Source organism: Lacticaseibacillus songhuajiangensis, assembly GCF_003946025.1.
In the GTDB taxonomy this organism is placed as follows: Bacteria; Bacillota; Bacilli; order Lactobacillales; family Lactobacillaceae; genus Lacticaseibacillus; species Lacticaseibacillus songhuajiangensis.
On the sequence record NZ_RHNR01000014.1, the window covers coordinates 1 to 47,357 of the forward strand.

Genomic DNA, 47,357 nt, shown 5'->3' on the forward strand with positions numbered 1-47,357 from the left:
CCGACCTTCGGTCTAACCACTATTTTCAATTCCTGCATCCTTGCGGATGAAAGTTTCATGACTTACGCTGACGGACAGCGACAAAGCTTGACACCCACTGTGCAGTCATGGTAAAACCTAAACATCAAGTAAACAAGGAGGCCGCGGCCATTGAAGAACTAAGTCAACCGTCAAAAGCTTACACCGCAAGTAGCCCATTATGGGTGCAGTGTGCCGTTTTGACGTTGACCTAAGTTCTTCGGCCCGGCCCAGTGTCCACCTGCGCCCCCGAAGACTTTTCGGGGGCGCTTTTTGCATTTCGCGCCGCCTCAACGTTAGCGACACCTTCGCGGTGCTCACCACAAGGAGGTACGCATATGTCCACAATTACAATTAGCAATCTGACTTTCAGTTACCCTGGTCAGGACAACCTGTTCACCGCACAAAATCTGGAGCTCGATACTAGCTGGCACCTGGGGCTCGGCGGGCGCAACGGGCGCGGCAAGACTACGCTACTGAACCTGCTGCGCGGCAAGCTGCACACCGCAACGGGCAACATTAATATGCCGGTGCAACCGCTCTACTTTCCGCAAACCGTTACCCACCCCGAACAACTGACCTGGGAGGTCATTGACGAGGTGTCTTCAACTGAGCTCTGGCAAGTGCAACGCGAACTCACTTTGCTCGGTGCGGACGACAGCATTCTGTACCTGCCTTTTGCCAGCCTCTCTGGTGGTGAGCAGACCAAGGTACTACTGGCGGTCGCCTTTGCCGATGAAGCCGGGTTCCCGCTGCTAGACGAACCGACTAACCACCTGGACGCTGCCGGCCGCCAGCAAGTCGCTGACTACCTGCACGCCAAAAAACAAGGCTTCATCGTGATTGCCCACGACCGGCATTTCTTGGATATTGCCACCGACCACACGCTGACCATTGAAAAACAGCAGTTGGTGCTCACCCAAGGGAATTTTAGTGCCTATGAAACGGCCAAAAAGCGCACCGATGCGCGCGAGTTCGCCGACCAGCAGCAGCTGCGCCACGACATCGGCCGGCTCAAGCAAACCGCGGCAAACAAACGCGACTGGGCCATGAGCCGTGAGGGTGATATTCATGGTGATCCGCACGTCAAGGGCAGCGGTGGCACTGGCCACTCTGGTTTTGTCACCGCACGCGCCGCACGCCAGATGAAGAAGGCCAAGAACCTAGAGCGGCGCATGGACAAGGAGATTACGAATAAGGAACAGTTGCTCAAGAATGTCGAATTCATTGATCCACTCAAAATGAACTATGAACCCAACCACCATGAAGTGCTCCTGCGGGTGCGCGAACTGCAGCTGGCCTACGCCGGCGTGCCACTTTTTGCGCCGCTCACTTTTGAACTGCACCGCGGCGACCGGCTTGCCCTGGTCGGCCCCAATGGCAGCGGCAAAAGTTCCATTATTGCCGCCATTCTTGGGCATTTTGGCGGCGAGATTAGCGGTGAGATTGACCTCGCAGAAACTGCCACGCGCTCACTTGTCCGCCAGCAGTACCCGGACAACACCGGGCGACTCCAGGATTTTGCTGACAAGCGGCATCTGAACTACGAAGACTTGCTTAGTAACCTCAAAAAACTCGGTGTTGAGCGCAGCGTGTTTAACACACCGATTGAACTCATGTCCGCCGGCCAGCAAAAGAAGGTCGAATTGGCCAGCAGTCTCGCCACTCCGAGCGGTCTGTACATCTGGGACGAACCGCTCAACTATCTGGACGTCTTCAACCAGGATCAACTCAGCCAGTTGCTCACCACGGTCAAGCCCACCATGCTGCTGACGGAGCACGACACCGACTTTCTGGAGAAAGTCGCAACCAAGACCGTGCGCCTCACGCCACTGAACTAGCTGCGATTTGACCTGACGCGCCGATACCCCTATCGTTAATATCAGTAAGCATCAGGAAGGACACACCATGGCAGACAATTCCGCAGCAACGCACGCCGCACAAGTACAGCGCGCGCTCACCCACCAGATTAATTACACGCAAAAGAAAATCCGCGCACTCACCCGCGCCGTCGCCAAAGTTGACGATTTTGAAGAGCTCCAAGTGGCCGGCACCCTGCTCAAAACTTACGCCAGTCAAATTCAGGGACATCCCGCAACCGTGTCCCTACCCGATTACCGCGCGCAGGGCAAAACGTTCGGCATCCGCCTGGACCCCAGTAAGTCAGTGATGGCCAACGCAGAGGATTACTTCCACCGCTACCGCAAGGCCAAACGCGGACTCGACACGGTTGAGGGCAATTTGCATGCAGCTGAAGCGGAATTAACACGCGAGCAAGGGCAACTCGCCGAGTTCAATCCGGATGACGCTGCCGCAGTCGAAGCGCTCTTTACGCAGTTGCGGGCCGCTGACATTATCAAGGTGCACGCACCCAAGCACGTGGTCGAACCCGCTCATCCCCACCGCTTCTACACCAGCGACGGCGTACTCGTTGAAGTCGGCAAAAACAGTCGCCAAAATGACGAGCTAACGCTGAACGCGCGCAAGGACTACTATTGGATGCACGTGCGTGATTTACCGGGTTCCCACGTGGTCATCCACAGCGCGAATCCATCGCGAAAAACACTGACCGAAGCGGCCATTCTGACCGCTTACTACAGTAAGGCGCGCGGCAACCGCCGTGTGCCGGTGGACCTGCTGCGGGTGAGCCAGATGAGCAAGCCTAAGGGCGCCAAACCTGGTCTGGTGACGTTCAGTGGTAAGGCCAAGACCATTGCCGCCGACGCTGAAGCAGATCTAGTGGCACGAATTCGGCAGGAAGACTGAGCCACCTATACAAAATACCCCCTTATCGTCCAAATTCAGATGATAAGGGGGTATTTTTATTTATGCCTTAAGCTTCAGTTTTGCGTTCCGGCGACTAATCCACCGCCGCCGAATTGAACCGAAGCTGAGAAGACCCCACATGCAAAAACCAATAATCAGCCCCACGAGAACCATGCGGAAGATCGCACCGACAAGTATACCGGAAGTACGGAAATCGTAGTAATCAAACGCATAGGACGAGCCTAGTACCGCCATGATGACAATTAACGGCCACTTCATTGGCGGAAATGCGAGGATATGACTTGTATTCTCACTACTACTGCGTGCAAAAATCGGCGCACCCCAGAATGCGAATACAACTGCACCAATAATCATTACCAGTAATCCCGTTAGCCAATACCGTCCCGGACTGCGGAGTGCAATACCGCCGAATTCAATCGCTCGACTCCAAGTCGGATGCTTAATCGCGGCAAAAATAATCTGTACTGCACCCTGAAAGGCGTCCAATAATACAAAACCGATGATGCCGATGACACTGGTAACGAGCGGATTGCTAAAGATCAGCGCCAGCCACGATGCCGCCGCATACAGTGCGCTATCCGCCACGAGGTTGTAAACCCATATTTGCAGCATTCCGAACACCGTGATGTTCACGTACTGCGCTGGCACCATGGTGAACAACGCGCCAAAGGTCAGCAGATAGAACGCCGTCGTCGCACACAACAATGCACCCAACCCCTGACCAAACCGTTGCCAGTAAATCCGCCGTCTGGCAAAAGGACTGGCGTACAAGAAACGTTCAAACTTGCCCAGTCGATCCCAGGAAACTAGCGCAATGCCCAATGTAGCAGCCAAAATCAACATCATGTAACTCGTGACCGCGCCACTTGATTGGACATTGTACGGGATTGCTTTAGTGCCACTGGTCCCTTCCGCGTTTTCGGTCGTAAAAATCACGGCTTGTTCTTTCATGATTTTGCGGTACTTCTGGTCGTTGAAGGCGCCGCGCTTGCCGTTCTTGTGCTTTGTCGCGGCTGACCGGGCATAGCTTGCAGACTGATGATAATTGTCAATTGTTGTCGTTGTGCTATAAAGGGCACTGCCCAGCGCCAGCACCACGAGCAGTGCGTACACCCAGCGGTGCCGCAGCCACAACATTTTGCCTAACTCATCCTTATGCATTCTTCAGCACCTCCTCATTCTTGGGGTGAATGTATTCCGCTTTGAACAGGTCCACCAAGTCGAGTGCTAACTCTTCCTGCAAGACTGGCTGCGCCGCACTCACCGCCGCCGCAACTTCCGGCGTGTAGTTGGCAAAGACAACCGTCAGCACGCGCCCTTGTGTCGCAATAATTTTACCGGCGCTTTGTACAATGTCTGGCACCTGCCCGACTGGGAAGACCAGCTGCAACTTCACGGCCTGCTGTCGCAGTTCTTCCAACTTGTAGTCGTGCGTGATGGTTCCACCCTTCAAAAATAACACGCGGTCGGCCAAGCCATCTAGTTCTTCCAAGTTATGTGAGGCAATCAGGAAAGCCGTCTGGTGCTCGGCCACTTCACTAATCACCAGTTTCACAATCTGCTCACGCACGATGGCATCCAGGCCATCAAACGGTTCATCAAGCAGGACGTACGGTGCACCACTGGCCAGCGCCAGAAAGATACAAACCAGCGCGCGGTAGCCCTTGGAAAGCTCACCGAAAGTGCGCTGACCATTAAGCTTGTATTCCCGCAACAAGTCGGCATAACGCGCGGCATTAAACTGCGGGTACGCCTGCTGGTAGAAATCCGCGAGTCGCAGCAATGTGTAATGGCCGAAGAACAAGTTCTGCCCGTCAATAAATACCATTTGTGCCCGCAACTCCGGCCGTTGCACAGTATCCTGATCATCAATCTGCACTACGCCGCCGTCCGCAATATACTGGTGCACCAGCGTCTGAAATAATGTCGTTTTGCCGGCACCGTTGCGGCCAACCAAGCCCACAATTTCACCCTTCTGCAACTGGAACCCAAGCTAACGCAAAATCCGTTTGCCGTCAATGCACTTGTCCAAGCGCGCAACTGTTAACCCTGTCATTCCGATACCTCCCCATACTCTTCGTCAACCCATTGGTGCATGGTCGCAGCACTGACACCTTGGGTCCGCGCCTCAATCGCCAGCTCTGTCATGCGCGCACGCAACTGCGCAAGCTGCTCGGCGCTGCCGTCAACCACCGGCGCGACAAACGTGCCCTGCCCCGGCCGCACATACACAACCCCGTCAGCCTCTAGCTGCTTGTACGCCTTGGCCACTGTGTTGGGATTTAGCTGTTCCTGGAGCGCCATGTCGCGCACCGAGGGTAGCTTCTCGTCCGCCTGCAAAATTTGCTGGGTGATCTCCCGTTTAATTTTGAGCACGAGGCGCTCATAGTAAGCCCGCTTACTGCCTTGTTGCCAATCCATCGGCTCATCTCCTCCGTCTTACGTGTACTATTATGCGTAGTACACCGTAAAAACACAAGTCCCCTTTTTGGCTTTGCCGGTCTGTGCGCACACCACACATCATCAAAAAGGCCGCCCAGCATGCGCTGCGGCGACCTTCCTCTTGCGATAATTTTTTTGTTTACGACTCAAACAACTGCTTGTACTCACCGTAGCCTTCAGCATCTAACTTCGCTAGCGGCACAAAGCGCAACGCGGCACCATTAATGCAGTAACGCAAGCCGCCCTTGTCCTGCGGGCCATCGGTAAAGACGTGGCCGAGATGTGAATCGGCCTGTGCGCTGCGGACCTCGGTGCGTTCCATCATCAGGCGCGTGTCGCGCTTCTCCGTGAGCTTGGCGATTGGCTTCGTGAATGACGGCCAGCCGCAACCCGCGTCGTACTTATCCTGCGATGAGAACAATGGTTCACCCGACACAATGTCAACGTAGATACCGGGAACGTAAAAGTCATCATACTCACTGGAAAACGGCCGCTCAGTGGCCGCTTCCTGGGTCACCGCGTACTGCTCCGGTGTTAGTTCTTTGCGCAATTTTGCCTGGTCTTTATCCATACTCATCACCTCTATCGTGATTGTACCCCCGTGCTTATTATTTGTCAGCAAAATAGTGCACCCACGTCACTTTTGTCAGTTTAGAATTTCGTAATCAGACTTTAGTCCGTGGTCGCCAGCGCCGCTTTCCGGCACAATAATAAGCGAGGTGAATGAAGATGAAAAAATTGCTAATTGGGTTAGTTGCCTTCCTGCTAATTGCGGTCGGTGGTTTCAAAATTTTCGAGACCATGTACTATGGTGGCAGCACCTACTACACGCAAATCACAACTGACGGCCAGAAGTTCTACAGCAAGGACGATCAGGGCAACAAGTATCTTGATTACAAGTACGAATTAACTGGGTACGATGACAAAGGATCCGCTCAGAAATTAGACTTTAACGCCAACCGGGAACGTCCGCTCCGGCGCAACGCCTATCTGAAGTTGACTTACAACAAGAACAAGGGCGTTACCAAGTGGGAAGCGGTCGCTAAAAGCGCCATTCCCGATAAGGCATTAGCAAAAATCAATCAGTAAACGCAAACAAGACGTTCGCCGGGACTTACCCGCGGACGTTTTTTCTTTGCGTTTGTCGCGTGTATTTAAAATTAAAATGATATAAATCAAGTTCGCGGGCATATCGAAGTCACAGACCTATGCTACAATGACTCAATCACAAGAGGTCGCGTTCGACCTCGGAACGGAGGCCCCAGGTTGCGTAAACTCGGACGATTACTATTCATACTGACCGTGATGGTGCTGCTGCTTAGCCCTAGCGCCGCGGTTTTGGCGCGCGCCGGCGGCAGTACTGGTGGCGGTGGCGGCGCGACTGGCGGTGGTGGTACTGGTGGCAGTAGCTACGGCGGCGGGGGTTACGGTGCCAGTCGCACTTACCACCGGGTCTACTTTTTCGGCCGTAGCTATGGCTACTACGGCAGCAGTCCCGTTAGTATCATGGTGAGCTTTGTATTCCTGGGCGTTATTCTGTACCCAAATGCTAAGCGTTTCATCCGCCGCAAGCGCGCGGAGTACGCGGCGCCACGGGAAACCGAACCGGCCAGTAAGGAACTCGAAGACGAGTTCAGTGCGCTTTTCTACAAAGTTGAAGAGGCCTGGAGCCAAAATAACCAGGCAACGCTTGAGCAGGTGATGTCCCCACATTATTTTGCCAAGCAAAAACGGATTCTCGACGGCTACCGGCGCCAACGCAAGGCCGACCGGATGGAAAGTGTCGCTATCGTCACAGTTGAAGAAGAGCTCACCGGGCGCGACGACCAGGTGCACATCGCCGTCACCGCTCAGGCGCGCGACTACTTCGAATACTTCGACAAAAACGCCGCCTACAATGAGCATATCCACGATGAAGCCATGATTGAACGCTTCGTCGAAGTCTGGGAAATGCACCGTGAGGATGGCCAACTGATTCTCGATAATATTCGGCAAGTGTAAGCAAAAGCTCCCGTAATCCAGTCATAACTGCTAGGATTACGGGGGCTTTTTGTACGGATGAACGTCATTCTAACAAGCGCCTGCACACTACCGCAATCGCCAGACACCGTCATCTTTTGTGATGGCGCCCAATTAGAGCGTGCAGACTTTCTAGCAGCCTATTCTGGCGTGGCAAGTGACTTTAGACCGTTTGCCGCAATCACCCGCTGATACCAGTAAAAACTGTCTTTGCGAATTCGTCGGCCTGTTCCGTGACCATCGTTATCAAGATCCACGTAGACGACACCGTAGCGCTTCGACATCTGGCCGGTGGAGGCGCTGACAATGTCGATGCATCCCCAAACGGTGTAACCCAGAATCTCAACGCCGTCTGCAATTGCCTGAGCCATGGCGCGGATGTGCGCGTCATGATAGGCGATGCGGTAGTCATCATGTACCTGATTGTCGACGGTCAACTCATCGACCGCCCCCAACCCGTTTTCAACAACGAAGAGTGGCAACTGATACCGATCATACAAAGTGTTCAGCGTAATGCGGAAACCTTCAGGATCAATCTGCCAACCCCACTCACTTGTCTTAAGATAAGGATTCTTGACCGTATCGAAGGCATTTCCCTTCGTTTTGTGCGCACTCACAGACGGATCTGCACTCACGCAGCGGCTGGCGTAGTAGGATAGCGACATGTAATCTACCGTCGTCCGCAACGCTTCACGGTCTGCTTCTGTAATGTCGAGTGTGATGCCCTGCGCAGCTAGCGACTGCAAAATATAGCGGGGATAGCGTCCGCGAACTTGCACGTCGCTGAAGAAGTACTGTTCCCGATTCTTCTTCAGCGCAAGCCACACATCATCTGGGTCACAACTATACGGATACACGTCTCCCGCAGCAAGCATCCCTCCAACCATGTTCTGCGAATCAATTTCGTGTGCGAGCGCAACGGCTTTCGCAGAGGCTACGAGTTGGTAATGAGCCGCCTGATAACTGATCGCAGTTCGATTTTCGCCCGGTGCGAAGCTTAGGCCACCACCAACGAAGGGTAGGTGCAAAATCATGTTCATTTCATTGAACGTAATCCAGTACTTCACCTGACCGCGAAACTGTTCAAACAATACGCGGCAGAGCCGTAAATACAAAGTAATCATTTCTCGACTGCGCCAACCACCATACTTCTTGATGAGCCCAACTGGTGTATCGAAATGATCAATAGTTACTAAAGGTTCGATGTTGTATTTACGGCAGCAGGCGATAACGTCCGCGTAAAATGCCAATCCAGCCTCATTGGGCTCCCGCTCATCGCCCTCGGGAAAAATTCGCGACCAGGTGATTGAGAACCGGAAGACCTTCGCCCCCATCGCGGCAAGCTGGGCGATGTCCTCGGCGTAGTGATGATAAAAATCGATGCCTTGATGACTGGGATAATAAGTCGTATCTGGCTGGTAATGGCTTAATGCATAGTGCCCGTTTAACATACACTTGAAGCGATCTGGTCCCGACGGTAATAAGTCGGCCATACTGAGTCCCTTACCGTCAGTGTGTACGGCTCCCTCACTCTGGGCGCCGGCAATTGCGCCGCCCCACAAGAAGTTGTCAGGAAACATGCGGTTGTCCTCCTTCATGATAACTAACGACAAGCAATCTGTTCAACGGACACAATAGCCGACATCGGAAACCCTGCCATGTCCGCCTTAAAATCGTCGCTTTCCATATACAGGTCATTCTGCTTCTCAAGTGACCAACCTTCCTCAACGTGCACAAGCGCAAAAACTCGACAGTTAGCGTCAGCATCTTCCGGCTGTTCGAGCGTTACCCCATCAACTGCAATGTGGTACTTCGGCAGACTAATTAAGTGGCGCTGCCAGTGTTTTTCGTAGTAAAGCGTTGCTTGTGCCTGGTCCGTAATGGTGTAAATACGTAGTTGCTTCATTGTGTTTTCTCCTTATTTTTCCAAACGAATAACTGATGTCGCCGCATTCACAGTCACCTGATTCTTCTGCGTGGGCTTAACGGTCTTGAACGAGTCAGCGTTTGTGATGATTTCCATCACGGTGTCATCGTGTCCCGCATCAGCGATAGCCTGCCGATCAAATGTTCCAAGTAACTGACCGCGTTTGACGTGGTCGCCTTGTTGCACTTGCGTGGTGAAACCCTGGCCGTTCATATCAACGGTGTCAATTCCGATGTGAATCAAAATTTCTGCCCCAGCGGTTGTCCGCAGTCCGTACGCGTGCTTCGTACCGAACACCATCACAACTTCCCCGTCAGCCGGTGCAAGTACCTGCTTGTTCTGAGGTTTGATGGCCACACCCGGTCCCATTGCGCCGGATGAGAAACCCGCATCATTAACTTCACTCAATGCCATTACAATACCTTCAACGGCTGCCCCAATTACGTTCTGATTGTCTTCCTGCTCCGGCTTCCAAATAATTAGAGTCATCACAAAGGCGATAGCAAACGCAATCACCATCCCGATGACGGCATTCAGCAAATTCGTCCCAGTGCGAGCAAATAACGCTAGCGCCAACACACCAGGGCTCGCCAATGCAGTCGCAACTACGTGGGTCAAACCAAAGTACAGTCCCCCTACGGCACCCCCAACCATTGCGGCATAGAGCGGTTTCTTCAGCTTCAGATTGACCCCGTAGAGCACGGGTTCGGTAATACCAAGTACCGCCGTAACCCCTGTGGACAGCGCGGTCGCTTTCATCTTCTGATTTCGAGCCCGGAAGGACACTGCGAGCCCCGCACCTGCCTGAGCCAAGTTGGCGACCAACCCGGATGGGGTGAAGAAGGAATCGTAACCGAACGTCGCAATGGACTGTAGGGCAATTGGGAAGAGTGAGTAGTGCATTCCCAGCATCACAATCAGTGGTGAGAACGCACCCATCAAGGTTGGCGCAAGCCAAGGCACCGTTTCGTTCAGGAAACGGATTACGTCACCGAGGTAGACCCCAATGTACGCCCCTAGTGGGCCGAGAATCGTCAACGCCAGCACGCTCATTACGATGATAGACACCGTCGGCACTACGAACATCGCCACAATTTGCGGCAGATGCTTCTTCAGGAAGTGCTCTAGGTAGGACTGCACACAGACAATGAGCAAAATCGGGATTACGCTTGAAGCGTAACTCACTGGCTTTACTGGCAGTCCCAGCAGGCTAATTGCGTTTCCCTTCGTCACCATTGCGGTAAAAGTCGGGTGTAATAGCACGCCCGCAATCACCACTGCAATGTACGGGTTTGCCCGCAACTTTTTAGCCGCGGAGAACCCCAGAAGGACAGGCAAAAAGTAGAAGCATGCATCCGCGATTGCAGACAACAGCTCATATGTCTGACCCGTCTGTGGCAACCAGTGCAGCGCAACGAAAATCGCCATAAATCCCTTCAGCAATCCCGCCCCAATGATTGCTGGCAGAATTGGGGTAAAACTACCCGCAATGAAATCCAGTATGCGGCTCCACACGTTTTTTTGCGGCTGAGATGGTGCGGCTGTGGCCGTGGCCGCGGTTTGGGCACCATCCTGAAAGTATGCATAAACTTCACCGACCGCTGGTCCAATGACAACTTGAATCTGGCCGCCCTTGTCAACAACTTCGATGACGCCTTCGATTTTCCTCAACGCGTCAAAATCAACCTTCTGTTTATCCACGACAGTGATGCGCAGGCGCGTCGAACAGTGTGTCATGGTTTGAATGTTCTCTGTTCCACCAATACCGCGTTTCACGGCAGTGGCAATTGCTTCATAATCCATGTGCCTAACCTCGCCTTTCAACTTGATACTCTATTAATAGCATGCGAGCGCTTTCTTCGGCACCAGCGGTTATTTCGGAAAAGTTGTTTATGCAACAGATTAGCCTTAAAAGTTGCTTAACCAACGCTTCGCTTGAAAACGGTGCGGATGAACTGTATTCTCAAGCTAACTAGGGGAGGTATGGATATGACAACAGATTTACGCGTTATCAAAACAAAACGTGCCATCCGTCAGGGATTCCTGGCCTGCGTTCAGGCCAAGCCGTTCTCCTCAGTCACCAACAAAGACCTTACAACGGCGATGCAGATTAACAAATCGACGTTTTATCACTATTACCAGGACAAATACGACCTGCGTGAACACGTGATTGACGGTGCCCTTGCCCATTTTGCCAGCGTTGTTGACGTGTCATACATCAATCTCGCCCCAATCGAACTTGTGCAGTACGAGCGGGAGTTACCAGCCGCGTTGCGCCCCATTCATGAAAATCGTCAAGAGCTTCTGACGTTCTGGTCACCAAACATGGAAAGCAATGTCTTCGACCGAATGCAGCAAATTTTTGTCGACAAGGTGCTCAATGTGCTCCAATCAGCGCACCCGAATTCACCGGAAAATCCCTACGACTTACTCCACGCCCGCCTTTTCGCTAGTTCTGCAATGCAAGTTGTTAAGTGGTGGCTGGAGGTTACCCCAACGACAACGCCGGCAGAAGTAGCCACATTGATTGTGACCCACCTGAAATCCGGCATGTACCATGGCGATTTGCGTCCATAAGAGTCAGCTCCAGTCAAAACAGGAAACTGTGGCAAAAACAGCTGATATCCAAAGAAAGGCAAGTAAAAATCCTGAATCAGGATTTTTACTTGCCTCGTTTTTTATACTCAGGAGAACTTCTGATGATTACTCATGTGTTGCTTAATTTACCCGGTTAATCGGCTTGCCTGCAAACCAGGCCTGAATGTTGTCGCGCACCATCCGTACCAGCCGCTGCCGTGTTTCCAACCCGCGCCAGCCGATATGCGGCGTCACGATGACATTCGCCATGTCATAAAGCGGCGAATCGTCGGGCAAGGGTTCCACTTCCTGGACATCTAAACCAGCCCCAGCAATCGTACCAGCCTGCAGTGCTGCAACTAAGGCAGCCTCATCGACTAAACCGCCGCGCGCGGTATTGATTAAGAAGGCCGTTGGCTTCATCAATTGCAGGGTTGCGGCGTTGATCAAGTGCGTCGTCGCCGGCACCAGTGGCACGTGTAAGGAAACAAAATCACTATTTTGCAACATGTCGGCTTGCGTGGTGAAGTGAATACCCGGCTGATCCGGCCGCGGCGTGCGGGTGGAAACCAGTACCTGCATCCCCAGCGCCTGCGCCCGGTGGATCAGTGCCTGACCAATGTGGCCAAAGCCGACGACCCCCAGCGTTTTACCGGTGAGTTCAATGTGCGGCACCTGCAAGTGCTTGGTGAAGTTGTCGTGGTTGCCAGCCGCGAGCATCCGCAACTGGACCTGCAGCGAGCTGGCCAGACTCAGCATCAACATCAGTGCCGTATCCGCCACGCGGTCAGTCGAGTAGGCGGCAATGTTCGTCAGCGCAATACCACGCGCCTGCAGTGCCGCCAGGTCATAGTTATTGTAGCCAGTCCCCCCTTCAACGCACATCTGCACCGTCTCCGGCAACTGCGCAATTTCGGCGGCACCCATCGGCATTTCCTTTGTGACCACAATGGCGGCACCGGCCGTCCGCCCGGCAATTTGCTCTGGGGCGGTGGTCGCATATACCGTCACGTCATCCGCAATCCCATCGAACCCCGCTTGGCCGTCATAGTTAACAACACCTGCGTTTAACACCACTACCTTTTGCATGTTGCCTGCTCCTTTCAAAATAAAAAGGGCACTGCCACTTGGCAATCCCCTCTTGGCTACTTGCTGCCACTAAACATCGCGGGTTCTTGGGGCTTCGAGAAGTAGTAACCCTGGCCGCGGGTGATACCGTACTGCGTCGCCAGTTGAATGTCATTGCCGTCTTCGATACCTTCAAAAGTAAAGAGCATCTGTTGCTCTTCAGCCTGCTCAAACCAAAAGCGTAAGGATTCAATGGCTTCCGGTGAAGCAGTAGTGCCCGGCTTGCGCATGTTCTGCAGTGCAAACTTAATCGTGTTGACATACGGCAACAACCCGCGAATTTCATTGAACTTGTTGTCCGAGCCAACGTCATCGATGGCAATCAAAATGCCGGCAGCGCGGTAGCCCACGCCGACTCGCCGCAAGGTCGCCAAGTCCGGACTGTCCACGAGTTCAACGGTCAGTTGCCGCGGCTGCATATGCATCTCGACGTATTCGGTCAACGCCCGCATGACGTTAACGTCCGCAAACTGCGCGTTCGTCAGGTTGATACTAACCCGCCGAATCGACAGTTTCGCCAGTGCATCCCCGAGCAGACTGATCATTGTCTGGGCGTCAATGTCAAAATTAGCGGGCACCCGCCACTGCTGCGCATCTTCATGCCACTGGCGCAGCAGCAGTTCGTAGGCAATCACGTGCTGAGTGCGAATATTTTCAATTGGTTGCGCGAAATAGCAAAGTTTTCCCACGTTTTCGTCTTCCATTCTCGATGTGCTGGTATGAGCCTAGTGCCAAAATGCCAGGTTTCCGCGCGACCACACGCGAACAACCAGCTCAGGCTCATTGTTAGTACCGGATACTTTTCTATTGTCTAATATAGCATTTCAGCGCAATAAAGTATCAACTGCCGAGAAGTTTGCACGTTTTTAACGGGTGCTTGCAGAAAATTTTACGTGTCTATTACGCACGCCGCAGATAGGCAACGAGCGGCCAAATTATCATCACTGCGACGATGACGGCGAGAACCACAACGGATGTTGCGCCACTGAAGAACAATGACAAAAGCAGCGCAATCCCGCCGCCGACCATCACGTAAGCAAAAATACGCGTGTACTTACGCCAATCCTGACCCTTGAACAGTTTCGTGTAGGGGTGCCAGCCGTAACTGTAACCCTGCGGTACGGTTGGTAAGTAGTTACCCATCAGAGTGAACATGATGCCCATAAGCAGTACCGCAATTCGCCAGATGTTCAGCTTCGTCCCGAGGTTGTACTGAATGGTGGTGATATACATGACAATGGTGATAACAGGGATAATCCAGTTCGCAAGGCGTTCAAACCGCGGGGCTGCCTGCTTACCGCGAGAGGTGTACAAAATGACGAGCTGCAGCACCACCATCAGCAGCGGCAGTCCAAACACAGCAATTGGCCGGCTCATGTAGCCGTTCGGCTGATTACCGACGCCCCAGTGCGTCGCCATGCGAGCTGGCAGTTTGCTGTACATTGCCACACCGTAGACCATCGGCAGTAGAATTGCTGGCAATGTCATCAGTAGTGTCTGCCAACGTTTGCGGTCATTATTTTGACTCATCTTCGCCACCTCCAAGACTGTAAATCCAACCCAACACCTCTTCGAAAACCGAGGTGTTCAGGCCGTAATAGATAAAATTCTGCTCTTTGCGTACGGTGATCAATCCGGCTTCGCGCAGCAACTTCAAGTGGTAACTCACCGTTGCCTGCGTGAGTTCAAACTGCGCGGCAATTTCGCCAGCCGAGTGATCGCCTTGCTTCAGCATATCCAAAATCTGCCGGCGTACCGGATCGGCAATTGCCTTCAGCGTTTTATTAATGGCCATCGCGGCGCCTCCGTTCTGTTTAGAACTATCTCTAAATACATTATAACGCCGTCGGGTGCAAAACGGACGAGATATTTAGAAATATTTCTAAACTCGGGCGTCAAAAAAAGCAGGCCTCAGCCTGCTTTTTGGATCGACTTATTCACGTGCCGCCAATGCTTCCAGCATGTCGACATTCTTCAGTCGCCGGTGCGTCACCAGCATGACGATGGCTGTAAAGCCAAGCGTTAGTACCGCTGCAGCGACATAGCCGGGCCAATGAATGATGAACGGGAAAACGATGCTCTCGCTCGCCGCTTGGTTCAGAATGTACTGTGTGAGTACCCGCCCAACGCCAAAACTGCACAAGATGCCCACCAGCGTCAGCAGGATGTTCTCGCGCACAATGTACATTGTGACTTCGCCATCATAGAAGCCGAGCACCTTAATGGTAGACAGCTCGCGCATCCGCTCGGACACGTTAATGTTGGTGAGGTTGTAGATGACAACGAAACTCAACATCCCTGACAGCACAATCAGAATCAGCACAACCGCGTTCATGCTCTTGCCCATGTCGCCAACCATGTCGACAGAGCTGCTGGTGTAAGTTGTGTTCACCGCGCCACCATCTTTGAGCAAGTGTTGTGCTAAACTACGCTGCGCCGGTTTACTCATGTTGCTGGTTTTGACCAGCAGGCTGTTGGCCTTGGTCGTACCCCAGGCCTTGTCGTACGCGGGCTTTGACATGTAGGCGTAATGACCGGTGTAGTTGGTGACCACACCAACGACCCGCACTTGCCGCTTCACGCCGGCCGCACTGGTGACGGTCACCTCATCGCCCCAGTGAATGCCCAGCACATCCGCGGCCTTCATGCTCAAAATCAAGCCCTTTTGCGGCAGCTTGAGCACCTCACTGCTCCCGCGCGCCTGCAGGTGCACGTACTTGGCAAAATTCTTGCTGGACTGCGGCGCCACCACGCTCACGTTGTTAACGGTCTTGCCCTTGCGGCTGATTTTGCCCACATCGTAAACAACCGGTGTGGATTGCTGATAATGCTTATCTGCCTTCAGCACGCCGCGGGCCTTGCTTAAAGAATCATCATCACTGAGACGCACCACTGCCTGGTAGCGGGCAACCCCGTTGTTACCAAATTGTGCATTCGTGGTGCCGAGAATGGAATCGCGAATCCCAAAACCGGTGAGAATAAGGCCCGCCCCACCGGCGATGCCAATGATGGTCAGAAACATCCGTGACTTAAAGCGGAACAGGTTGCGGAGGCTAACTTTCTGATTAAAGGACAGGTGCCGCCAGAAGCCCTGCATGCGTTCAAGTAGAATCTTCTTCCCGTTTTTCGGGGCTTTCGGCAACATGAGTTCGGCCGGTTTCACCCGCAACTCGCTCGGCGCAACAATCAGCACCGCACCAATGGTTGCGGCGAGTGCCAACGCCGTCGCAATCGCGATGTCACCCCACTGCGGAATCAGCACTTGGCTGGTGAAAATATTTGCCTGACTAATCACAAGCACAAAGCGCGTCAGACCCTCAATCCCAATCACAGCGCCAAAGACGGTGCCAATGACGGCAGCCAGTAATGCGTACAGAAAGTAATTGCGCGCAATCGCCCCGCGCGAGAAGCCCAGTGCCTTCATTGTTCCCAGCTGCACTCGATCTTCAGAAATCATCCGGCTAACCGTCGTGAAGGTAATGAGAGCCGCAATCAGGAAGAAGAACACGGGGAACACATCCCCAATGGCCGCAATCCGGTCCGCAGAGTCGCCGTAATCACTAAAACCAACCAGGTCGCCGCGGCGATCATAACTGTAAGTCACCTTGGCAAGCTCGCTCAGTTTGGCTTTGGCAGTCGCAATTTGTTTGCGCCCAGCGGCAAGCTTTTGCTCCTGTGCGCTGATTTGGGCGTTGGTCGTGACTGCCCCACCACTAGCAGCGCTTAACTGTGCTTTTGCCGCAGCCAACTGTTTTTGAGCAGCGTCAAGCTTCGCCGCCTGTCGGTTCAGCGGTTTGCTGGCCGTCGCAACTAGTTCCGTGCCGCGAGCCTTGCTGCGCCCGCGAAGGGCTTGCTTAACTGCCCGCATTTTGCGGCTGACCGCCTGCTTGTAGGTGCTTGTGTAACTATCACCAGCCGGACGGACCTTTAGGCGCAAATCAATGCTACTGTATGCAGTTGCCGTCAGGTTGGCCTGCGGCGCATAAGCGAAGTAAGCCACGGTGCCGCTACCGATATTGGCATTACCACGGTCGTAATTATTGTTAATGTAGCGCGGGGAGTCGGCGAAACCAACAATCTTGTAGCTGCGGCGCCGCAGCCCCTCACTCGTCTTCAGCTGAAAACGTCCCCCCAACCTGTACTTTCCGTACTCCTTGGCGCGCTCGTCCAGCACAATCTCGTTCTTGCTCCGCGGCAAACGACCACTGCGCATAATCAGCCGGTCGAGGCCGGTATTATTGCGGTAGCCGTACACCTGGACGACAGATTCATCGCTACGAGCGAGGGCAAAAGTACTCTTGCTGGGACTGACCGTCACGCCGGACACTTTTTGCAGGCGCTGCAGGTCCGTCTTGGTCAAGCCGCCCGTACTCGTCACTTCAATATCATGCAGCCGCGCACTCGTCAGGGTTTGCTCGGCACTGTCGCGGTAACCCGGGCCGATGCCCTTCACCCCGACAAAAATCATCACACCGAGCATGATGATGAGTGTAATCGCGATGAAGCGGCCGCGACTTTCGCCAATCATCCGCCACAGCATTTTGTTTAGTATCTGCGGCTGGTTTACTTTTTTACTCTGCATACGCCCGCCTACCATTCCAGTTGCGTTAGTGGCAGTGGCTGCGCGTTGTCGACCACGTCGCGCACCCGCGCGTCATTAATATGAATGACGCGGTCTGCAATCTTGGCGATTTCGGCGTTGTGGGTAATGATGACCACCGTTGCGCCGCGTTCCCGGCATGCCTTCACCAGTAGTTCAAGCACCGCTTTACCGGTTTCGTAATCCAAAGCGCCGGTCGGTTCATCGCAGAGTAACAGTTTCGGAATCTTGGCCAGAGCCCGCGCGATGGCGACACGTTGCTGCTCACCACCACTCAGCTGCGCTGGAAAATTGTCTAGACGACTGCCAAGGCCAACCGCCCGCAACGTCTCTTCGGGATCAAGCGCGTCTGGGGTCAGCGCCGTTGCCATTTCGACATTTTCCAAGGTCGTCAGGTTAGGAATCAGGTTGTAAAACTGGAACACAAACCCGACGTCGGTGCGCCGGTAGCCCGTCAGCTGGCGTTCACTAAACTTGGCAATGTCGGTGCCGTCCACCAGGATTGAACCACTCGTCGGCGTGTCCATGCCGCCCAAGATATTCAGAACTGTCGATTTGCCGGCACCACTGGGTCCCAAAATGACGGTCAGTTGCCCTTTCTCGACGTCAAAACTGAGGTCATTATTCGCAATAATCTCCGTTTCACCCATCTGATATTTTTTGAACTCGTTGCGGACTTCGATGTACGCCATCTTCATACCTCCGTTATGTACCGTTTAGTCTAATTATAGGCTGGGGGGGAAAACGTGCACAAACGAAAATGGGCGACAGTTGCATTAAAAAAGCGCGTCAGCAGCGTAACTGCGCGACGCACTTCTTGAGCTATTTAATTGCGATGACTAGCGTGACGGTCATTCGCGATGGCATCCGCGTTGCGGCCACCGCCCCACACGCCATTACCATAGCGCGTGTTTGCTTGCCGTTTGCGTTCTTCCCACTGCTGCAGCATTTCTGGCGTCACACCGTAGCGCTGCAACTTCTGCGCCAGTTGGTCGCGCTGCTGCTGGTACTGCGTCTCTGTTTGGCCAGGGCGGCGGGTTTGCCGGCCATACGACCGCAACAAATTCAGATAATCCCGCTTATCGCGGGCGTTTAATTCGACATACTGCTTGCGATCATCCTGGGACATACTGCCAACGTCGTTCAGCTTCTCCTCATCGGTAGCACTGGCGAAGAAGGACCGGACGGTGATGACGATGAACAAAATCATGGCAACCCGCGGGAAAAAGTACGCAAGCACGATGTTGGCCAGGATTAATCCGCCCATCTCCAGGTTGGAATCACCATAGATTGCTTGGTAGAGTCGCTTCCGATCATCATGGCTGCTAAAGCGACTGTTGACGATTTGGCGAATTACTCCCGACTGCACAAAAGTCACGAGGAGGTAAACACCGCCATAGAGCATCACGGCGTAGTTGTCCTCAACACTCGCCATAATTTTGGTGACTTCCGGAATCAAACTCAGCACAAACATCAGGATTAAATCCCAGATGACGAGGTTGCGGCTGACCTTCTCAATCTGGCCAAACGCGACCGCGTGCTGATACCAAATATTCGAAACAAAACAGAAACTCACCGCATAAACCCCGACTGACTTAGCCAGGGACAGGTAATTAATATTGCTACCAGTAATATCAACAGGTAATGCCAATACCATAATTGTCAGAATAATCGCAATAATGGCATCGACGAAGGTGTCCAAGCGTTGCTTCAAATACATAATGCGCCTCTTTTTCTTCTTTGCCGCTAGAATAGCAGATGCGTCGCCGCTTTGCACGTGAATGCGTTATACTTATTGGCATACAACGTTTTGAGGGGGATTTTCCGTGAACCAAATCAGAATCAACCAAATCATTCTCGCCGTAATGGTGCTTGTCATCGGTATCTTCTTTCTCCACTTGATTCCCTTGCTGGCCAAAATTATCATTGCGGCCGCCGCTGTTGCCGTTGTTTACGAAGTGTGGCAGCTGTTCAATCACAAATCATAATGCGCGCGTGCGCTTAAAATAAAGCAGCCCGATCAAAACCACTGCTGGTTTCAATCGGGCTATCTTTTTAGCGGGCGATTGTTAGGAGCGCACTTGCCCGTTACTTGTTTACTAAAAATGTCTCTATGCGTTAGCAAGTAAAACGCGACTTGCCCGCCAGCCGCAATCCTGTTCCAAGAACTCGTGCGTGCTGCGCATCATCTCAAAGTGGACTCGCTGTCCGGCCTGCGGGTAGCGCAGAGCCTTGTCACGAACTGCAGAGTAAGGCATGAAAACATCCGCCCCATCCGCACTCGTAATCATTCCGAAACCGCGATCCAGGTTAAACCACTTAATAATCCCATCAGCCATCAGTCAAATCCTTCTTTCGTTAGATTTAACCTAAACTTCCCCGTACCGCCGGCATTTGCTACGGTACATGTATCAAGAACGTGTCTTCTTCCCCAAGAAGTAATTAATACTATCCATAAGATATTAATATAGACATTTCAATTTCCGTTCTTTACAATCTATTTATACCATGGTTTTACAGTATTAATCAAGTAGTTTTTCGTTATCAATCATTTTTATAAACACGTGTCGTCGCTGTCTAGACCAGACGGCATCGCCAAAAATATTGCTAAACATAATGCTTATCTTACGAATCATTATTACTTATATGTTAATATTCGCTGCATTTGGCACCCAACCCGGAGGCACTCATGAATCGCGAAGACCAAATTTTTGAGCAAATTAAGCAAGATCCGCAGAACACAGCGTTCACAAGCGCTGGCATCGAACCGCTTTACCACGTGACGCCGGAAGCGACCATCATGATTATCAGCCAGGCCCCGAGTCGCAAGGCGCAAGAATCGATGGTGTTCTGGAACGACCCGAGTGGCAACCGTCTGCGCGACTGGATGGGCATTGATAAGGACACTTTCTATAACTCGGGCAAAATCGCCGTGATGCCCATTGATTTCTATTATTCAGGTAAGGGGCTGCATGGCGACCTGCCGCCGCGCAAGGGCTTTGCGGAGAAGTGGCATGCCCCGCTACTGGCCACGATGCCCAAGTTGCAGCTAAAACTCCTCATCGGCCAGTACGCCATCAACTATTACCTGGGCAAGAATCGGGAACGAACACTCACCGAAACGGTCCGCCATTACGAGAACTACCTGCCTGAGTTCTTCCCACTCGTGCACCCTTCGCCGCTAAACTATGGGTGGCTGAAAAAGAACGACTGGTTCGCCGCCGACGTACTGCCGGTACTGCAAACCAAGGTGCAACAAGCACTCAAATCCTAACAACACAAAAAGTCGTGCGAGATTGTTCGCACGACTTTTTGTATCTAGAGACTAATCTTCCTTGTGCTTACTCTTGAACGCCAATGCGCTTATTCCGCTCAGTGCCAGCCCCAAAAGGCCAAGGACGGACAGCTTGTTGCCAGCTGCATCCCCCGTTTGGGGAAGCACCTTAGCAGTTGCATTCACCCCGCCGGTAATAGGCAGCTCATGATTGCCAACTGCCACGCTGCGGCTCAGCGGTGCCTGGCTGGAAGTAGCCACCGCTTGGCTAGTTGTTTGCCCACCAGTAGCAGGTAATTGTTGCTGCTTATTAGTCGAGCCGGCAGTATTTACCATGTTGCCACCTGGCGTCGTTGCAACATGGCTACCACCACTTGTACTGCCGTCAGTAGCTGGCAGCGTTGTGGCAGTGCCCCCCGCTTCAGAGTTAGGTGCCGTTGTGTCGGTATTACCACCGATTGTGTTGCCACCCGCATCTGGCGTAGTACCCGTGTCGCCAGAATTGTGGCTACCACCATTGTCCGGCGTGGTACTTGGCTGGTTGACATGCACGTACAGCACGTTGACAGTCACATCAGTATCCGCGTCCGTCACTAGCTGTGCAGCAACGTTGCCGCTTGCGGTCGTGTAATCATCAATCGTCTTCGCTGCAACGGCAGTCAAAACACCAGTGGTCCAACTACCTTGCTGCGTCCCGACATCGCTTCGTTTCAAAGTGACCCGTTGCACGACCGGATCCGCAAGCTGATTGCCAGCCGCGTCCACAAAATTGATTGTGCGCGTCACAGTTTTACTAAAATCACGGATACCTGCACCGACCTGCGGTGCGTAATATGTGATTGTCACGACGCTATTTTGACTATCAGCCGTCACCGCTGCCACTCCAACCGACTTTTGCCCGGCGACAAGTCCGTTCACTCGTGGTGCGTCAACTGCCGCAAAGTTAGCGGCGCTCCATGTGCCGTCGTTACGTTTGTTGATTGTGACTGTTTGCGGCGTGCTTGCTGCGACTTCCTTGCCGTTTATGTCCACGTACTGAATCGTGCGGGTGACAGTCTTGCGGTAATCATGAATGCCCGCATCAAGCGCAATATTCTGATATTGAACGATAACTGTGGTATCTGCCGAATCAGTTGTTACTGCCGCTGCCGCAACTGTCTGCTGCAACGGCACCATGCCAGCGACGCGCGGCGAGCTCACTGCAATCCAGCTAGCCGTACTCCATGGACCCGCGTTGCGTTGGCTGACGCTCGCGGTCTGAATTACGCTCGGTGCAACCTCCGCGCCCGTGGCATCCACAAACTTGATTGTGCGGGTGAAGGTCTTGCTGTAATCGTGAATACCCCCGCCAAGCTGGGCGTCTTGGTATGTCACGACGACAGTGCTATCTGTACTGTCTGGCGTTACAGCAGCTCCCGCCACGGCCTTCACCGTCGTTGTTTTGCCGCTAAGAGCTGGTGAGTTGACCGCGTCAAATTTTGCCGCGCTCCATTCACCGTTGTTGCGCTTTGTGAGCGTTACCGTCTGCACGACATCATCGGCCACTTTGCTTCCGTTCGCATCCACATACTTGATGGTTCTGGTGACAGTTTTACTGTAATCATGAATGCCACTGTCAAGCTGTGGTGTGTAGTAAATCACGTTCACAACGCTATCAGTCGTCTTCTCGGTAGCAACAACGTCAGGAACATTAGTTAGCGTTGGCAGCATGCCAGCAATCTGCGGTGATGGCACCTCGGCAAAATGTTCGCTTGGCCAACTACCGTCATTGTTTTGAGTGATTTTAACCGTTTGTACCTTAGATTCCGCCACAGTCTGGCCAGCAACATCCACGTAGTTAATGGTCCGCGTTAGGTCACGGGTCGCCACGTACTCAAAGGTATAGCTTCCACTATCCGCTGCAAAGTTTATCTGGTGACTCGAAGCTTCCCCACTCTTCAAAATATAACCGCTAATGGGCAGCGCATCAATATTCTGGTTGCCGTCGTATGCCATGCTCAGTTGGTTAGCGGCATGAATCGCGTTTCCCTGCACGTCGACATAATGAACCGTGTAGACCACATCCTGCGGTGTATAGGTGAAAGTCACTTCTTGATATTTCTGGGAGATAGACACGTTGATTGTGGACTTTTGGGGTGTGTAACCCGTGATAACTGGCGCTGTCAGCGGGTAAGTTGACCCTTGGAATACACTCGTCAACGTTTTATCTGGAAGCAGGGTCACGCCACTCGTAGACTTGTAGTGCACCGTCAATTGCGCAGACTGAGGCAGGAAGTAAAGGCCAACAACCTGAACTTGCGCGTTCGTGACCGTATAGCTGTGCGCATTGGCACTGTTCGCCGTGTAACCTGGTAGCTCAGTATAAGCAACACTCGTTAGATCAATGACATCGCCAAGTTTGCCAGTCACTGTCGACTTTTTGATTTGGGCACCCGTAGCCTGATTGTAGTACACAACCGTGACGTTGAGCGCTATCTTGTCATACGTGAAGTACACATCCTGCGTTGCAGCATCAGTAACTGTATAAACCTGACTACTCTGAGTTGGAACGTACCCAGTAACGGTCGCCGGTACGAGCGTTAAGTTTGTTCCTGCATCCTCTGCGTACGTAACCGGCATACTTAGCTCATTTTGATCAGCATCAACGTAGTGTACCGTAATTTGTCGTTGCGCTTCCGCCACGCGCGTCTGCAATTGAACGGTGTTGCCACCAATAATTTGACCCTCGTCATCAACATAGGTGAAACTACGTGCATTCGCGGTTGCCGCTTCAGTACCGTAATCAGCAACTTCAATTGGCAAAACAACCTGCTTTAACTCACCGGCAGCCAGTGTTGGTGCAGTAATCAAGATGCTCTGCACGCTCTCCCAACTCCCAATCTGTTCTGCAGAGACGAAGGCACTCTTTTGCGCTGCAGTTAGTGCAATACCATCTGTCCCCTCAATTTTGCTAGTACTGTAAGTGATGGTCATGTCTGTCGGCGCCGTAACAGCACCTTGCAAATTCAGTGAATATGCATCGCCTGCAGCTTTCTTTGGCAACGTAATCAAGCTTGTGTAGTTTGTGACCGGGCTCTGTGTACCATTACCCACGTAATCCCGAATAGTCCCTGTTAGTGCGCCAGTTGTTGGGTAGAAATTCGCCACCCCGTTTGTTCCACTGACGTACTCGGTATCAGTATCCCCCTTAATAGCCTGATGGATTGTGAAAGTTGTTGGCACCATGAGTGGGAAATTCGTCGTGTCAAAGCTATTAAAGTCAGTCGACACGTAAGCTTGGGTAAATCCAGCAGCAGCCAATTGGTTCGCAATTAATTCATAACCAGCACTGCGGATTTTATCAATCGACCAAATTTTTCCTTGCCAGCTTGCTTCGTCAATCTGGTTATTATTAACACCGATGAAAGCCGGGGATTCATCCTCGTTCGGCATGGAAATTGTATCTGCAGCTGTCACGTCAGAATTTAGAGTAACGAGTACTGGTACCTTCGTGAAAATATTTTGCGTTGTGTAATTGGGGTTTTTCGATGGTTGCACACTGGTTCCAGCTGGCAGCACAATCCGCGCGTAACTAACGCCATTATCAGTTATCTGGGAAATATTGTTGTAGTTGCCCACGCTGACTAGGGTCGCATTATTAGGAAGCGGCACGTATACAGCAGTTGTCCCATCTAGGTAGGGATAAGTTGTAACACCACTATAATCATCGAAAAGGTAAATGTAGTAGGTGAACTCGCCGTCTTGACCATCGTTCTCACTTGTCAGTTTATCACCCGGTTGAAACGCGACGATTGAGTTATCGTATGACTGCAAATGCGGATTGCTACCCGTGTAGATGGTATGTTCACTCGTCATTTGCACCGTGTAGTTGCTAATATCATATGCCTGCCCATCAACAGAGTAACTCACCGGAATCACGGTAGTCACAAGGCCGTCGGGCACACTATTGGTCGTCAAAATTGGGGCAAGATTGGTTGTGCCAAAAGAACTGTTCAACAAATTCGTCACAATTACTCTGTAGCTAGCAATAGGAGTGTTGACCGTCGGCACCCACACAATGTCGCCATTTGTATCTCTAACCAAATTGGCAGTGTCGACAGTTTCCAAAACCTCGCCGTCAGCATCCAATGCGCTGAGTGTGGCGGTTTCACCAAGCAGGTTCGCTTTGGCCGCCAACCTGAACTTTAGTCCAGTACTACTAGTCCCAGTAGGCACCCCAATATTAATAATCGCTTTATCAACGTGATCGGCAGCTGCACTCAGATTCAGCGTCCCCTGGTTGACGTTAAACACATTAACGTCACTCGGAGTCACATAAACAATGGCACTTTGACTTACCCATCCTTTCAAGGCTTCGGTAGTTGGCGCCACAGTTACCGTGAACTTGTTGCCCTGAGCAGTGTAATCGCCATAAATGGTGTTCATGTCAATGCTTGTATTAGCAGAACCACTCACACTGCCGCTACCCGACGTTAACGTCCCAACCATGTACATTTCGGTAACAATTGTCTGCCCTGCAGTGTATGCGTCCAGATTTGCGTTGAAAATGACGTCTGCACCTGCACTAGCTTGGCTAACTGTCCACGCTTCCGGCACGCTCAACACACTCTGGTTGTATTCCGCAGTCATATTTTGATTCAGGACGTATCCTGCGGGCACAGGTACCACAACCTGAAGTGACTTGTAATCACTCGCCAAGGTCGGTGCGTTACTCAAATAACTCGGATTAGCTTCCACGGCTGAAGCAAAATTACTGTTGAGGGCAACATTTATTTGATTAGAGTCACCAACAGAATAATCATACGCCGTAACTCGAACATACGCTTTGATAGCACTCTTTGCATACCGCGCCGTCATTGCCAAATTGGCTAGCTGCTTGCCATTAACAGCCACGGTCAAATCACCCGTGTACGTTCCCGTGGCCATGTTGACGCTGGCCAAGTATAGCTGAAGCCCCGCATTTAACGCGCTACTCGTCACGGTGTAGCTCAAAGTCTGACCAGTAGCGTCCAGATTTTTAGTCATCCCATCAACATTCGGAGCAGAACTGATGGTCTTGAAATTCGGCGTGGTAATCGTCAACACGTCATTTTGCTGCAGATTTGTCACCGACAAGTTAACTTTGTGCATGGCGGGAGTACCACTAACTGGTTTGCCGTCAGTGTAACTGTCGCTGACACTACTACTGGTGCCATCAAAATTCGCCCCCACTTGCACAGTTGGTGTTGTTAGCGTGCGTGCCACGGCGTCAACGCGTTTGCGTGTCTGCAGACTGGTTGCGGTTTCTGTACTGACGTGCACATCGGTTGTCTGTGCCGACTTCGCCGTGGTCGTTGAACTTGGCGCAGCCGGGGTACTTTTCACTGTCGAGGCCTGCGATGGGGTGTTCGCTTCAACCGACGCGTTGGTGTTGGCTTCCTCTGGTGTTGCATCTGCCGCCTTCGCCACTGCGTTGTCCGCGCTCGTCGAATTGTTGGTGTCTGTGGCGCCAGTACTTGCCGATTGATTGGTCTGCGTTGCACTGTCGCTCGCCACATTCGAACTCACAACTGCTTTGGTAGCATCTCCTGCACTATTAGTGTCAGTCTTAGTCTGCGCATCTGGCGCCGCGGAGTTCGACGGCTTAGTTTCCGTGGCAGCATTAGTTTGTGTCGTATCGACTGTTGCCGTGTCTGGCTGATCAGTCGTTGCCGCGTGGACTTCATTGCCGGTCGCAAAACCAACACCAGAAATCGTGAGCAGGGTAATACCCGCAACTAACCAGCCGTGCTTTGATTTGTACATTTTGAAGTGCGTCTTCGTTTGCCGCACCGTTTTGCGTCCCGTATTCATAAGCAATTCTCCTCATATGTGGTGATTCCGCTAAGTATTTAAGTTCTAATACTATCCACCTTTAGTTTAAGATTTTGAACACTTCAACGGGCATCAGTATGCTTAAGCTGTGGGTTCGGATTGGTGCACCGTAATAACTTAATTATGGTCATTTCTATAACTGTCAGGTTAGGTCTACGAATCATCAAAAATGCACATGCGCATGCCACAAAACTTTTCGGCCAAAATGGTGTGATTCAGCCATCGTCAGCAACCAGCATCAGTAACATATACTCGCTAAGGTTGCTGTCAGAGCGGGAATTACGAAGAAACGGAGGTATTAAATAGCACCTATGCTTTGCTTAAGATTAATCAGTGCACACAAAAAGGCCGTGCTCTCGCACGGCCCTTTTTAACATATTCACGTTTTAAATCGCTGGCTTATTACTACTCCGGCGCACAACCCACTTCCGGAATTCTTCAATCAGGAAGACAGGGATTGGAATGCAGATCAGGAACAGCCATTCAGCCCAGCCAAGAGGGCCAGTCTGGAAGACGCCCTGAAGCACTGGCGCGTGCATCAGCGCAACCAGAATCAGCACTTCGACAATAATCCCGGTGTTAATCTTCCAGTTGCGGAACAGACCCAGGCTAAATACAGAGGCCCGGTTAGTCCGGCAGTTCATGACGTTGGCAATCTGGCAGAACACAACGGCCGCGAGGGTCATCGTGGTTGCTTCGATGTAGATACTGCCACTGCTTGCCAGGGCGACATTTGGCCACCCGTGCATATGATTGACAAAGAAGTAACCGGCGGTCGAAATGGCACCGCCCATCAGGCCGTACCAGGCAAAGGCCCGCCAGAGGACGTTCTTCGTCAGCAAGTGCGCCTTCCGCGACCGTGGCGCTTCGCTCATAATCCCGGGTTCAGCACGTTCAGCACCTAGCCCCAAAGCTGGCAACATGTCGGTCCCCAGGTCGATAGTCAGAATCTGCATAACGGTCAGTGGCAGTGGGATCAAACCACGGCTCAGCAGGAAGAGAATGGATGGTACGGCTTCACCAACGTTGGAGTTCAAGATGTAGGTCAAGAACTTCTGAATGTTGTTGTAAACCGTCCGCCCCTCTTCGATAGCGGCAACGATGGAAGCAAAGTTGTCGTCGGTCAGAATCATGTCGGCGGCATCCTTGGCAACGTCAGTACCGGTGACACCCATGGCGACCCCGATATCAGCCTTCTTCAGAGCTGGCGCGTCGTTCACACCGTCACCGGTGGAGGCCACGATTTCGCCCATGTCCTGCAAGGTGGACACAATCTTGTACTTCTGTTCGGGCGCAACACGGGCAAAAATCAGTTCGTCCTTGAAGGCGGCCTTGAGGTCGTCTTCACTCATGTCGGCCAATTCCATCCCGGTGATAACGCGCGCCTTGTTGCTAGACACAATCCCGATCTGGGCGGCCACGTTACTTGCGACCACTGGGCTGTCCCCAGTGACCATGATGATGCGGATGGAAGCTTCGTGACACTTGCGCACGGCCTCAAAAATTTCGGGACGGGCTGGGTCTGCCATGGCGGCCTGCCCAATCAGCGTCAGGTTAATTTCAACGTTCTTAATGTTCCAGTCGTTCAAGTCGTCAGGCACCTGGTCAGCGGGCACGTCGCGGTAGGCAACGGCAAGCGTCCGCAGACCAGCCTTCGCGTAGTCGTGTTCAGCACGGCCGGCGCGTTCGATATCGTTGTCGACCAGTGGCCGGACGCCATCCTTATCGAGGATGGTGTCACACTGAGTCAGCATGTCGCCCAATGACCCCTTCACACAGATACGGGCACTACCATCAGGCAACTTGTTGATGGTGGTCATTCGCTTCCGGTCGGAATCAAAAGTCAGTTCCTTAAGCCGGGGCATCTGCTTGCCAAGTTCATCGGCGTCCATACCGGCCTTTTCGGCCATAATAATCATGGCGGCTTCGGTTGGCGTTCCGAGTAGCTTCGGCTTGCCATCATCGCCCTGCTGGACACGAGTGTCGTTATCCAGTGCGGAGATTTCTAGAAGCAGTTTCAGTTCTGGCTGCAGGCTCAGATCCACCTTGCGGCCACGGAACTTGATTTCACCATTAGCAACAAAGCCATTCCCGGTAACACCAAATTCGCGGAACGGCAACCAGATGTGGTTCACCGTCATCGCATTTTGCGTCAGGGTCCCGGTTTTATCAGAACAGATGACCGTGGTTTCACCAAGTGTTTCCACGGAGTTCAGTTCCTTCACCAGCGCGTGCTTCTTGGCCATCCGCTGCACCCCTTGGGCCAGCGACAGCGTTACAGTTGGCAGCAAACCTTCTGGAATGAAGGCCACAATCATCCCCAAAGCAAAGATAAAGGCTTTGGCAACGGGGTAGTGCACGATTGTTACCGCGAGGACGAAGAACAGAATCCCAATCCCGATGGCAATCATCGACAGCTGCTGGGTCAAACGGTTCAGTTCAATCTGCAGTGGCCCGTCGGCACTTTCTTGGTTCTGAGTGAGCTTGGCGATTTTACCAAACTCACTGTCCATCCCCGTGCTAATGGCCACGGCCAGTCCGGTCCCGGCACCAACAGTGGTCCCGGCGTAAATCAGGTTGGCTTCAGCAAACTGCCCCTCGCCGGGGTCGTACTTGACGCTCTTGCTTTCAGGCACGGATTCCCCAGTCAGCGCGGACTGGTCGACCTGCATCGAGCTGGCTTCCAGCAGCAGCGCGTCGGCAGAGATACTGTCCCCAGCCTGAAGCGCAAAAATATCCCCAGGCACCAGTTCGGTAGTATCAATCTGGACCAGCTTACCTTCACGCCGAACGTGCACGTAAGTCGGCAGCATCTTCATCAGGGAATCGGTCGCCTTCTGGGCGGCAAATTCCTGCCAGTAACTAAAGACCCCGTTAATGAGGTTCACACACCAGATGGCAATCCCGAGTTCCGGCATCCCCGCCACAATGGCGATGATCCCGCCGACCCACAGCAGAATTGCCATGAGGCTAGTAAAGTTCTTGAGAAATGCCAGTAACTGCGACTTCTTCTTGCCCTTCTGAATTTCATTAGGACCGAATTTCTCCAGCCGTGCTTTTGCCTCAGCGGCGGTCAGGCCATCATTACTGGTCTGAAGGTCGTCGAGAACCGCGTCGTGGCTCAGCTTAGCGAGCTCCTGCGGCGTTTTTGCCAACTTTCCCATACGATTTCACCCTCAAATTTTCCAGTCCGGCGTTCTGCCGGGCGATTTGTTGATAAGAGTATTTTAACACCCTTAGCCAAAAGTACAGAACTTTTACGGCTTTTCGGCAAAACATTACACCGCTTTCACTGACTAACGGAATTAAGAACGCGTCAAAATAGCCCAGACACCGCGGTTGCGGTGACCAGGCTATTTTTCAATAACATTCATTCTTATAAACCGCTAATGTTTAGCGTCAAAAACCATCTGGTTGCGGTAAAGACCGGCGTAAAAGCCTTTCTCCGCCAGCAGCTGCGCGTGGGTGCCTTCTTCGATGATGCGACCGTCGCGGAGCACGTCAATTTTGTCAGCCCCCAACACCGTTTTGAGTCGGTGCGCGATGACAAAACTCGTGCGCCCGGCAATCACGTTGTCCATTGCTGCTTGAATCTTGGCTTCCGTCACCGTGTCAACGTTGCTCGTGGCCTCATCCATAATCAGTACCTGCGGATTCGTCAGAATCGTGCGGGCAATGCTGAGCAGTTGCTTCTGCCCGGCCGACAACTGTGCCTGCTCATCGCTAATTGGCGTGTCGTAACCCTGCGGCAGACTCATGATGAAGTCGTCAATGTTGGCCTGCTTGGCCGCCGCGCGCACTGCATCCAGCGGCGCATCCGGCTCACCAAAAGCAATATTCTCGCGAATCGTGCCCGTAAACAACTGCGGGTCTTGGAGCACAATGCCAACTAGGTGTCGCAGTGAGTCTAGGTCAATCTCGCGCACATCAGTCCCATCAATGGTAATGCGGCCGCTGTCCACATCGTAGAAGCGGTTGAGCAGGTTCATGATGGTGGTCTTACCAGACCCAGTCGGTCCCACCAGCGCCACCATCTCGCCGCGCGCGGCGCTCATGCTGACGCCGTGCAGAATCTCAGTTCCAGGGTTATAGCTGAAGTGCACGTCTTCAATGCGGACGGCATCGTCAACCGCACTCACCTGCTTGCCGTTAACCGGCCGCAGCTCGTTCGGTTCATCGTGCACCTCACTGACCCGCCGCGCACCAGTAATGGCCAGCTGCAACTGGTTGTACAGGCTGGTAACTGCGACCAGCGGCTGAAAGTAGTTCTGCGCGAACTGGACGTAAACCACGACCAGCGCCAACGCGGCCCCAGTCGCCATGTTGCCCCGTAGCACGAGCCAACTACCGAAGAAGATGACCACGGCCGTCGTCAGCAGCATCATGCCGTTCATCAGCGGCTGCAAAATGCCGGCGAGAATCTGACCACGCAGGCTGGCTGCGCGCACCTTCTCGTTTTGCTGCTCAAAACCCGCAATCGAATCCGCCTGCAGTCCGTTCGTGATGATAATCTTCTGTCCGGTAATCTGCTCGTTGATGTAGCCGTTGAGCTTGCCGACCTCTTCTTGCTGGTGGTCAACCGCCTTGCTAGCACTGCGGATGTTGACCACGGCAATGATCAGCGCCAGTGGTGTCGTCGCCAGCGTCACGAATGCGAGTGGCACGTTCATCCGCAGCATCACCACCAGCACCCCAATCAGTTGGGCAATACTGTAGATGACCTGCACGAAGGCTTCGTTCATCGCGTTGAAGATGTTATCCAGGTCACTGGTGTAACGGGCCAGGATGTCCCCGTCGCTGTGGCTATCAAAATATTGGACGCGCATGTCCTGCATTTTGTTAAACATGCCCGTGCGCATCTCGCCGGTGGCTTTCCCGCCGACCCAAGACATGAAGAAAGAGGTCGCCGAGTCGCCAATGGCCGACAGAACGTACAGGAGCACCATGATGCTGAGGTCGCCGTAGAACTTGTCCAGCGTCGCACCAGTTTTCACCACAGCGGTTAAATCCTGCACGGTGTTCGCCAGGTAAGTTGGCGCCAGTTCGTAGGTGACAGTAAACAGGATCACGAACACCAGCATTCCCAGGCCTTGCCAAGGGTAGACGTGCAGGTACTGCCAGTAGAAGCGACCTGCTTGCTTAAAATTCTTCATCTTAGATGTTCGCCTCCTTTGCCTTTTGCGTCAGGTAGATTTCCCGATAAACTGGGCTGCTCTTGAGTAGCTCATCATGAGTGCCGTAGCCCACCATTTTGCCGTGATCGAGGACCAAAATGTGGTCCGCGTTAATAATCGACGCAATCTTCTCGGCCACCACAACCGTCGTGGTCGACTTCAGGTCGCGGTTGAATGCCTCCTGCACCAGGCGCTCACTGCGCGCATCCAGCGCACTGGTCGAGTCATCCATGATCAGCACGGGTGGCTGCGAGATCACCCCGCGGGTGATGGCGAGCCGCTGCTTTTGCCCACCAGAAAAGTTAGCGGACCGCTCTGCAACTTCCGCATCAAAACCGCTACTCAAGCGGTTAATAAACTCACTGGCCTGGGCAACGCCAGCCGCCCACTGCATCTCGCTAACCGTCGCGTCAGGCTTTCCTTGCCGCAAATTGCCGGCAATCGTGCCGGAGAACAAGGTTGCCCGCTGCATGACCATCGCCACGGTCTCGCGCAAAGTACCTGCGCTGAGCGTCCGCACGTCCTGATTGCCCAACTTCACACTGCCAGTCGTGGCGTCGAACAAGCGCGGAATCAGCTGGGCCAGCGTCGTTTTGCCGGAGCCGGTTGCCCCCACAATACCGAGCATCTGCCCAGGCGCGACCTTGAAACTCAGGTGTTCCAGGGTGGGCTGCTCGTCATTAGGATAAGTGAAGCTGACGTCGTCGAATTCAATGCTCCCCGGCAGCCGCTGCGCCGGCCCGTCCGGATACTGCATGGACGACTTGTGCGCGAGTACCTCACCGATACGGTGCAGGGAAACGAAGGCACGGGTCGCCCCAGTCGAGATGAAGCTGGCGTTGATGATGGACATCAAGACTTGCATCAGATAGCCTACGAAACTCGCAATCGCGGCCAGATAAGCCGGATGTGCCCCAATGTTGCGCCCAATCACCAGCACGCCCAAGCCAATGGCAAAGTAAGAAATCAGGAAGAAACCAGGCATCATGTAGGAGAAGGTGTAGCCAATCTTCACGGTGACATCCGCCATTTTGTCAGAGGACGCCGCGAACTTGCGCTCTTCACTCGGCTTTTGCACAAAGGACTTGACCACGCGCACACCCATTAAGTTTTCCCGGGCAATATTATTCACGTCGTCGATGTACCCTTGCACTTCACCGAAGTAGTGCGTCATCCGCCGCATGCCGATGATTGCCAAAATGACGGTGAACACAATCATGAGTAGTAAAGTCCACCACAGTTGCGGAATCGTCAGTAAAGCCAGCGTCAGTGCCCCGATAAACATAATCGGCACCCGCGCCACCATCTGCAAGATGGCCATGACCAGCCCCTGCACCTGGTTAATGTCGTTGGTCATGCGCACCACCAACTTGCTGGCGGCGAACTGCTCAATGTCGGCGAAAGCGAACGACTGCACCTGCTTGTACATATCCGCCCGTAATTCTGTCGCAATGCCAATCGCAGCACGCGCTGAAAAGACCGTGTTGAGCACCCCAGCAATAATCCCGAGCACAGCAAAACCAACGAGCTGAATCCCCAAGTTCAGCACGCGATTTTGCTGGTTAGCGATAATGGCCGCCATCATGTGTTGCAAAAGGCGCGGCTGCCACAGGGCGGCCGCTGCCATCACAACCGTCGCCAGCAGCGCAATCAGTTCGTTGTGCCACTGTTTCCGGACGTATGGTCCCAAGATTTTCATAGTAAATCCTCCGTAATATGTAATCTTTTTTAATGTAACACAAATCTATAGAGAGGTCGCAACTAATCATCTCTTTGCGCGATTTTTCGGCATTGCTGAGCTTTTTGCACTGAAAAATCAAAAAAACGCCGCCATTCTAGTCGGAATGACGACGTTCTTAAATAATACAGTCGATATTACTTGTCACCCAGGTGACGCTTCTTAGGCGCAACCTTGGCTTTGACACTGTCACTGTCCTTGTAACCGAATAGGTAGGTCAAGGTGAATGCAGCGACCAACGTGACAACGGACACAATCCAGAAGTTCATCAGGTTCTCTGGGTGTGCGGCACTTGCAAAGGATGGGAAGCCGATCAGGCTACCGGTGAAACCAAACATGTTGACACCGAGAATCCCGTTGACCAAGCCACCGATAGCGGCCCCAATACTGGAGGTGATGAACACGCGCCCGTACTTCAGGTTAACCCCGTACATAGCGGGTTCGGTGATCCCCACGAAGGCGGAGATAGCAGCAGAGAGGGACAGCCCCTTGAGGTTCTTATTGTTGCGGGTCTTAATCCAAACGGCAAGAGCACCAGCACCCTGAGCAATCATGGTGACGGAGACAATCCCGTTGAGGACGCTGCTCCCACCAGGAACGGAAAGCTGGGCGGAGATGATTGGAATAACGGCCCAGTGCAGACCGAAGATGACCAGAACTTGGTAGAACCCACCGATAATCATGCCAGACAGTGCGGCGTTCAAGCTGAGGAGCCACTGCAGTGCCCCGGAAATCCCGGTGGAAATCAGGGTGATGACAGGGCCAACAATCACGAGCACGGTCATCCCCACGAGGAAGATTTCAACCAGCGGACTGAAGATCATCCGCAGCATCACTGGCATCCACTTCTTAATCCACGGTTCAACCTTAGATGCCATCCAGGCGGCAAAAATCATCGGGAAGATGGAGTAGGTGTACTGCGGAATGTGAACCGGAATGCCGAAGAAGTTGGAGTTAATGGCCATGCCGAGGAATGAGCCGGTCGACTTACCGGACGCGACCACTGCAACGAGCGATGGGTAGATCAGGAAGGCCCCAATAATGGCAACAATCACTGGATTCGAGCCTAGTTTCTGTGCAGCTGTGAATCCGACCAGAACGGGCAGGAAGTAGAAGGTCGCATCCCCCATCGCGTTAATCAGCATGTAGGTCTGGGAAGTGGTGGAAACACCGCCCCAAGTGGTCAAGATGGTCATAATCCCCTTGAGCATCCCACTAGCGGCCAGCAGACCGATAACGGGCATCATGGAACCGGTAATGACCCCAATCAGGCTGGAAGCAGCGCGCTTAGTTTTGCCCCAGATACTTGGGTCTTGCGCAGCTGCAGCGGTTTCCGCCGTAATTTTGGCGGTTTCTTCAGGATTTGCGAAGCCAGGGCCGAGTTGCTTGATGGCTTCGTCGTACACGTCACCGACGGTCTGGCCAATCACTACTTGGTACTGGCCACCAGCGCGGGCAACGTCGATAACGCCAGGAATCTCGCGCACCGCGTCGTCATCCGGAATATCTTCGTCCTTGAGGTAAAAGCGCAGTCGAGTGATGCAGTGAATCAGGCTCTTGGTGTTTTCGGCGCCGCCGACCTCTTCCAGCACCAAACGTGCAGTCTTAGCGTACTGGTTGGCGTCATGCACGGGCGCTTCGGCGAGTGCCTTGGCGTCCTTCATGGTCACCGTTGCGGCCAGTTCGCCGCGGCGCACCTCACCGGGTTCCATGTAGAAGTCAGCCAAGACGTCGTTGGTGTTGGTGATGGCCACAATGATGGTCGTCTTCTTACCAGCAGCTCTAATGGCTTCCAAATCCATTGACCCGAGCACGTCGCCAGCGTGCACCTGCGCATCCATCTGGGTGTCAATTTCAAAAGGTTTGCCGCCCATTTCGACGGTATCAATCCCCATGTGAATCAGCAGTTCCGCACCGTCGGTGGTGCGAATCCCAATGGCGTGTTTGGTGTCCGCGAGCAAAATAATGCGGCCATCAGCGGGTGCGGCAATCGTCCCGTCCGTTGGGTCAATCCCAAAGCCTTCACCCATCGTTTTCTGGGAAAAGACGGGATCTGGGACATCTGTAATCGGCATGAGCAATCCGGTTGCCGGAGCGAGCAATTCTTCTTTCTTCGTCATAATCTGTTCCTCCTAATTCAGTGTGCGCAGCGGGGCGTTTAGACTTTGAGCATTTGCATAGCTACGGAATTGGCGCGCTTTTTGCGCCAGTTTCGTAGCTGGGCAAAGCGCAGAAGTCTGCCCCGCAGAGCCTGTCTATCAAGTGCGCAGCGGGGTAATGTCCGTCCTAGTCGTTCAAATCATTGCGGTAAATGGCGACGGTGCTAAAAGCTGGCAAGGTGATTTCCGGCTGGAGCTGGAAACCAGGGACGTTGTCGATAATGACCTTGCCGCCGCACCAATCGTCTGGAATCGTGAACTTAATTTCGTGGTCCGCGAAGTTGTTCAAGACCAGGAGGCCTTCCTGATTTAAGCGCCGCTTATAAGCATATAACCAGTCAACGTCAGTACCGAAAGCCCGGTAATCGCCGCGCGCAATCACGGCGTAGCGTTTGCGCAGGGTGATCAGGCGCTGGTAGAAGTTGAAAATGCGGCCGTGCTCAAGTTCATCATGGACATTCACAAGGTCTTGGTTCGTCGGCTTCAGCCATGGCGTGCCGGTCGTGAAGCCAGCATTCTGGCTACTATCCCACTGCATTGGGGTCCGGGAATTATCACGCGACTTGGCGTGGACGATGGCAAAAGCCTCATCCGCAGTCTTACCGGCCGCAAGCAGTTCGGCGTATGCATTGTGACTCTCGATATCCACGTAATCCTGCATGCTCGTGTAATCGGGATCGGACATCCCAATCTCTTCACCCATGTAAATGTAAGGAGTGCCTCGCGAGAGGTGAATGCTGGCGGCGAGCACTTGTGCAGACCGCACGCGGTAATGGTCAATATTTCCAAAACGGTTCAATGCCCGCGGCTGGTCGTGGTTGTTCCAGAACAGGGCTTGCCAACCGTCGCCAGCCGAGATGCCCTCGCCCCAGTCGTGCAGCAACTGGCGTAGGTAGTCAAAATCGTAGCGGGCGCGGGTCCACTTGTTGCCGTCCTCGTAGTCCGTCTTCAGGTGGTGGAACTGGAAGACCATGCTCAGTTCCTTATTGGCCGGATTCGTGTAGCCAATCGCATTTGGCAAGCTGGTGGAACTCATTTCGCCGACGGTGATGCTATCGTCTTCCTGACCAAAAGACGCGGCCGCCAGTTCCTTGATGTACTGATGAACAACCGGCGTGTCGGTGTAGAGCGTTTTGCTTTCGACACCCGCCGGTGCATCGACCAGCTGCTCGTCCTTGCCGATAACATTCAAGACGTCGAAGCGGAAACCGCGCACGCCCTTGTCCCGCCAGAAGTTGACGATGTCTGCCGCCTCGCGCCGGACATCTGGGTTGTGCCAATCCAAATCGGCCTGCGTTTTGTCATACAGGTGCAAGTAGTACTTCCCCGTATCGCCAAAAGGCGCCCAGGCAACGCCACCGAACTTGGATTCCCAATTCGTCGGTAAATCGCCATTCGGTTTGGGGTCGCGCAAGTAGTAGTATGCCTGGTACTTCTTGTCACCAGCGAGCGCCCGCTGGAACCACGGATGCGCGGTGCTGGTATGGTTGAGCACCATGTCGAGCATCACCCCGATGTTGGCCGCCCGCAACTTGCGAACCAATTCCTCGAAATCCGCCATCGTCCCAAAGCGGGGGTCGATGCGGCGGTAGTCGGCAATGTCGTAGCCATTATCGTTCTGCGGTGATACGAAGAAAGGGTTGAACCAAATCATGTCGATGTGCAAAGCCTGGAGATAATCCAGCTTAGCGATGATCCCGCGCAAATCACCGATCCCATCGCCGTTGCTGTCGTAAAATGATTTCGGGTAGAGCTGATAAATGACTTTGTCTGCAAAATCCATGGTGGCACTCCTTTCGGCTACGAACGCCGGGCAAATTCTTGAAAGCGAAAACGGTCGGGACGGTGCCGCGACTCGGTGTACTGGAAGGCAGTTGTGTCTTCGAGGCTCGTCACACTTTTGACGACGACCACCACGCTGCCAGGCTGCAGATGCAACAATTCTTGGTCTTGCTCAGTGGCGGGTTCGACGGTGATTTCCTTCTTGGCGTATGCGATAGACAAGTGCAGTTTGCCTTCAAAATACGCATAGAGTGAATCCTCGGCGACTTCCTGACTGATGTCCGGCACGACTTCGGTATCGATGTAGTCAATATCGATGATGACCGGCTCACCATTCATATCGCGCAGGCGGACGAGCTTGGTCACCCGCTTCGGTTTGGCGTGCGGATCAACCGTTTTGAAGCACTCAACTGGCAGCTCCAACTGGTCTTTACTAATCAGTGTCGTCTTGGAACTGAAGTTCAGTCGCTGCACCAGTTCCTTGTAGCTGATGACGCCGGAAACTGGAAACACGTACTGCTGGCGATTAATCACCACGGAACCTTTACCCTTTTGCGACTGGATATAACCCTGGTCGCGCAAGCGCTGCAAGGCTTTGCGGATGGTATCCCGCGACGCCCCGTAAAGTTCGCAAAGACGGTTTTCACTCGGCAGTAAGCTGTCGGTCTTGTGAATACCCTCGTCAATTTTTTGCTTAATATCCTGGTAAACCAAATTAAGTTTTGTCATCTTATCGTCCTTGTAATCGCTTTCTACGTTTTTAGTGTATGCCTGTACGTACATGTTCGTCAAGCGAACGAATATTGAGGCAGTCACGGTTGTTGGCACGTGTACGAACAAGTTGTTACCGCTATCATGCCGTTCTGTATGATTTTTCGCAAGCGTTTTTTTATTGTTCAGTGATGTCGTATTTGTTGAAAACGCCGCCACGACGGTGCGTAAGTAACGAGTTTTATAAATAAAAAAATATTTTCAGTTGTCTGCTCGTTAACAGACAGGTTCGCCGCAGCACACAAAAACACCCAGACAGGCTGCAGCAGTGCAACTAGCTGGGTGTTTTGGTGTTAATTATGCGAATTACACTTTAGGCAATGGTGCCTTCAACGGTGTCAAGATCAGCTTTTCCGTCGAATTCAACAATCGCTTCAAGCGCGGCGGTAATCCCGCGCACATCGTCGGCCAAGGACAGCGATGGGGTGTTGGGCCGGTTCGTTACCTGATCAGGCAAGAATGGAATGTGCATGAATCCCGCCTTAATCTGTGGGAATTCCTTGTCGCGCATGTACTGTGTTTGGTACATGATGTGGTTGCAGACGTATGTCCCCGCCGTGTTGGACACGGTAGATGGCAGGCCGGCTTCACGGATGGCGTGCGCCATCGCCTTGATTGGCAGTTGCGTGAAGTAGGCGTTTGCGCCGTCTTCGTGAATGGTGTGGTTCAGCGGCTGATAGCCGGCGTTGTCAGCAATGCGACCGTCATCCAAGTTGATGGCCACCCGTTCTGGGGTCAGACCAAAACGACCGCCGGCCTGACCAATGTTGAGCACGTAGTCAGGCTTTTCGCGTGCAATTGCATCGTGAACCACTTCGGCACACTTGTTGAAGATGGTTGGAATTTCCACCTTCACAATCGTGGCGCCCTTAATGGTGTCAGGCAGGCGCTTGACCGCCTCAATTGCTGGGTTAATTTTGTCAGGACCGAATGGGTCGAAACCAGTCACAAGAATTTTCATAATTGTCTCCCCTTCCGCGCACACGTGCGCTTAGAATGCCAAGAAGTACATCAAACCAATCTGCACGACGAGCAAAATGATGGCGAGCGGTGCCTGTTGCTTGATAACACCCATCTCATCCTTCATTTCCATCAGTGCCACTGGCAGTGAGTTGAAGTTCGCTGCCATTGGCGTGAGTAGCGTGCCACAGTAGCCAGAGGTCATCCCGATTGCCGCAACGACAGCCACACTGCCGCCCTGGGCAATGACGAATGGCACCCCGATAGCAGCCGTAATCACAGCGAAAGCCGCGAAGGCGTTCCCCATGATGGCGGTGAACACAGCCATCGCTACACAGTACAGGATAACACCACCGAGGTGGCTACCGGCAGGGAATACGCCCGCAATGAGCTTCGCGGTCAAATCCCCAACCCCCGCAGCGGTAAAGACAGCACCCAGAGTTGCCAGCAGTTGTGGCAGCACACCGGCGGCCCCGACAGAGCGAACCATGCGCTGGGTGTCTTTGTAAACCGTCTTCGTGCCGGCGTGGGTCAAGATGATGGCGGCAATTAATGAAACAACCGCCCCAATCCCGATACCGACCTGGCCACCCATGTCTGTGAACTGGGCGATGCCGACGGAAACGACGGCGAGAACGACACTTGGCATGAAGACCCAAGCGCCCAAGTGCGTCGCGGCGGCAGTGGCGTGCTTAATGTCTACAGCCTCCACGTGGCCAACCTTAATCTGCTTGAACAGCGCCAGAATCCCGATGATGACAATCATCACCCCAACAATGGCGCTGGGAATGTAACTCCCGAAGGCAAAGGTAATCGCCAGCAAAGTCCAGAAGGTCCCAGTCCCCAGGCGGGCGGGGTTCTGCTTATCTTGGAAAGAGCCGATGGCGGCCAAGGCCATCATGAAGCCGATGAGGACATACATGACGGTCAAAATGGTGTTAATCATTCTTCTTGTCCCCCTTCAGCTTAAAGTTGCGGTCAAACAGGATGTTGTAAATCATGCCGACAACCAGCGACACAATCGCAATTGGAATCGAGGCCGTCACAATTTGCATCGTATCCACCTTGTGGCCCAAGGATTGCATCGTGCTGGCAATCAGCAGCACGCTCCCAGACGCCACAAACAGGTTCTGGGCGAAAAAGTTACCAAGATTATCCACCGCGGCAGAGCGTGCCTTGGTGAGCTCAATTTGTTTGTCTGTCAGCTTCTGGTTCGCACCAGCTGCAGCTTGCACCATGGGTTGAATCAATGGCCGAACAAACTGCACCTGCCCAGACAGGCTGATACCGAAGACGTTCGCCACTTCCCGAATGAGTAAGTACAGGTTCAGGATGCGACTCGGCGTCAGCTTCTTCAGCCGCTGAATCGCGTTGACCGCCACCTGCTTCAGGCCGTTGGTCTCCACTAGTCCAATCATGGGCAGGGTCAGGAAGAACAGCGACACCATGCGGTTGTCGACGAAGCTTTTGCCCAGCGTACTGAGCAAATCGGGAATGGACATGCCAGACAAGAAGCCGGTCGCCAGTGCGGCGACAACAACCACGGCGGTCGTATCCCATTTGAATGTAAAACCGATCACAATAATGGCAATGCCGAGTAATTTAAGGTATTCCATCGGTTAATATTCCTCTTTCTGGCGTCGCAGTTTTACGGAGTGAAGCGGTTCCGTCCGCATTAATCAACGCTTAATATTATTAAACGCCTGTAAGCGGCCGAGGTCAAAATTGTTCAGTAAAACACGAACATCAGGCGAATGCCCGTAAAAGGTGCGTAAATGCATCAGCAACTGCGTTTTCGCACTTAGGTGAATAAAATTCACCTAAGCCTTAAAATGTTTCGCAGGTGCTCACTATGCCGGCAGAATAGGCTTTTGCGCCGCTCTGCTTGCAGCGTATGGCCCGCGCCCCTTGCGCGGCCGCGCGTTTTAACGGTTAAATGTATAGGAAGCATCAAACGATTAATAGATTAAGGAGTACATGCATGGCCGATCAGAAAGAATTCAAAGAAAACGAGGATGGCACCCGCCGTGAGCTGAGCAATCGCCACGTGCAGATGATTGCCATCGGGGGCACGATTGGGACGGGGCTTTTCCTCGGCGCCAGTTCCTCCATTCAAAAGACCGGGCCATCAATTGTCTTGGTTTACATGATTCTCGGCTTCATCTTTTTCCTCATGATGCGCGGCATCGGGGAAATGATGTACGCCGATCCAAGTCAGCACACCTTCATTTCCTTCATTTCAAAGTACTTGGGTAAACGCACTGGGTATTTTGCCCTCTGGACTTACTGGTTGGGCGTGCTCTTCGTCGCCATGGCGGAACTTACCGCGGTATCCAAGTATGTACAGTTCTGGTTCCCGCAATGGCATACTTGGACCATTCAGCTTGTCGTCCTCGCCATCCTGATGAGCATCAACCTCATTGCCGTGCGCCTCTTCGGCGAAGCGGAATTCTGGTTCGCGATGATTAAAATCACCGCCATCGTGGTCATGATTGTCGTGGGTCTCGGCATGGTGTTCATGAACTTCAAGACACCGGTTGGTCACGCCAGTTTTGCCAACATCACCAGTGGCTTCAGCATGTTTCCTAAGGGCTTCGGCAGCTTTGTCGCCGCTTTCCCGATGGTGTTCTTCTCCTTCCAGGGAATGGAATTCATTGGGATTACGACGGCCGAAACCGCCAACCCGCGCAAGGTGCTGCCGAAGGTCATCAACGAAATTCTCCTGCGGGTACTGATCTTCTACGTTGGCGCCATCATCGTCATCATGGCCATCTACCCGTGGAACAGTTTGGACCCACACACCAGCCCCTTCGTGCAGGTCTTTCAGTTGGCCGGACTCAAGGCCGCGGCCGCGGTAATTAACTTCGTCGTGCTCACTGCTGCTGCTTCCGCACTGAACTCCTACCTATACTCAGCCGGACGGCACTTCTACCAGATTGCCCTCGACAGCAAGGCCAAGCCTTTCCGTCCCTTCCGCAAAATTGCGCGCACCGGGATTCCGGCGCGGGCCATCATCATCTCCGCGGCACTCGTACTCATCGGTCCCATCCTGAACTCCCTCCCCCAGATTGCCGATGCGTTCGCGTTCATCACTTCAGTTTCCAGTGACATGTACATCATCGTCTACTTGCTCACCATGATGGCGCACCGTAAGTATCGTCAGTCTGCCGACTTTGATCCGCAAGGTTTTCTGATGCCGGCTTACAAGCTCACCAGTCCGCTGGTCATCGGCTTCTTCTCGGTCGTGTACCTCAGCCTGTTTGTCACCGGTGACGGTCTCTGGCCAGCAGTCGGGGGGATTGCCTGGACCGTCATCTTCATGGGCGTTCAGTTCCTGACGGCCAACATGCGCTCCCGCGGCATTAACTCGATTAAGATTGACGAATAACTGCATAGCTTCACTAAGGACGTCCACTGCGGGCGTCCTTTTTGTATTGCCCATTCTGCTCAATTCAGCACCAGTAATTTTTCAAATATGAAGATACTTATGGGAATTGATTGGCTTAATAATAACGACGGTGTATACTCAATTTAGAAAAAATTCTAAATTGAGTATACACCCCACATTTCCCGGGTAATATGGAAGCGGCGACTGCCACTTTGATGGAGGAGTCAAAATGTTAGAAGTTCAGCAGCTCAGTAAGCGGTTCGGCAGCATGCAGGCCGTGCGCGATGAAAGTTTTACCGTGAAGAATGGCGAAATCATGGGCCTCATTGGCCAGAATGGGGCGGGTAAAACTACCACTTTTCGCATGATTCTCAACTTTTTGAAACCCGATCAGGGGCGCGTATTACTGGACGGTCACGCACTCACGGCGGCCGATTACAACAGCATCGGCTACTTGCCCGAAGAGCGCGGGCTCTACCCCAAGATGAAGGTGGAAGACCAAATCGTGTACTTCGCGCAGTTGCACGGCATGAAGGCGCGCGACGCCATCACCCAGCTTGATACGTGGATGAAGCGTTTTGACGTCAAGGGCAAACGCACGGATCGGGTTAAGGACCTCAGCAAGGGGAACCAGCAAAAGGTGCAGCTCATCGCCACACTTATTCACATGCCCAAGCTCGTGATTCTCGACGAACCCTTCTCCGGTTTGGACCCCGTGAATGCCAGCGTGTTGGAAGAAGGCATCCGCATGATGCGCGCCGAAGGGGCCGCCATCATTTATTCCAGTCACGACATGGGCAACGTGGAGGCCTTATCTGACCACCTGATTATGTTGCGCAGTGGCGAAGTCGTCCTGAACGGCACCGTCGACGAGATTCGCGACAGTTTTGGGCGCACCAAGGTGTACCTTGAGTCCCCACTAAGCACCGCAACACTACAAGCCATGGCCGGTGTTCGCGCCGTGCGTGATGATGGCCGGCGCAAAGTCATCACCCTGGATGATCCGGCAGCAGGTCAGGCAATTTTTACCGCTGCGACCGCCAATGGTTACATTCAGGAGTTCAGCCAGCAGGCGCCAACTCTCGATGAAATTTTCCGAATTAAGGCAGGTGCGCAAAATGACTAAATTCTGGGTTGTTGCAAAACAGGTTTATAAGAAGAATGTCCGCTCGGGTTCCTGGATTTTCCTAGTGCTCTCCCCCATCATCATGGGCGCGCTCATCATCGGTATTTCGGTATTCATGAGCAAAACCATGGACGATGCTAAACTGGGCGTCGTGGCCCCAACACCGGTAATCAGTCAGAGTATTAAGAAGAACAGCGATAGCCTGGCCGTGCAGCGCTACACCACCACGCAAAAAGCGCAGACCGCACTCAAGAAAGAGCGGGTCGATGGTATTTTGATTGTCACGGCCACCAAGTCTGGCCAATTGACCGCCAAGTTGACCACCCGCGTTGGCGGCACACCAATTGATAGTAGCAGTGTGCAGGCACCACTCAGTCAGCTCAACATGCAGCTGGCTGCGCAGCGCCTCAAGCTCACGGGTGCGCAGTTGCAGACCTTACTCCACCCCGTCACCATCAAGACCAACTCAGTGGCCTATCGCGATGGCAAGAAGGTTAACCGCAAGAATACTGCCGACGCCGCCAATCGCGGCATCGCCGTGGGAATCACCATTTTGATGATGATTTTCATGATGGTTTACGGCAGCATGCTTGCCCAAGAAATCGCGACGGAAAAAGGTTCCCGCATTATGGAAATGTTGCTGTCCTCGGTCAGTGCCACCACCCAGTTCTTTGGTAAGCTAGCCGGTGTCATGATGCTACTCGTCACCCAAATTGCCATTTATGGGGTCAGTTTTGTCCTCGCGTGGTCCGTCATTAAGAAGCAAAAAATGATTATGGGCCTGCTTGATCAGTTCGACTTCTCATCCCTTGGTTCCTGGGCCGGCGTCAGCATCGTCGCCTTCTTCATTCTGGGCGTGCTCACCTATGCTGTTCTCGCCGCGCTCATGGGCTCGCTGGTTGCTAACCAGGAACAAGTCCAGCAAGCAGTCATGCCGCTGTCCATGCTCGGACTGCTGGGCTACTTCGGCGCCCTCATCGCTCAAGCGTCCGACAACATCCTGGTGCGTGTCGGCAGCTACATTCCATTTCTCAACGTTTCAATCATGCCAGTGCGCGCCACCATGGGTTACACCAGCCCAATCGAGGTGCCGATTGCGCTGGCCGAATCACTGGTCTTCCTGCTGCTCTTCACCTACTTCGCCGTTCGTGTTTACCGTGCGAATGTACTGGTTTATCGCGAAGGCGGTCTAGGTAAGGCACTACGCGCAACCGTCACGATGATGCGTGCGCAAAAGTAAGCACTATAAAAGCCAAGGCGATGCCAATTCTGAAGTGAATTTGGAACACCTTGGCTTTTTCTGACCATTCTGTCCTGAACCCGCGCTGTTGACTTGCCTCATCAATAACAAATACCTGTCACGTATTGCGGTCAACAACTTGCAGAAACCACCTTGAGGCGCTAAACTTTGCGTACAATAGTTAGGAGAGTCCACGATGTCTACACAAGCAACCGACTACGTTATTGAGCGCGCCTTAATCGAAACGCTGAAGCATAAGCCCTTCGAAAAAATCACAATCGATGATATTTCCCGTGCCGCTGAAGTCGACCGTAGCACCTTTTATCGCTACTTCCACAATAAGTATGAAGCCCTGTCGTCCAGCATGCCAGTGATTATTACCCCGGAAATGTTCCACGCCCTTGACAGCATGCATCCCAGTTCCCGGCTTGAAAGCATCATTACCTGGGTTGCCAATAATCGCCGTTTGATGAAGAACCTGCTCATTGAGAACCAGCAGTTCAGCTCTTTCCAGGAACTGGTGCGCGTGGTCACCCGCATTTTGACCGAATTCAATGACAATATCGACGAGAATAACGCCGTCACGCCGCTCGTCCGCCTCATTTTGGAAGCACCGGACCGCAAACGGCTCATTCGCCTGGCCGCCACCATGATTGTCTCCATTCTCACTGACTACATCAGCAATGATGTGACGACTAAACCGGAGGACGTGATGACCGATGTGCGCTACCTCTTCAACCGCCTCGGGCTGGAGGACGCGACCCCCGCTAACCATCTCGGCGTCAAACAATAGGAGCAGACATGATTGATTTTATCGTTTCTCACGGTTACAACATTCTCCAGCTCGTACTCGTTCTGAACACAATTGGGGCCATCGTCCTGGTTTTCCACACGCCGCGCAACATCGCGGCGACCTGGGCCTGGTTGCTGGTGCTCGTGCTCCTGCCGGTGGTTGGCTTCATCCTCTTCATGTTTACCGGTCGCGGCATGGCGCATGCCAAACTGTTCAAAATGCATGAGGCTGACCGAATTGGGTTAAAAGAAGTCATCACCGCCCAACGTGCAGCGGTGCCTAAGCTCGAACGTACACCAGTCGATGACATCATCAAACAGCGGCAACAGATTGTCGAGTTGTTCCGCCGCATCGACCGGGCTCCGCTCACCCGGCGCAACGAGGTGCGCATCATTACCGATGGCCACGAGAAATTCGCAGAATTGCTGAAAGACATCGCGGCATCCGAACATAGCGTCCACATCGAGTACTACACCATTTACCCCGACCAAATTGGGACGAAGCTGCGTGAGGCCCTCGTCGAACGCGCCAAAGCAGGCGTTGAAGTGCGCGTGGTCTACGATGCCTTCGGTTCCCACGGCACCACGCCCAAGTTCTGGAAGCGACTCACAGATGTCGGCGGTCAAGCCGTGCCTTTTGTTACCTCCACCAACGCGGTTGCCCGCTTCCGCCTGAACTACCATGATCACCGTAAGATTGTGGTGCTCGATGGTAAGGTCGGTTACACCGGCGGCTTCAACGTCGGTGATCAATACCTCGGCGAGGATCCGAAGTTCGGTTACTGGCGCGATACGCACCTGCGCATTGTCGGCCACGGCGTGCAACTGCTCCAGATGCGCTTCATGATGGACTGGAATGCGTCTGTTCCCGACACCAAGCGTCTAGTCTACACGCCGCACTGCTTCCCTGCTCCCGATTTGCCCGTTAGCGGCAGCACCAGCCTGCAGGTAGTCACCAGCGGGCCAGACTCCGCAACTGAGCAAATCAAGCTGGGCTACATCAAGTACATCAACGAAGCCAAGAAACGGGTGTGGCTGCAATCGCCATACCTGGTCCCCGATGACTCGATGATTGCGGCGCTGCGCATGGCAGCGGCAGCAGGTGTCGACGTGCGCATCATGATTCCGTGCATGCCGGATCACCCCTTCATTTACCGGGCAACGCAGTACTACGCCAAGCTGTTGCACGGTTACGGCGTCAAAATTTACGTTTACCAAAACGGCTTCCTGCACGCCAAGACCATGCTGGTTGACGACGACCTGTCCACAGTTGGTAGTGCAAACCAAGACTTCCGTTCCTACGGTTTGAACTTCGAAGTCAACACCTTTATGTATGACGGCGACATCAACAAGCAGCTTGCCGACATCTACCTGAATGATATCGAGCACAGCGAACTTCTGACCGACGACATTATCTCGTCCTGGTCGCACTGGCTACGTTTCAAGCAGATGTTCTCGCGTTTGCTGTCACCAGTGCTATAGAAACACAAAAAGCGGTTCGGACATTCGTCCGGGCCGCTTTTGTTGTCCGTCAGCGTAAGTCATGAAACTTTCATCCGCAAGGATGCAGGAATTGAAAATAGTGGTTAGACCGAAGGTCGG

The 47,357-nt window shown here is 53.1% G+C and carries 37 protein-coding genes; 12 read left to right on the plus strand and 25 right to left on the minus strand.

Translation table 11 applies throughout. The annotated features are described in order from the left end of the window. Positions 1–356 precede the first annotated feature (356 nt). Together abc-f and EKM97_RS05035 are read left to right on the plus strand one after the other, a co-directional pair. Complete coding sequence (gene abc-f, locus EKM97_RS05030) at positions 357–1,859, plus strand: ribosomal protection-like ABC-F family protein (RefSeq protein ID WP_125571194.1); 1,503 nt, start codon at positions 357–359, stop codon at positions 1,857–1,859. Between the two features lie 67 nt (positions 1,860–1,926). Further along, the gene (locus EKM97_RS05035) at positions 1,927–2,784 is read left to right on the plus strand and encodes an NFACT RNA binding domain-containing protein (protein ID WP_125571195.1); all 858 of its coding nucleotides are present in this window, start codon (positions 1,927–1,929) and stop codon (positions 2,782–2,784) included. A gap of 60 nt (positions 2,785–2,844) precedes the next feature. Here EKM97_RS05035 and EKM97_RS05040 read toward each other — a convergent pair whose 3' ends face one another. The 4 genes from EKM97_RS05040 to msrB all read right to left on the minus strand — a co-directional run bounded on the left by EKM97_RS05040 (position 2,845) and on the right by msrB (position 5,818). After that, on the minus strand, positions 2,845–3,966 hold the full coding sequence (locus EKM97_RS05040; protein WP_125571196.1) for a hypothetical protein: 1,122 nt from the start codon (positions 3,964–3,966) through the stop codon (positions 2,845–2,847). Next, entirely contained in the window at positions 3,959–4,786 is an 828-nt protein-coding gene (locus EKM97_RS05045) for an ATP-binding cassette domain-containing protein (RefSeq protein ID WP_225419214.1), read from the minus strand. Before EKM97_RS05045 ends, EKM97_RS05040 begins: the two co-directional genes overlap by 8 nt. 71 nt (positions 4,787–4,857) lie before the next feature. Further along, the gene (locus EKM97_RS05050; protein WP_125571197.1) at positions 4,858–5,226 is read right to left on the minus strand and encodes a GntR family transcriptional regulator; all 369 of its coding nucleotides are present in this window, start codon (positions 5,224–5,226) and stop codon (positions 4,858–4,860) included. A gap of 160 nt (positions 5,227–5,386) precedes the next feature. After that, entirely contained in the window at positions 5,387–5,818 is a 432-nt protein-coding gene (gene msrB, locus EKM97_RS05055; RefSeq protein ID WP_164507438.1) for a peptide-methionine (R)-S-oxide reductase MsrB, read from the minus strand. A gap of 158 nt (positions 5,819–5,976) precedes the next feature. Between msrB and EKM97_RS05060 the strand changes: the two genes are divergently transcribed. Both EKM97_RS05060 and EKM97_RS05065 read left to right on the plus strand, forming a co-directional pair. Next, complete coding sequence (locus EKM97_RS05060) at positions 5,977–6,336, plus strand: YxeA family protein (RefSeq protein WP_125571199.1); 360 nt, start codon at positions 5,977–5,979, stop codon at positions 6,334–6,336. A 177-nt stretch (positions 6,337–6,513) separates the two neighbouring features. After that, positions 6,514–7,248 carry a Tim44 domain-containing protein gene (locus EKM97_RS05065; RefSeq protein WP_164507439.1) on the plus strand — a complete coding sequence of 245 codons (735 nt, stop codon included), beginning with the start codon at positions 6,514–6,516 and terminating at the stop codon, positions 7,246–7,248. Between the two features lie 158 nt (positions 7,249–7,406). Here EKM97_RS05065 and EKM97_RS05070 read toward each other — a convergent pair whose 3' ends face one another. Genes EKM97_RS05070 through EKM97_RS05080 form a run of 3 tightly spaced genes read right to left on the minus strand, consistent with a single transcriptional unit; the run spans position 7,407 to position 10,996 of the window. Next, positions 7,407–8,846, minus strand: coding sequence for a 6-phospho-beta-glucosidase (locus EKM97_RS05070; RefSeq protein WP_318530771.1), 1,440 nt, complete (start codon positions 8,844–8,846; stop codon positions 7,407–7,409). A 23-nt stretch (positions 8,847–8,869) separates the two neighbouring features. Then, positions 8,870–9,172, minus strand: coding sequence for a hypothetical protein (locus EKM97_RS05075; protein ID WP_125571202.1), 303 nt, complete (start codon positions 9,170–9,172; stop codon positions 8,870–8,872). Positions 9,173–9,184: 12 nt separating this feature from the next. Then, positions 9,185–10,996: a beta-glucoside-specific PTS transporter subunit IIABC gene (locus tag EKM97_RS05080; protein WP_125571203.1), complete on the minus strand. Its 1,812-nt coding sequence runs from the start codon at positions 10,994–10,996 to the stop codon at positions 9,185–9,187. 186 nt (positions 10,997–11,182) lie between these two features. On the opposite strand from EKM97_RS05080, the gene EKM97_RS05085 reads away from it, so the two are divergent. Further along, positions 11,183–11,770 (plus strand): TetR/AcrR family transcriptional regulator, encoded by a 588-nt coding sequence (locus EKM97_RS05085; protein WP_164507440.1) that lies wholly within the window; start codon positions 11,183–11,185, stop codon positions 11,768–11,770. Between the two features lie 141 nt (positions 11,771–11,911). Here the strand turns inward: EKM97_RS05085 and EKM97_RS05090 are convergent, their stop codons facing one another. The 7 genes from EKM97_RS05090 to EKM97_RS05120 all read right to left on the minus strand — a co-directional run bounded on the left by EKM97_RS05090 (position 11,912) and on the right by EKM97_RS05120 (position 19,218). Beyond that, positions 11,912–12,859 carry a 2-hydroxyacid dehydrogenase gene (locus EKM97_RS05090; protein ID WP_125571205.1) on the minus strand — a complete coding sequence of 316 codons (948 nt, stop codon included), beginning with the start codon at positions 12,857–12,859 and terminating at the stop codon, positions 11,912–11,914. Positions 12,860–12,915: 56 nt separating this feature from the next. Then, on the minus strand, positions 12,916–13,587 hold the full coding sequence (locus EKM97_RS05095; RefSeq protein WP_225419215.1) for an EAL domain-containing protein: 672 nt from the start codon (positions 13,585–13,587) through the stop codon (positions 12,916–12,918). Between the two features lie 211 nt (positions 13,588–13,798). Beyond that, on the minus strand, positions 13,799–14,428 hold the full coding sequence (locus EKM97_RS05100) for a DUF1648 domain-containing protein (RefSeq protein WP_125571207.1): 630 nt from the start codon (positions 14,426–14,428) through the stop codon (positions 13,799–13,801). After that, positions 14,415–14,693 (minus strand): autorepressor SdpR family transcription factor, encoded by a 279-nt coding sequence (locus EKM97_RS05105; protein ID WP_125571208.1) that lies wholly within the window; start codon positions 14,691–14,693, stop codon positions 14,415–14,417. The genes EKM97_RS05100 and EKM97_RS05105 overlap by 14 nt, the downstream gene beginning before the upstream one ends. A gap of 138 nt (positions 14,694–14,831) precedes the next feature. After that, entirely contained in the window at positions 14,832–17,480 is a 2,649-nt protein-coding gene (locus EKM97_RS05110; RefSeq protein ID WP_164507441.1) for an ABC transporter permease, read from the minus strand. Positions 17,481–17,488: 8 nt separating this feature from the next. Further along, the gene (locus tag EKM97_RS05115) at positions 17,489–18,190 is read right to left on the minus strand and encodes an ABC transporter ATP-binding protein (RefSeq protein ID WP_125571210.1); all 702 of its coding nucleotides are present in this window, start codon (positions 18,188–18,190) and stop codon (positions 17,489–17,491) included. 134 nt (positions 18,191–18,324) lie between these two features. After that, positions 18,325–19,218 (minus strand): TMEM175 family protein, encoded by an 894-nt coding sequence (locus EKM97_RS05120; RefSeq protein ID WP_125571211.1) that lies wholly within the window; start codon positions 19,216–19,218, stop codon positions 18,325–18,327. A gap of 106 nt (positions 19,219–19,324) precedes the next feature. Between EKM97_RS05120 and EKM97_RS11930 the strand changes: the two genes are divergently transcribed. After that, positions 19,325–19,486 carry a hypothetical protein gene (locus EKM97_RS11930; RefSeq protein WP_164507442.1) on the plus strand — a complete coding sequence of 54 codons (162 nt, stop codon included), beginning with the start codon at positions 19,325–19,327 and terminating at the stop codon, positions 19,484–19,486. A gap of 123 nt (positions 19,487–19,609) precedes the next feature. On the opposite strand, the gene EKM97_RS05125 is transcribed toward EKM97_RS11930, so the two are convergent. After that, complete coding sequence (locus tag EKM97_RS05125; RefSeq protein WP_125571212.1) at positions 19,610–19,837, minus strand: cold-shock protein; 228 nt, start codon at positions 19,835–19,837, stop codon at positions 19,610–19,612. 350 nt (positions 19,838–20,187) lie between these two features. Between EKM97_RS05125 and EKM97_RS05130 the strand changes: the two genes are divergently transcribed. Next, positions 20,188–20,772 carry a uracil-DNA glycosylase family protein gene (locus tag EKM97_RS05130; protein ID WP_125571213.1) on the plus strand — a complete coding sequence of 195 codons (585 nt, stop codon included), beginning with the start codon at positions 20,188–20,190 and terminating at the stop codon, positions 20,770–20,772. Between the two features lie 51 nt (positions 20,773–20,823). On the opposite strand, the gene EKM97_RS05135 is transcribed toward EKM97_RS05130, so the two are convergent. The 10 genes from EKM97_RS05135 to EKM97_RS05180 all read right to left on the minus strand — a co-directional run bounded on the left by EKM97_RS05135 (position 20,824) and on the right by EKM97_RS05180 (position 40,825). Further along, positions 20,824–26,604, minus strand: a complete 5,781-nt coding sequence (locus tag EKM97_RS05135; RefSeq protein ID WP_125571214.1) for a mucin-binding protein — start codon at positions 26,602–26,604, stop codon at positions 20,824–20,826. A 407-nt stretch (positions 26,605–27,011) separates the two neighbouring features. Next, entirely contained in the window at positions 27,012–29,780 is a 2,769-nt protein-coding gene (locus EKM97_RS05140) for a cation-translocating P-type ATPase (RefSeq protein WP_449814794.1), read from the minus strand. A gap of 231 nt (positions 29,781–30,011) precedes the next feature. Next, a complete protein-coding gene (locus EKM97_RS05145) occupies positions 30,012–31,778 on the minus strand; it encodes an ABC transporter ATP-binding protein (RefSeq protein ID WP_125571216.1) in 1,767 nt (588 codons plus the stop codon). A gap of 1 nt (position 31,779) precedes the next feature. Beyond that, on the minus strand, positions 31,780–33,498 hold the full coding sequence (locus EKM97_RS05150) for an ABC transporter ATP-binding protein (RefSeq protein WP_125571217.1): 1,719 nt from the start codon (positions 33,496–33,498) through the stop codon (positions 31,780–31,782). A 176-nt stretch (positions 33,499–33,674) separates the two neighbouring features. Next, complete coding sequence (locus EKM97_RS05155) at positions 33,675–35,657, minus strand: glucose PTS transporter subunit IIA (protein ID WP_125571218.1); 1,983 nt, start codon at positions 35,655–35,657, stop codon at positions 33,675–33,677. A gap of 166 nt (positions 35,658–35,823) precedes the next feature. Then, entirely contained in the window at positions 35,824–37,479 is a 1,656-nt protein-coding gene (gene treC / locus EKM97_RS05160; protein ID WP_125571219.1) for an alpha,alpha-phosphotrehalase, read from the minus strand. Positions 37,480–37,496: 17 nt separating this feature from the next. Continuing rightward, the gene (treR, locus tag EKM97_RS05165; RefSeq protein ID WP_125571220.1) at positions 37,497–38,207 is read right to left on the minus strand and encodes a trehalose operon repressor; all 711 of its coding nucleotides are present in this window, start codon (positions 38,205–38,207) and stop codon (positions 37,497–37,499) included. A gap of 355 nt (positions 38,208–38,562) precedes the next feature. Next, the gene (pcp, locus tag EKM97_RS05170; RefSeq protein WP_125571221.1) at positions 38,563–39,210 is read right to left on the minus strand and encodes a pyroglutamyl-peptidase I; all 648 of its coding nucleotides are present in this window, start codon (positions 39,208–39,210) and stop codon (positions 38,563–38,565) included. Between the two features lie 30 nt (positions 39,211–39,240). Then, the gene (locus tag EKM97_RS05175) at positions 39,241–40,155 is read right to left on the minus strand and encodes a DUF979 domain-containing protein (protein WP_125571222.1); all 915 of its coding nucleotides are present in this window, start codon (positions 40,153–40,155) and stop codon (positions 39,241–39,243) included. Then, the gene (locus EKM97_RS05180) at positions 40,148–40,825 is read right to left on the minus strand and encodes a DUF969 domain-containing protein (RefSeq protein ID WP_125571223.1); all 678 of its coding nucleotides are present in this window, start codon (positions 40,823–40,825) and stop codon (positions 40,148–40,150) included. Before EKM97_RS05180 ends, EKM97_RS05175 begins: the two co-directional genes overlap by 8 nt. Positions 40,826–41,190: 365 nt before the next feature. On the opposite strand from EKM97_RS05180, the gene EKM97_RS05185 reads away from it, so the two are divergent. From EKM97_RS05185 to cls, 5 genes are all read left to right on the plus strand, one after another. Further along, positions 41,191–42,597, plus strand: coding sequence for an amino acid permease (locus EKM97_RS05185; RefSeq protein WP_125571224.1), 1,407 nt, complete (start codon positions 41,191–41,193; stop codon positions 42,595–42,597). A 229-nt stretch (positions 42,598–42,826) separates the two neighbouring features. Continuing rightward, positions 42,827–43,723, plus strand: a complete 897-nt coding sequence (locus EKM97_RS05190; RefSeq protein WP_125571225.1) for an ABC transporter ATP-binding protein — start codon at positions 42,827–42,829, stop codon at positions 43,721–43,723. Next, on the plus strand, positions 43,716–44,963 hold the full coding sequence (locus tag EKM97_RS05195) for an ABC transporter permease (RefSeq protein ID WP_125571226.1): 1,248 nt from the start codon (positions 43,716–43,718) through the stop codon (positions 44,961–44,963). Before EKM97_RS05190 ends, EKM97_RS05195 begins: the two co-directional genes overlap by 8 nt. 196 nt (positions 44,964–45,159) lie before the next feature. Continuing rightward, positions 45,160–45,756, plus strand: a complete 597-nt coding sequence (locus EKM97_RS05200) for a TetR/AcrR family transcriptional regulator (protein ID WP_125571227.1) — start codon at positions 45,160–45,162, stop codon at positions 45,754–45,756. A gap of 8 nt (positions 45,757–45,764) precedes the next feature. Further along, positions 45,765–47,237 (plus strand): cardiolipin synthase, encoded by a 1,473-nt coding sequence (gene cls, locus EKM97_RS05205; protein WP_125571228.1) that lies wholly within the window; start codon positions 45,765–45,767, stop codon positions 47,235–47,237. Positions 47,238–47,357: the final 120 nt, after the last annotated feature.

Excerpts from the sequence above, each read along its gene's own strand:
- abc-f (WP_125571194.1), top strand. The coding sequence starts at position 357 with ATGTCCACAATTACAATTAGCAATCTGACTTTCAGTTACCCTGGTCAG.
- EKM97_RS05035 (WP_125571195.1), top strand. The coding sequence starts at position 1,927 with ATGGCAGACAATTCCGCAGCAACGCACGCCGCACAAGTACAGCGCGCG.
- EKM97_RS05040 (WP_125571196.1), bottom strand. The coding sequence starts at position 3,966 with ATGCATAAGGATGAGTTAGGCAAAATGTTGTGGCTGCGGCACCGCTGG.
- EKM97_RS05050 (WP_125571197.1), bottom strand. The coding sequence starts at position 5,226 with ATGGATTGGCAACAAGGCAGTAAGCGGGCTTACTATGAGCGCCTCGTG.
- msrB (WP_164507438.1), bottom strand. The coding sequence starts at position 5,818 with ATGGATAAAGACCAGGCAAAATTGCGCAAAGAACTAACACCGGAGCAG.
- EKM97_RS05060 (WP_125571199.1), top strand. The coding sequence starts at position 5,977 with ATGAAAAAATTGCTAATTGGGTTAGTTGCCTTCCTGCTAATTGCGGTC.
- EKM97_RS05070 (WP_318530771.1), bottom strand. The coding sequence starts at position 8,846 with ATGTTTCCTGACAACTTCTTGTGGGGCGGCGCAATTGCCGGCGCCCAG.
- EKM97_RS05075 (WP_125571202.1), bottom strand. The coding sequence starts at position 9,172 with ATGAAGCAACTACGTATTTACACCATTACGGACCAGGCACAAGCAACG.
- EKM97_RS05080 (WP_125571203.1), bottom strand. The coding sequence starts at position 10,996 with ATGGATTATGAAGCAATTGCCACTGCCGTGAAACGCGGTATTGGTGGA.
- EKM97_RS05085 (WP_164507440.1), top strand. The coding sequence starts at position 11,183 with ATGACAACAGATTTACGCGTTATCAAAACAAAACGTGCCATCCGTCAG.
- EKM97_RS05090 (WP_125571205.1), bottom strand. The coding sequence starts at position 12,859 with ATGCAAAAGGTAGTGGTGTTAAACGCAGGTGTTGTTAACTATGACGGC.
- EKM97_RS05100 (WP_125571207.1), bottom strand. The coding sequence starts at position 14,428 with ATGAGTCAAAATAATGACCGCAAACGTTGGCAGACACTACTGATGACA.
- EKM97_RS05105 (WP_125571208.1), bottom strand. The coding sequence starts at position 14,693 with ATGGCCATTAATAAAACGCTGAAGGCAATTGCCGATCCGGTACGCCGG.
- EKM97_RS05110 (WP_164507441.1), bottom strand. The coding sequence starts at position 17,480 with ATGCAGAGTAAAAAAGTAAACCAGCCGCAGATACTAAACAAAATGCTG.
- EKM97_RS05115 (WP_125571210.1), bottom strand. The coding sequence starts at position 18,190 with ATGGCGTACATCGAAGTCCGCAACGAGTTCAAAAAATATCAGATGGGT.
- EKM97_RS05120 (WP_125571211.1), bottom strand. The coding sequence starts at position 19,218 with ATGTATTTGAAGCAACGCTTGGACACCTTCGTCGATGCCATTATTGCG.
- EKM97_RS05125 (WP_125571212.1), bottom strand. The coding sequence starts at position 19,837 with ATGGCTGATGGGATTATTAAGTGGTTTAACCTGGATCGCGGTTTCGGA.
- EKM97_RS05130 (WP_125571213.1), top strand. The coding sequence starts at position 20,188 with ATGAATCGCGAAGACCAAATTTTTGAGCAAATTAAGCAAGATCCGCAG.
- EKM97_RS05135 (WP_125571214.1), bottom strand. The coding sequence starts at position 26,604 with ATGAATACGGGACGCAAAACGGTGCGGCAAACGAAGACGCACTTCAAA.
- EKM97_RS05145 (WP_125571216.1), bottom strand. The coding sequence starts at position 31,778 with ATGAAGAATTTTAAGCAAGCAGGTCGCTTCTACTGGCAGTACCTGCAC.
- EKM97_RS05150 (WP_125571217.1), bottom strand. The coding sequence starts at position 33,498 with ATGAAAATCTTGGGACCATACGTCCGGAAACAGTGGCACAACGAACTG.
- EKM97_RS05155 (WP_125571218.1), bottom strand. The coding sequence starts at position 35,657 with ATGACGAAGAAAGAAGAATTGCTCGCTCCGGCAACCGGATTGCTCATG.
- treC (WP_125571219.1), bottom strand. The coding sequence starts at position 37,479 with ATGGATTTTGCAGACAAAGTCATTTATCAGCTCTACCCGAAATCATTT.
- treR (WP_125571220.1), bottom strand. The coding sequence starts at position 38,207 with ATGACAAAACTTAATTTGGTTTACCAGGATATTAAGCAAAAAATTGAC.
- pcp (WP_125571221.1), bottom strand. The coding sequence starts at position 39,210 with ATGAAAATTCTTGTGACTGGTTTCGACCCATTCGGTCCTGACAAAATT.
- EKM97_RS05175 (WP_125571222.1), bottom strand. The coding sequence starts at position 40,155 with ATGATTAACACCATTTTGACCGTCATGTATGTCCTCATCGGCTTCATG.
- EKM97_RS05180 (WP_125571223.1), bottom strand. The coding sequence starts at position 40,825 with ATGGAATACCTTAAATTACTCGGCATTGCCATTATTGTGATCGGTTTT.
- EKM97_RS05185 (WP_125571224.1), top strand. The coding sequence starts at position 41,191 with ATGGCCGATCAGAAAGAATTCAAAGAAAACGAGGATGGCACCCGCCGT.
- EKM97_RS05190 (WP_125571225.1), top strand. The coding sequence starts at position 42,827 with ATGTTAGAAGTTCAGCAGCTCAGTAAGCGGTTCGGCAGCATGCAGGCC.
- EKM97_RS05195 (WP_125571226.1), top strand. The coding sequence starts at position 43,716 with ATGACTAAATTCTGGGTTGTTGCAAAACAGGTTTATAAGAAGAATGTC.
- EKM97_RS05200 (WP_125571227.1), top strand. The coding sequence starts at position 45,160 with ATGTCTACACAAGCAACCGACTACGTTATTGAGCGCGCCTTAATCGAA.
- cls (WP_125571228.1), top strand. The coding sequence starts at position 45,765 with ATGATTGATTTTATCGTTTCTCACGGTTACAACATTCTCCAGCTCGTA.